Source organism: Hyella patelloides LEGE 07179 (genome assembly GCF_900659865.1).
GTDB lineage: Bacteria > Cyanobacteriota > Cyanobacteriia > Cyanobacteriales > Xenococcaceae > Hyella > Hyella patelloides.
On record NZ_LR213769.1, the window covers coordinates 1 to 57,671 of the forward strand.

A 57,671-nucleotide genomic window follows, 5' to 3' on the forward strand; every position below is an offset into this window, starting at 1 on the left:
GTAGATGTCATGGCAACTTCGGCAGCACCTATTCAAATTGCCGTATACGGTGAAGATTTAGATGTTCTCTATCCCTTGGCAGATAAGGTACGGTCGATTGCTAAAGACACTCCTGGGCTAGTCATGGTGCATACCAGTTCGTCTTTGTCACAACCAGAATACCAACTACAGATAGATCGCCGTCGCGCTCAAGAATTGGGCTTAAATATCGAACAAGTAGCCGAACAAGCCCGTTATGCCCTCAATGGTGGTTTTACCCGTAAATACTATAACCGCCCCAATCTAAGACAGAATGACATTTTAGTCCGCTATCAAGCAAGCGATCGCGCCTATGGTCAGAATCTCGCAGCCACCTACATCACTACTCCCAACGGACAGCAAGTACCCCTCAGTACCGTTGCTACTTTAAAACGGGAATATGGGGCGACTTTAATCGAACACGTTAACGGTAAACGAGTAGTTTATGTTAATGGTTACTATCGTAAATCCAGTCCCGCTTCAATGGATTTATCAATGGCGATCGCTATGCGGGCGGGAGAAGAGTTGGATTTTCCTCCAGGCTACGGCTTAGATTCGATGGGGGATATGACGGATATGATGATTGAATTTGATCGCCTGCTCAAAGGTTTAATCGTTTCCATTATTCTGATTTATCTAATTCTGGTAATTCAGTTTGGCTCATTTATCCAGCCCTTAGTTATGATGCTATCGATTCCCCTACAGTTAATTGGGGTATTTGGCGCATTGTTATTAGCCCAACAAACCCTCTCTTCTGTCTCTATTCTGGGAATTATTATTCTCTCTGGTATTTTCGTCTCTGCTGCCATTCTGCTACTAGAGTTAATCCTTACCAAAAGACAAGAAGGAGTCCCCAGAGCCGAAGCCATCCGCCAAGCTGCACCAGTACGACTAAAAGCAATCTTTATGACTACCTTAACTACCATGATTGTGATTGTACGACTAGCTTTTTATCCTGAAACTGGGATGGATGCTTACTCTCCCATTGCCACAGTGGTTTTAGGGGGACTGACTGTTTCTACCCTGCTGACTCTAATCGTGATTCCTATCGTTTATACCTTCGTTGACGACATTACTCAGGGATTGAAAGGGTTGAGAAAGAAAAAATATTCTTCTCGCAGACAACTTCCACAAGTAGAGTCTTGATACAATTTTATGTCAGTTGTTTAATAGGTTGAAAATTGAAAAATAGACGTTACTTGACGTAATGAATACAATTATGGATGTATTTGTGTGAATTGTGTGAATTGTTTAATTTTTGATTAAATCTTCAAAATCATGAAATCTAGTTTTATTTCTATATATCAGGAGAAAGTTGCTCCAGAGAAAAATTCTACTAACTTCAATCGCATTGTATGTGGGACACAAACCAATACTGATACTTCTAGAGAATCTTCGGATCAAGCTCCTCGTACTCTTGGTACTCAAACTCAAACAAGGATACGAGAAACACCAGATTCTCATATTTATGGTCAACAGTTTGTGATTATTCCTACATGACATTACGACCGAAAACGTAAGCTAGAGCATCAAATGGCACGCCAAACTGACGAGCGAACTTGGCGAGGTTTCCTCGCCTCAAGCACGCGCGAGTTAAATACATGGGCTTGTCTATTTCGTCAGTTTTTGCGACCATATAGGGCATAATGAAGTCAGGACGCAATTGATAAACTTGAGAATTTTCTTTGAGTTTAATGCGTCGAATGGGAAGTTGTTGCTTAGTCGAGAAGACAAAATGTTGATGCTTTCGATCTCCTAAAATTTCAGTCTCTCGGATTCTGATTCTGAATGACATCATTGTCTACCCTGTTTGATTGGCAATCGCGCTTATAGCTTATAGCTTATAGCTCGGAAGCTTAGCTCCTTTATTGAGAAGATTACTGTTAAATTTTTGGATATTGGGCTTGATTTTCAACTGGCTTTAAGTATTGATGAGAATTTTGAGCCAAAATACCATACTTGGGTGCAAATACCATCGCTACGAGAAATAACACCGTTAACAGTACTACAATCGAGCCTCCCGTGGATACATCAAAATGGTAGCTGAGATAAGTTCCCATGACACAAGAGAAGACGCTGGTAGCGATAGAAATACCTAGCATACGGTCAAAGCGGTCGGTTAATAAATAGGCTGTCGAGCCTGGTGTTACTAGCATGGCAATGACCAGAATAATACCTGCGGTTTGGAGGGCAGTGACGATGGTCAGAGCCAGTACCGAAAGTAGGGTATAAAACATAAGCTGGGTGTTCAGACCAATGGCTTGAGCGTGGTTGGGGTCAAAACAGAATAGCAACAGGTCTTTGCGCCGTATCAAAATTACTACAAGGGTAATCATTCCTGCAATTACAGTTTGAATGATATCTTGCTGTGAAATACCCAGCACATTACCAAATAGAATATGAAACAGGTCGATGTTACTGGGAATTTTCGTTACCAGCACCAAACCGAAGGCAAAAAAGCCTGTAAACACTACTCCAATAACCGCATCTTCTTTGAGACGAGTTTTTGACTTGATATAGCCAATAGCAACGGTTGCCCCAAACCCGAACAGAAACGCCCCAATAGCAAAGGGAATATTTAAGGCATAAGCAACCACCACCCCAGGCACGACCGCATGGGAAACCGCATCTCCCATGAGCGACCAACCCTTGAGGGTAATGTAACAAGAAAGCACCGCACACACTAAACCCACAAAGGCACTAACCCAGATTGCCTGAACTAAAAAACCATACTGTAAGGGTTCGACCAGCCAGTTCCACAGGGGAAATACTGCAATTGTATCGCTCATCGATCCACCTCAGACGTATGGTACATCTGGGGCAGGCTACTAATTGGCAAACCGTCAAAAGTCATGGATAAATTCTCTTCGGTAAAGGTTTCTTCCGTCGTTCCCGAAGCCAGAATTGTTTGATTGAGGAGAATAGTGCGATCGCAAAAAGTCAAAACCGAAGCTAAATCGTGGGTGGATACTAAAATAGTGTGTCCTTCTTCTCGTAGCTGGATTAGCAAATCGATAATCCGTTTTTCGGTTTTCACATCTACTCCCGTAAAAGGCTCATCAAGTAAAATTACCTTACCTTCTTGAGCCAAGGCTCGCGCCAAGAATGCCCGTTTCTTCTGACCTCCAGACAATTCGCCAATTTGGTGGTGACGAAAATCAATCATGCCCACCCGTTCCAAACTTTCCATCACTAGCCGACGGTCTTTTGAACCAGGGATACGCAACAGGTTCATGTAGCCGTAGCGACCCATCATTACCACATCATATACGCTTACGGGAAAATTCCAGTCTACTTCATCCGACTGAGGTACATAAGCCATTAACTGTTTTTTCTGAGCTTTTTGCACGGTCAGACCACCAACGTGAATTTGTCCCTGGGTAGGCTTTAAAAATCCCATGATGGATTTAAATAAGGTAGATTTACCACTGCCGTTTGGTCCTACTAAAGCAGTGATAGTGCCTGGTTCTACAGTACAGCTAGCATTATAAAGAGCTAGTTTAGCATTGCTGTAGGTAACGCTGAGGTTATTGACGCTGATATTGAGGGTTTGAGTTGCTGTTGGCATAATCTTTAAATTCTGAGAATTTTGAGTAAGAAGTTAGAAAGTTTTAAGCTTGGCTGTTGTCGTTAGCAGTAAGTTAACTTTTACTAATTACTAATTACTAATTACTAATTACTGGCATTGCTACCCGCCAACAAACCATTAGCAATGGTGCGAGCATCGTATTCAAGTAAATCTATGAAAGTTGGAACTGGCCCTTCTTCTGTAGAAAGTGAATCTACATAAAGGTTGCCCCCAAACCTTGCCCCTGTTGTTTTAGCCACTTGTTTCTGCCCTTCGTCGCTCACGGTAGTTTCACAAAAAATAGTGGGTACATTATTGGCTTTTACTTCTTCAATTACACTCTGTACCTGCTTGGGAGTGAATTGCTGTTCGGCATTAATGGGCCACATATAAATCTCTTCCATATCATAGTCGCGAGCGAGATAAGAAAATGCTCCTTCGCAACTTACTAAATACCTTTGATTTTCAGGTACTTGTGTTAGATCGGCCTTTAATTCTTCATCAATGGCCTTGAGCTTTTCGCTGTATGCCTCTGCATTAGCATTGTAGGTATCGGCATTCTGGGGATCGAGTTCTACAAAGGCTTTACGAATATTCTCAACATAGGTCAGCGCATTTCTAGGAGACATCCAAGCGTGGGGATTGGGTTTGTCTGTGTAGGGACCTTCTGCAATGGGAATCGGCTCAATTCCCTCTGTCAACAATACGGTCGGAATATCTTCAACATTGCCTAAAAATTGCTCGTACCAACGCTCCAAACCCATGCCGTTGTAAAGAATTAAGTCGGCATTTTGGGCTTTAACGATGTCGCTAGGTGTGGGTTCGTAGCCGTGAATTTCTGCACCGATACGAGTAATAGATTCTACATTTAGCTTATCCCCTGCAACATTTTGGGCAATGTCTGCTAAGACAGTAAAGGTAGTCAGGACTGTCTTTTTTCCCTCAGTATTGGCTGCTTGCTCGGAATCAATTTCTGTTGTTTGGGTATTGTCTGACATAGCAGAGGTGGAATTTTCTCCTGTCTCGCTGCAACCAGTCAGCCACATCCCCAACGTAATACTGAAGACGAGAATAATATTTCGTGTTAAGAAAATTTGTGCCATTGAGAAATAAATAAATTTGATTTCATTATCATATCATTTTCTTTTCATATTTATCTCATAGTTAAGAATTATCAAAAGTTTATTTAATCGTCTCCATCATTCTGATCGATCTGATTCTGGTAATTCAGTTTGGTTCATTTATCCAACCCCTAGTCATAATGTTTTTAACAAATTCACCTCTCTTTTAGCAACGCCACCAATCTGTGAAGCTAGATAAATTTGTGTTTTGCTGTGACTACTTCTTCATAACTACCTGATTGGATAATGCGACCCTTTTCCATCAAGTAAATGCAATTGCAATGTTTGACGGTAGTCAATCGATGAGCAATAATAATCATAGTTTTTTGGCCACTTAAAGATCTGATAGCTTCGGTAATTAGACTTTCGGTTTCATTATCTAAAGCAGCAGTAGCCTCATCCAGAACTAATATTTCTCTTTCATGGTAAAGTGCTCTCGCTATTCCTACCCGTTGACGCTGACCCCCAGATAAAAGTATTCCTCTCTCCCCAACTATTGTTTTAAGACCTAATGGTAAATTTTCCACGACTTCTTCAAGTTGAGCAGCCTTGATTGCTTGATGTAATTTTTGTCGATTAATTAAATCTTCTGGAACACCAAAAGCAACATTTTTTTCTAGAGTTTCGTTAATTAAAAAAATAGATTGAGGTATATAACCCACTAAATTTTGCCAATTACGAAGGTTGGAGTAGATGGAGTTATTATCTACTTGAATATCTCCCTTATAAGGCTGAAGCAATCCTAAAATTACATCAACTAAAGTTGTCTTACCAGTGCCAGATTTGCCGATAAAGGCGATCGATTCTCCTTTGCTAATTGCGATCGATATGTCTTTTAGTGCATCTTGTACAGCATTAGGATATCGATAATTTAAAGAGTCCAACACTATTTGGTCAGTAAATAGCATCATTTTATTTACTGAATTACTGTCATTCTTAGATAATTTTTCGATATTTTCCTGAGATAAGTATTTGTAGTTATCAGCAATTTCTATATTTTCAATTTCTTTTAAATCCAAATAGAGCTTGTCTAAGATATAAGTACCATTGCGGAGTGAGGTCATTGATTTAACAGCAATAACAATAGCTGGTTTCAAACGAACTGAAGCTAAAGCAAAAATACTGATTACCGATGTGATATCTTGTACATTCTGGTTTTGAATATTCTGGTTGAAGGCTAAATATAAAGAGATAAAACCAATTAATACCACGATTAAAAACATTTCAATAACAATACGTGGTGTAATCGAAAAAGTTTGCAATGAACTAGAAACATTGGCAAAGATTGTAGACTGCTTGACCAATTGTTGTTCAAAGTATGGTTCACAACCAATAATTTTAGTTTCCTTGATTCCTCCCAAACTATGATTAATAATTTCAACCATAGCTTGGTTAGCTTTTGTTGCTTTTTCTCCCCAATTCTTAATTCTATGCTTAAAAAAGTAAAGCAAAATTAATACAGGGCATACAGACACGACAACAGCAATAATTGTTACCAAATTAGTTATACATAATAATATAGTCAGGATAATTATGATTATGCAATTAGATGCTAAATTTAGCATAGCCAGCATAATACCATTAGAAAATATATGGGTTTCGGAAACAATATGATTAATTATTTGAGCAGAGTTTTTAGTCAGATGAAAAGTATAAGGAGCCCTCAGATATGCTTTTAATAATCTATTAGCTAATTTACCCTTTTGTCTATAACTCAAGCGAAAAATATAAAATTGAGTGAAAAAGCTAATAACTGACTTTAAACAAAAAATTATTATAATCAACAAACCCAAGTAAGCTAAAAATTGATTGAGGCTCAAATTAAAATACTGATAAGCCCAATTCAAACCAGTATTTTGTGTAATTTTATTAGGATTAATAGCCAAACTAACAAATGGGCCAATAATCCCAATGCTAATAGCATCCATTGAAGAAGTCAAAATAAAGGCTAAAGCAAGAAAAAACAAATATTTCCGATCGTCTGACAATATATATAAAAATTTAATAATATATTTTTTCATATTCTTGCAGCATTAACTTTTTACAAAATATTTATATTTAAACACGATCTTTAAATTTAAGACAAGCTAGAGTTTGGAATAATCAAAGAAAACTTTTTTTACCAGTTTGTCACTTTTATTTGCTATACAAATTATAGGTTGAGTACTAGTCAAAAACGACGATATTATAGTGGTTTGATATGGATGAGGCAAAAAAGAAAGATTTGCTTAAGAAAGCTGAATTAGTACAAGAGCAAGAGAAACTATTATTACTTTTGTTATCAGAAGAAGGAATTAATCTTACTGTAAAGAAAGAAAAAATTGCTCCAAGACAGCATCAAATCAATACAATTTCACTTTCTTATACTCAAGAAGGATTATGGTTTCTCTCTCAATTAGAACCAGATAATCCTTTTTACAATCTTTCTGCTGCCGTTAGTTTGATGGGAAATTTGGATGTAATAGCACTCCAGCAAAGTCTAACTGAAATTGTTGGTCGCCACGAAATTTTACGCACCAACATCGTCACGATAGACGATCGACCAGTCCAAGTCATCAACGCCAATTCTACTATCAGCTTATCAACTATTGACTTAAAAGCTTGTCCTCCATCTTCCCAGTCAGCAGAAGTAGAAAAAGTAGCAGCACAAGTATCTCAACAACCTTTTGATTTTAAAAATGATACTCTAGTTCGCTTCACGTTACTAGAACTAGCAGAAAATAACCATGTGTTGCTGATAACAATACACCACATCATTTCAGATGGTTATTCCTGGGGAATATTAATCCAAGAAATAGGAGAACTATATCAAGCTTTCAGTCAAAAAAAATTTCCTGCCCTATCGAATCCCCCCATACAATATGGAGATTACGCCCTTTGGCAAAGAGAGCAGTTAGAGAGAGGAAAATTAGAGAAGTTAGTAAACTACTGGAAACAACAGTTATCAGGCATTCCACCTTTATTAGAATTACCAAGCGATCGCCCTCGTCCTCCCATACAAAGTTTTCAAGGCAGCATAAAATCCAGTTATTTATCTGCTCAACTAACTCAGCAATTAAAACAACTCAGTCAAGCATCAGGAACAAGCCTTTTTATGACTTTGGAGGCAGCGTTTGCCGTCTTGATGCACCGCTACAGTAGGCAGTCAGATATAGTAATCGGTTCTCCCATCGCCAACCGCAATCTACCAGAAATAGAAGGATTAATCGGTTTTTTTGCCAATAACTTAGTATTGCGGACTCAGTTTAAAGAAGGGATGACTTTTCTAGAGTTATTAAGCCAAGTACGACAAACAACTCTAGAGGGATATGAACATCAAGAATTACCCTTCGGCAAAATGGTAGATGAATTACAGCCAGAGAGGGATTTGAACCGTAATCCTTTGTTTCAAGTCATGTTCTCCCTGCAAAATGCCCCTTTGCCATCTTTAGAACTGCCTAATCTCAATTTAAGTCCTGTAGTAAATTTCAAAAGTGGTACAGCGAGATTCGATTTAGAGGTTAATTTTTGGGAAGAGAAAGAAGGTTTAAAAGGAGATTGGCTCTACAGCACAGACTTATTTGATGGATCGACCATTGACAGAATGATGGGTCATTTCCAGACATTGCTAGAAGGAATTGTCGCTAATCCTAATCAGAAAGTATCTCAATTACCGTTAATTACACCATCGGAATATCAGTTATTAGCAGAATGGAACAACACCAAAGTTGAATATCCCCAGGATCGATCTATTCATCAGTTATTTGAAGCGCAAGTAGAGAAAAATCCCAATGCAGTAGCAATTAAGTTTGAAGAGCAAGAACTTACCTATGCAGAATTAAACCAACGTGCCAATCAACTAGCCCATTATTTGCAAAGCTTGGGGGTAAAACCAGAAGTATTAGTAGGTATCTGCATTGAGCGATCGCTATTAATGATAATAGGTATCTTGGGGATTCTCAAAGCAGGTGGTGCATATGTTCCTTTAAACCCAGCTTATCCCCCAGAACGTCTAGCTTATATGCTCGATGATTCTCAGGTTCAGGTTTTAGTAACTCATTCCAATTTAGTAGCTCTACTTTCAGAACATCAAGGGCAGCTAGTTTGCTTAGATCGAGATGAGGAAGTAATTACTCAAGAGAGTCAAGACAACTGTTTGAGTGAAGTTAATCCCAAAAACTTGGCTTATGTAATTTATACTTCAGGCTCTACAGGTTTACCTAAAGGAGTTTTAGTAAATCATAATAATGTAGGTCGTCTTCTAGCAGCCACTGAGTCTTGGTTTAAGTTTAGCCCGTCAGATGTCTGGACACTTTTCCATTCCTACGCTTTTGACTTCTCGGTTTGGGAAATTTGGGGCGCGCTGATTTATGGTGGACAACTTGTGATAGTGCCTTATTGGGTCAGCAGAGAACCAGAAGCCTTTTATCAGCTACTATGCCAAGAGCGAGTAACCATTCTCAATCAAACCCCTTCCGCATTTAAGCAATTAATGCGTGCTGAAGAAACAGTAAAAACTACTCAAAAACTGAGCTTACGTCAGGTAATTTTTGGCGGAGAAGCCCTCGATATACAAAGCTTAAAACCTTGGTTCGATAGACATGGAGATCGATCGCCTCAGTTAGTCAATATGTACGGCATTACTGAAACCACCGTCCATGTAACCTATCATCCCCTAACTAAAGCCGATCTCAAGAGTACAGGCAGTGTAATTGGTTCTGCTATTCCCGATTTACAGATTTATATCCTCGATAAACATCTTCAACCAGTTCCCATAGGAATACCAGGGGAAATACATATTAGCGGTGCAGGTGTAACTCGTGGTTATCTCAATCGACCAGAATTAACAGCAAGTAGATTTATTACCAATCCTTTTGTAGGGGCGATTCGCGCGATGCGCAGCGAGTCCTTTAGGGAATCGCCCCTACTGTACAAAACAGGAGATTTAGCCCGCTATCTATCTAATGGAGATATTGAATATCTGGGAAGAATTGATAATCAAGTCAAAATAAGAGGGTTTCGCATTGAATTAGGGGAAATTGAGGCTAATCTAGGAAAACATCCTGGCATACAAGAGAATGTCGTCATAATCCGCGAAGATCGACCAGGGATAAAACAGATTGTTGCCTATGTTGTCCTTAACCAAAAATTAGAGTCTGCATCTAGAGAGTTACGTCAATTCCTCAAACAAAAGCTACCAGATTATTTAGTCCCTTCAGCCTTTGTGGTACTCGATGCCTTACCTCTTAGTCCTAATAGTAAATGCGATCGCCGTGCTTTACCAAAACCAGAGAGAATAAACTCAGAAATAGACTCCATCGCACCCAGTACCCCTAAAGAAAAAACCCTAGCAAGTATCTGGGCAAAAGTTCTTAGATTAGAACAAGTAGGTATTAACCAAAACTTCTTTGAATTGGGTGGGGATTCAATTTTAGGTATTCAAATTGTCGCCCAAGCTAATCAAGCAGGACTTAAACTGACAATTAAGGAGTTGTTTCAATATCAGACTATTAGCGAACTAGCAACAGTGGTAACTTCGGCTAATGTTAGTCAAGCAGAACAAGGTTTGGTAACAGGGAAAGTACCTCTGACACCGATCCAACATTGGTTTTTTGAGCAGCAACTAGCAGAATCTCATCACTGGAATATGGCTTGGTTGCTAGAAGTTGAACCAAACCTGAAACCAGAATTTCTAGAACAAGCAGTAGGGCAATTATTAGTACATCACGATAGCTTACGGTTAAAATTCACTCCTACCCCTTCAGGTTGGCAACAAGAATACACTCAACCCAAGTCAGATATTCCCTTTACAGTAATTGATTTATCGGCACTAGAGTCAGAGCAACAGACACATCAACTAGAAACAACTGCGACTCAATTACAAAGTAGTCTGGACTTAGCATCGGGAGATTTAGCCAAAGTAGTATTATTTAGACTGGGTAGTAAAAGCGATCGCTCCACGACATTTTGCGATCGCTTACTCCTCATTGCTCATCACCTAGTAATAGATGGCGTATCTTGGCGCATTATCTTAGAAGATTTATTTACGGCATATCAACAACTAGAAGCAAGTAAAACTATTAAATTGCCAGCTAAAACTACATCTTGGCAAGCATGGAGTGAAAAAATAACTGAATATGCTGAATCAAAAGCCTTAGAGAAGGAATTAGATTACTGGTTACAAATAAAAAGCGATCTCGCCGTTGGCGAGGCGCGTTGCGATCGCATTAGCAAGATTCCTCTAGACTATCCTGAAGGAAAAGCAGAAAATACAGTAGGTTCAGTAGGACAGATATCAGTATCCCTAACTGAAGCACAAACTCGCACCTTATTACAAGAAGTACCAGCAGTTTATAACACCCAAATCAACGACATCCTGTTAACGGCATTAGTCCAAAGCTTAACCCAATGGACAAAAACAGACTCTTTACTAATCAATTTGGAAGGACATGGGAGAGAGGAATTATTTGCAGAGATAGATTTATCCAGAACAGTAGGCTGGTTTACCAGTATCTCTCCAGTGTTACTAGAATACAAACCAAGTTCGAGTTTAGGAGAAGGGATTAAATCAGTTAAAGAACAACTGCGTCAAGTCCCCAATAAGGGCATTGGCTACGGAATTCTGCGTTATCTAAGTCCACAGACAGAGACAACTAAGCAACTTCCTCCAGTCCAAATCAGTTTTAACTACTTGGGTCAATTAGATGGCGCATTTAATCAAGGTGCAATTTTAGGTTTAGCCACAGAATCGGTTGGAGCTACCCGCAGTCAGTCAGGAAAGCGTCGTTACTTATTAGACATAGATTCGCTGATAGTTGACGGAAAACTCCGAATAGACTGGAATTACAGCCAAAATCTGCATCAAAGCAGCACCATAGAAGCTTTAGCCAAGAATTTCCTAGAGAAATTACAAAATTTAATTGCCCATTGCCAAGAGCCAAAAGCAGGAGGTTATAGCCCTTCCGATTTCTCCCTTGCCAGATTAAGTCAAACACAGCTCGATCTCCTAATGGCAAAAATCAATCAAAATAACTAGAGGTAGTAGCTTAATGAAGAATGTAGAAGATATCTATGAACTATCCCCTATGCAGCAGGGGATGCTATTTCATACTCTCTCCGCATCAGAATCAGGGGTATATTTTGAGCAGCCTAACTTTACAATACATGGTTCTTTAGATACTTCAGCCTTTAAACAAGCTTGGCAGAAAATAGTAGATCGACATCCAGTGTTGCGAACCTGTTTTTATTGGGAGGAGTTAGACAAAGCTGTTCAAGTCGTACACAAGCAAGTAGATTTGCCTTGGGTAGAAAAGGACTGGCGTGATTTAAACCCAACTAAACAACAACAACAACTACAATCATTTTTACAACAAGATAGACAGCAGGGATTTGAATTAGCTCGACCGCCATTGATACGTTTTACCCTAATTCGGCTAACAGAGGATACCTATCAATTTGTCTGGAGTTTTCACCATATCTTGCTCGATGGTTGGTCTATGCACTCCCTATTTAAAGAAATGCTGATTCTCTACGAACCATTAAAACAAGGAGAGCAATTATCTCTACCCCGTCCCCGTCCCCGTCCCTATCGAGACTATATCGCTTGGTTACAGCAGCAAGACCTAGCAGCAGCCAAGCAATTTTGGCAGGAAAGACTCCAAGGTTTTTACGCTCCTACCCCATTAGTAGTAGATGAAGAGATTGAACAACCTGATTGTGTTCAAAAAAATGCCTGTCAAGAATATCATTTCCAATTATCGACGGAAATAACCACTGCCCTTAAGTCTCTGGTAAAACAGTATCGCCTGACACTAAACACTTTAGTACAAGGTACATGGGCATTATTATTAAGTCGCTACAGTGGAGAAGCCGACGTAGTATTTGGTACTACTATCTCTGGTCGTTCTACTGCTGAGTTACCAGGGGTGGAATCGATGATTGGAATTTTGATTAATACTTTACCCTTGCGAGTTGAAGTTAATCCTGAAATGAAATTGCTGCCTTGGCTCGAGAATATCCAGATGCAGCAGATAGAACAAAGGGATTACGCCTATACTCCACTGTTTGAGCTTCAACAGTGGAGCGATGTACCTGGGGGAATAAGTTTATTTAATAGCATTCTAGTTTTTGAAAACTATCCTGTCGATGAGCTGGCACGTCTCAAGCAAAATAGCACCATTGAAATTGGCAAGGTTCGTAACTTTGAACAATCCAATTATCCTTTGATGCTCTTAGTTATGCCAGAGCAGGAATTATCATTGGTAATGACCTATGATTCTAGTCGTTTTCGGGCTGAAACCATCAGCCGTATGATGGGACATTTGCAAACATTGTTAGAAGCTATGGTTGCTAACCCCCAACAAAGTCTAGGCAAACTACCTTTAATAACATCAGCAGAACAAGAGCAATTATTACAAGAATGGAATAACACTCAGAGAGATTATCCTCACAATCAATCTATTCATCAAATATTTGAAGCACAAGTAGCCAAGACACCAAATGCTGTAGCAGTTAAGTTTGAAAACCAAGAATTAACTTACAAAGAATTAAACGAAAGAGCTAATCAATTAGCCCATTATCTGCAAAATCTGGGAGTCAAACCTGATACCTTAGTCGGAATATGTGTAGATCGCTCATTAAAGATGCTCATCGGACTATTAGGTATTCTCAAAGCGGGTGGTGCTTATGTTCCTTTAGATCCGACTTATCCTACAGAACGTTTAGCATATATGCTGGATGATTCCAATGTATCCATACTGCTAACTCAAGAAAAACTTAAAGCTAGTTTACCTGAGAATCAAGCTCAACTAATTTGTATAGACACAAATTGGGACTTAATTGCTCAAGAAAGTACGACTAATCCCATAACTGAGATACATACTAATGATTTAGCTTATGTAATCTATACATCAGGTTCAACAGGTAAACCCAAAGGAGTATTAATCGAACATCGAGGACTGATTAACTTCTTAACCTCGATGAAAAATCAGCCTGAATTAACCCAAACTGACAGATTAGTAGCAGTTACTACTATTTCCTTTGATATTGCTGCTTTAGAACTCTATTTACCCTTAATTGTAGGAGCAGAAGTAATTATTGCTAGTCGCGAGGTAGCCAATAATGCTCAACAACTGTGGTCAACCATAATTGATAACCAAGCCACAGTAATGCAAGCAACTCCAGCGACTTGGCGGTTACTACTTTCGGCTGGTTGGCAATATGAGCAACCATTTAAAATTCTCTGTGGTGGAGAAGCCTTATCTACTGAATTAGCAAAGGAATTATTAGCTACAGGCTCATCAATTTGGAATCTCTACGGTCCCACAGAAACCACCATTTGGTCAGCAGTCAAACAAATAGAATCCTCTGATTCGATTGTGATTGGTCATCCCCTAGCCAATACCCAGATGTATATTTTAGATCGGCAACTCCAACCAGTACCCATAGGAGTTCCAGGGGAATTATACATCGGTGGAGATGGTTTAGCCCGTGGTTATTTGAATCGCGATGATTTAACAAATGAGAGGTTTATCACCAATCCTTTTTCAATTAATAATGAACAATTAACAGTTAACAGTATTACTTCTTCTATCTCCTACTCCCTACTCTACAAAACAGGAGATTTAGCCAAATATCTTCTACCAGATGGCAATATCGAAGTACTCGGACGTATCGATAATCAGGTTAAAATTAGAGGCTTTCGTCTCGAACTAGGAGAAATAGAATCAACTTTAGCACAGCATCCCGATCTAAAACAGAGTGTAGTCATAGCTAGAGAAGATGTGCCAGGAGATAAGCGTTTAGTTGCTTATGTTATTGCCCAACAGAATAAGACTGTTACCAACGAAGAGATGCGTAGCTTTCTACAAGGAACATTACCTAGATATATGATTCCTTCGGTGTTTGTTACCCTCGAACAGATGCCTCTAACTCCTAATGGCAAGATAGATCGCCGTGCATTACCTAAACCAGAAGGAAATTTTTACACCTCTTCAGATACCCATGTTGTACCTCAGAATCAGGTAGAAGCTAAAATTGCTAAAATCTGGCAAAACATCCTACAGCTAGACAAAGTAGGTATCTACGACAACTTTTTTGACTTAGGAGGACATTCATTACTTGTCCCGCAAGTTTGGAACAAACTAACAGAAATCTTTGATACTGAGATATCAATGGTGGATATGTTTGCTTATCCGACTATTCACACCTTAGCTCAATATCTTACCAACAGTTCCCAACCAGAATTATCAACTCAGCCGAACCAAAAACTCGATCGAGGAATCAATCAACGGGAATTGACAGAATCTAAGTCACTGCGTAATTTAGATATTGCTATTATCGGAATGTCCTGTAGATTTCCTGGGGCAGATACTCCCGAACAATTTTGGCAAAATCTCAGAGATGGAGTAGAATCAATATCCTTTTTTGAAGATGAAGAATTATTAGCTGAAGAAATAGAGTCAAACTTACTAGAAAATCCCAACTACATCAAAGCAGGTGGATTCCTCAAAGATATCGATAAATTCGATGCTTTCTTCTTCGATATCAATAGTCGAGAAGCGGAAATAACCGACCCCCAACATCGCATTTTCTTAGAATGTGCCTCAGAAGCTCTAGAAAAAGCAGGTTACAACACCTTCCAAGAAGACCATAACAAGATCGCACTATACGCTGGTGTAGGAATGAACACCTACTATGTTAATAATGTCGTACCACAGTTAAACAAAGCAGAATTAGCCTCAGAATATCAAGCCTTTATTGGTAACGATAAAGATTTCTTACCTACCAGAGTTTCTTATAAATTAAATCTGAAAGGAGCAAGTCTTAATGTGAATACAGCTTGCTCTAGTTCCTTAGTATCCGTTCATCTAGCTTGTCAGAGTCTTTTAAGTGGTGAATGTGATATGGCAATGGCGGGGGGAGTATCGATACATTTACCCCAAAAAACAGGTTATATGTACCAAGAAGGGATGATTATGTCGAATGATGGTCATTGTCGCTCTTTTGATGCCAATGCCCATGGCACTGTGGTTGGTAGCGGTGCAGGAATAGTAGTGCTAAAAAGATTAGCTGATGCCGTTGCCAATGGAGACAATATCGAAGCAGTAATTAAAGGTTCGGCAATTAATAACGATGGGGCAATGAAGATTGGCTACACTGCCCCCAGTATAGATGGTCAAGCAGCAGTAATTGCTCAGGCTATGGTGTCAGCCAAGATCGAACCAGAAACCATTAGTTATCTTGAAGCTCATGGTACAGCCACAAAATTAGGCGACCCTATTGAGATTGCAGCCTTAACCAAGGCATTCCGTAGGGGCGAACGGCCGTTCGCCCCTACAAAAGAACAATATTGCGCCATTGGTTCGGTTAAATCTAATTTTGGTCATTTAGATGCAGCAGCAGGAGTAGCGGGATTAATTAAAACTGTCCTAGCTCTCAAACACAAGCAGATTCCCTCTAGTTTGCATTTTGAGCAACCTAATCCGAAAATCGATTTTGCCAGTAGTCCTTTCTTTGTTAATACAAAATTAACAGACTGGGAAACAGAAAATATACCTCGTCGTGCAGGGGTAAGTTCTTTTGGTATTGGTGGTACTAATGCTCATGTGGTGGTAGAAGAAGCGATTCCCCCCTTAATAAGGTGGGAAAAACAGCAGAGGAGGAAATACAAGTTATTATTGCTTTCGGCTAAGACTGCTACAGCATTGGATACAGCTACGCAGAATTTTGCTAATCATCTGGAAAACAATCCCGAAATCAATTTAGCTGATGTGACTTATACTTTGCAAGTTGGTCGTCGCACCTTTGACTACCGCAGAATGGTAGTCTGTGATTCGGTAGCATCGGGAATAGAAGCTCTAAAAAACCTAACACCACAACAAGTATTTACTAAAAGACAAGAATTACAAGAGCGTTCTGTGGTCTTTATGTTCTCTGGGCAAGGTTCGCAGTATGTCAATATGGGCAGAGAATTATATGAAAATGAGCCTGTATTTAGAGAGAATTGCGATCGCTGTTTTGACAACCTACAACCATATCTAGATATTCCATTATCAGAAATAATATTCCAGTCCCAAAGAATAAACAATCAACCATCAACAATTAACAAAACCCAATATGCCCAACCAGCAATATTTATCATTGAATATGCTCTAGCTCAACTTTGGATGTCTTGGGGAATTAAACCCACAAGTATGCTTGGTCATAGTATTGGGGAATATGTAGCAGCTTGTTTATCAGGAGTCTTTTCTCTAGAAGATGCTTTAGCTATTGTTGCCGAGCGAGCTAAATTGATGCAGCAAATGCCCAAAGGGGCGATGGTAGCTGTTTCTTTATCTGAATCAGCTATTCAACCTTTGCTTAATTCTAATTTAGTGGTATCAGTAATCAATACTCCGACCGCTTGTGTGGTTTCAGGAACAATAGCAGCAGTAGAAGAACTAGAAAGTAAATTAACGGCTGAAAATACAGACTACCGCAGACTACATACTTCTCATGCTTTTCACTCCTTCATGATGCAGCCAATGGCAGAAGCATTAACCAAGCTGATCGGTAAATTTGAGCTTCATCCACCCCAAATTCCTTATCTCTCCAACGTAACAGGAACATGGATTACAGCAGAACAAGCCACTAATCCAAATTACTGGACGAATCATCTTACTCAGAAAGTGTGCTTTAGTGAAAATCTAGAGAAAGTTTTAGCTAATCCCCAAGAAATATTGTTAGAAATTGGTGCGGGAAAAACCTTAAAAACTTTAGCGACAAGACATCCAAACAGAAATTCAGAGCAAGTAATACTTTCTACATTACGCCATCCCCAAGATGAACAATCTGATAATAGTTTCTTGATGAAATCATTAGGAAAGTTATGGTTAGCAGGGGCAAAAATAGATTGGAATGGTTTTTACAAAGAAGAAAATCGTTATCGTTTACCTCTACCAACTTATCCTTTTGAAAGACAACGCTATTGGCTTAAACCCAAAACACAAAAGAATCTCCAGTCTGTTTCGGGAACATCTTTAGAGAAAAAGTCCGATCTTGCAGATTGGTTTTATCTTCCTTCTTGGAAACGCTCTATTGCTTCGGATCGACCTGTAGTAACAATAACCGTATCAGATTGCTGGTTAGTGTTTATGAATGAGAGTAATCTGGGTACTGAATTATTCACTAAATTAAAACAGAATAATCAAAAAGTAATTTCAGTTAGAGTCAGTTCAAATTTTCAGCAATTAGATAACAGTAATTACAGTCTCAATCCTAGTCAACCTCAAGACTATGACGCTTTAGTCGAACAACTCCGTAATCAGAATCAGATGCTAAGTAAGATTCTGTATTTTTGGAGTGTAACACCAACAGATAATAATCAAACTTCACAGCAAACATTAGAAGAGGCTCAAGAACAAGGATTCTATAGCTTACTCTACCTAGCTCAAGCTTTAAGCCAACAAAATTGGACAGAAAAGCTAGATATCTTTACTATATCCAACAAAATGCAAGCAGTTACAGGAATAGAAGCTATCAATCCAGCTAAAGCAACTATACTTGCTGCTTGTAACGTTATTCCTCAAGAATATTCTAATATCAGTTGTCGCAGTATTGATTTAGAAATTAACAGAGATCGCACAACACCCAAGCTAATCCAACAAATTTGGCAAGAAATAATTTCCCAGAGCGAAGATAAGATCGTTGCTTACCGAGGTGCTAATCGTTGGGTACAAACTTACGAGCAAGTGCAATTAAAATCATCACCAACAAACTCATCTGGCTTAAAACAAGAGGGTGTATATCTGATTACGGGGGGTTTGGGAGGAGTAGGGTTAGTCATAGCGGAATATTTAGCTCAATCTGTTCGAGCCAACTTAGTTTTAACAAGTCGCTCAATCTTTCCTCCTAAACAGGAATGGACTCAATGGCTGGAGAAATACTCAGAAAGTCACCCTACTAGCCGTAAAATCAGGAAACTTCAACAATTAGAAAGCTTAGGCAGTAAGGTTTTAATTATCAGTGCAGATGTGGCTAACTTAGAACAGATGGAACAGGCGTTCGCACTAGCAGAACGAAAATTTGGGACTATTAATGGAGTATTTCATGGGGCAGGAATACTTAACTCAGATACATTTCAAAGCATTGCAGATACCAGTAAAGTTCATTGCCAACAACAATTCCAACCCAAAATAAATGGATTGCTAGTTTTAGAGCAAGTTTTGAAAGAGAAAAACCTTGATTTCTGCTTATTGTTATCTTCTATATCTTCTGTGTTAGGAGGTTTAGGATATCTAGCTTATTCGGCAGGGAATCTCTTTATGGATAGTTTTACTCAGTACCATAACCAAACAGATTCTATTCCTTGGATTACTGTTAATTGGGATAGCTGGCAAGTTAATCAAACTAAAGAAAGTGATTCTACAGAATTAGCAATTTCTCCAACCGAAGGAATGCAGGTATTATCAAGAATTCTTGCTCGTCAGGATTTAACTCAGATAGTTGTTTCCACAGCAGATTTATCCGCCAGATTGAACCAATGGGTAAATCGTGAAGCATCTATAGAGAAATCAGCAACAGACTTATCTCTCTATTCCCGACCCAATTTACCTAATGTTTATGTTGCTCCTCGTAATAAAATCGAACAAACTTTAGCTAATATTTGGCAAGAATTTCTGGGTATAGAGTCAGTGGGAATTTATGATGACTTTTTTGAACTGGGGGGAGATTCCCTGATTATAACCCGCTTGATTTCTCGGCTAAGACAGGAGTTTCAAGTTGAGTTAAGCTTCCATAGCTTATTTACCGAAACAACTATAGCTGGTATAGCTGAAAATATTGTTACATTGCGATCGCTGGCTCAAACAAAGGAAAACCAAGCAGTCTCAGACGAAGACTTAGTGGAGGGAGAGATATGAACAGTATCAATGATTTTTTAATTAAGTTAAGTAATCTTGGTGTCAATCTCTGGCTCGAAACTATTACTCAGTCTGGGGTAGAAACTTTTAAGCTAAAATATAGCGCACCTAAAGAAGCTATGACTCCTGTTTTACTTTCAGAATTGAAAGAACGTAAAGCAGAAGTTATCCAATTTTTACAAGCCAATCAGAATCTTGATTCTACCGAGCAACCAATTCAGCCTGTACCCAGAGACGGCAACTTACCATTATCATTTGCTCAACAAAGACTCTGGTTTATCGACCAATTAGAAGGGAAGAGTGCTACTTACAATTGGCCCTATACTTTGCGTTTTAAGGGGGATTTGAACCTTTCGGCACTGGAAAAAAGCTTGAGCGAAATTGTCCGCAGACATGAAGCCTTACGCACCACTTTTGCCATAGTAAACAGCACCCCAACACAAAAGATTCACCCTCCTCAACCTATCAAATTACCAGTATTAGATTTACAGTCTTTACCAGAATCGGGGAGGGAAGCAGAAGCCCAACAGTTAATTACTAAAGAACAAAAACAACCTTTCGATCTAGTCCAAGACCGTTTATTGCGGGTGATGTTGGTGCGTTTAAGCCCAGATAATCACTTGTTTTCTCTCACCATGCACCATATTGTTGCTGATGGCTGGTTTTATAGTATCTTCATGAGAGAATTAACGGCTTTGTATGAAGCGTTTTGTGAAGGTAAACCCTCTCCTCTCGATGAATTACCCCTTCAGTATGCAGATTTTGCTGCTTGGCAACGAGAGTATTTTCAAGGAGAAGTACTGCAACGCCAGGTTAACTATTGGAAGCAGAAATTAGCAGGAATTCCGACCTTATTAGAGTTACCAAGCGATCGCCCATACCCAACTCTACAAACTTTTACAGGGGATAAACATCTTTTTCACCTTAACCAGCACCTAACCCGTGAGCTTAGAGACTTAAGCAAAAAGTCAGGAACAACTTTGTTTATTACTCTCCTAGCTGCTTTTGCTACTTTACTTTATCGCTATAGTGGTCAACCAGATGTTGTAGTGGGTTCGCCCATAGCTAATCGCAATCGCAGTGAAATTGAAGGAATAATCGGTTTCTTTGTCAATACTTTAGCTTTCCGCACTAAATTTGACGATAATCCTACTTTTTCCGAGTTGCTAACTCAGGTAAGACAAACTGCTTTAGATGCTTATGAATATCAAGATTTACCCTTCGAGAAACTAGTAGAAGAACTAAAACCAGAGAGAACCCTGAGTCATTCTCCTGTGTTCCAAACCATGTTTATCTTACAAAATTTCCCTCTACCAAAATTGTCCATGTCTGGTCTAGATATCTCGATATTAGAGCCAGATAATTCCACGGCTAAATTTGATTTAACTTTAGAAATTCGTGAAGTCAATCCAGAATTGACTACAGCCTTAGAATACAATCGTCAGCAGGGAATTGAAGATGGATTAATTGGCACGCTGGAATATAACATCGACTTATTTGATGCTGCCACGATTTCTAGAATGGCAGAACATTTCCAAATCTTACTAGAAGCAATTGTTACTAATCCCCATCAGCCAGTTAACCAATTACCCATACTCACAGCAGCAGAACAAAACAAATTATTAATAGAGTGGAATGATACTAAAACAGATTACTCCGAGATCTGCATTCATCATTTATTTGAAACACAGGTAGCTAAAACCCCCAATGCAGTAGCAGTTAAGTTTGCAGAGCGAGAATTAACCTACAAAGAATTAAATCAACAAGCCAATCAACTCGCTCATTATCTGCAAAATTCAGGAGTAAAACCAGAAGAATTAGTCGGTATTTGTGTTGAGCGTTCAGTAGAAACAGTCTTAGGTATTTTAGCCACACTCAAAGCAGGAGGAGCGTATTTACCCCTAGACCCAGACTATCCCCCTGAACGTTTAGCTTATATGCTGGATGATGCACAAGTAAAAGTGTTGTTGACGCAGCAAAATTTATTGACTAAACTGCCCAACAGTCAAACTCAAATAATTTGCTTAGACCAAGATAAACACAAAATTAGACAAGAAAGTCCAGAGAATTTAACTTCTGAGGTACAAGGAGATAGTTTAGCTTATGTAATCTATACTTCAGGGTCGACAGGTAAACCCAAAGGAGTCCAGGTAGTCCATCGGGCGGTGAATCGCTTGGTGCTTAATACCAACTATATTGATTTAAAACCTGGTCACAAAATTGCTCAAGTCTCCAATCCCTCTTTTGATGCTGCTACCTTTGAGATCTGGGGAGCATTACTCAATGGATGTACTTTAGTCGGAATTTCTAGAGAAGTAACCCTTTGTCCACAAAACTTTGCTGTGGCACTTCAAGAAAAACAGATCGACACAATGTTTATCACGACTGCTTTGTTTAATCTGATGTCTAGCGAAGTGCCAGGAGCGTTCAAATCAATAAAAAATCTTCTATTTGGCGGGGAAATAGCTAATCCTAGCTTGATTAAAAAGGTATTAGAAAATAGTCCACCAAAGCGATTACTTCATGTTTATGGTCCGACAGAAAATACTACCTTTAGCTGTTGGTACGAAATAACTAAAAATACTTCCTTTGATAATTCTGTTCCTATCGGTCAGGCAATTTCTAGTACTCAGGTTTATATTTTAGATAATCATCTGCAACCTGTTCCTGTGGGCATTCCTGGTGAACTATATGTTGGTGGAGACGGTCTTGCCAGAGGATATTTAAACCGCGATAACTTAACATCCGAGAAGTTTATCTCTAATCCTTTCAGCAATCAAGCAGATGCTTGTCTGTACAAAACTGGTGACATTGTTCGCTATTTAGCCGATGGCAACATAGAATTTCTGGGACGTATTGACAATCAGGTTAAGATTCGGGGTTTCCGTATTGAGTTGGGAGAAGTTGAAGCTACCTTAGCAAAATATTCTGGAATAGAACAGAGTGTGGTCGTCGTTAGAGAAGATGTACCAGGAGATAAGCGTTTAGTTGCTTATGTTTTACCAGATCGCCCTCAGCAAACCACTACCGCAGAACTGCGTAGTTTCCTTCAAGATAAATTACCAAACTACATGGTGCCTGGAATTTTCGTAATGGTGGAGGAAATGCCTTTAACTCCCAATGGTAAGATAGACCGCAGTGCTTTGCCCGCACCCGCGCTAACTGAGTTTCAGAGAGAAGTAACTTTTATTGCTCCGAGAGATGAAATAGAAATCCGTCTTACCAGGATTTGGTCGAAAATATTTGGTATTAAGCAGATTGGTTTGAGGGATAATTTCTTTGAACTGGGGGGACATTCCTTACTAGCTGTCCGTTTGTTTGCTGCGATTGAAAAATCTTTTAAACAAAGAATTCCTCTGGCTAAGATTTTCACTGCACCAACTATTGAGGAGTTGGCTGATATTCTGCGTCAACAAGAAACACCAAATCATAATTCTGCTATTGTACCTATTCAACCCCAAGGCAATAAAACACCTCTGTTTTGCGTCCATTCAGGCTATGGAGAAATTCTACTGTATCAAAATTTAGCATTTCGTCTCGATCCAGATAGACCAGTTTATGGACTGTTGGCAAAAGGTGCGGATGGACAAATAGCAGGGGTTACCAGTATTGAAGAAATGGCAACCTATTATGTCGAAGAAATACAAGCTCTCCAGCCTGAAGGTCCTTATTTTTTAGCTGGCGTTTGCATCGGCGGTACAATTGCTATAGAAATGGCAAGAAAACTAAAGGCTAAGGGAGAAAATGTTCCACTGGTAGCCGTATTTGGTACTGCTCCCTTAAACTTTTCAGAATTCTCACGTAGTAGTCAATCCCCACTTTCACGTAGTAGTCAATCTACCAAGAGAAAGCTGATTTCCTATGCCAATTTTTTTGCTCAACTCACCTTACAAGAGAAAATAGTTCATTTTGTGGACAAAATCTATGAAAAGATTGAATATCGGCTTTCTATGTCTAAAAAAGTACTAGAACCATACAAATATAAGCTATATCAAAAGACAGAAACTCCTTTATCCCAAGACTTACAACGTTTTCAGGTTTATCAGATTAACAGCAAAGCTCAAAATAATTTTGAACAAAAAGCGTTCGATGGTAAGTTAATTTCTTTTTGGGCAAGTTTAGATAAGCGATTTTCTCTTGCTCAACAACAACACTGGATTAAAATTGCCACAGGAGGGGTAAAACTTTATGATTTACCTGAAGTACATATCGAACGCGCTCTTAATAGTCCTGATATTCAGAATATAGCTGACACCCTTAGACAAGAATTAGATGCTGCTGAAGCACATATTAATAGCACCAAAACCGCAGACATAGAACAACGAGAGCAAAAAAGCGTAATCTCTCAGTTGCAACAACACCAATCTTGGTCATCGTTAATTCCCATTCAACCTCATGGTTCTAAACCACCTTTATTTTGTATTCATGGTAGTGAGGGGGTTAACTGCGGTGAACCTTTATATGGCTACGACTTAGCACGTTACCTCGACTCTGACCAACCAGTTTACGGACTGCGAGCAGTGGGATTAGATGGCAAGACTAATCCCCTCAACACAATTGAAGATATGGCTGCCAAATATCTTGAGGAAATATTTGCTATGTATCCTTCTGAGCCATATTTACTATTAGCTCCAGATATTGGAGGTTTAATCGCTTTTGAGATGGCACAACAACTTTCTGTTCAAGGGAAGCAAGTACCACTACTGGCAATAATCAATACCTTAGCTCCAAACTCTGATTCTTTATTAGCTAATAGTGTTGTTGGTTTCTCAAGTAAGGTTAATCAGTTTAAGCAATCAATAGTAAATCTCCAGCAAGAAACACAATGCAAGTTTATTAAGACTTTTAAACCTCAACCTCTTTCCAAAGATTTGCGCTATTTTTCGATTCAGCGATCGCTAATACAAGCTCAGAAACAATACCAGGCTAACCTATATAAAAATACCTTGACTCTATTTCGCTCTCCAGAAATAGCGGGTAATCTATCAGCAGATTTAGGTTGGAATCAATCGATCGATCGCGAGCTAGAAATATACGATATATCAGGAAACAATACTAATCTATTCAAGCAGCCCAATATTCAATATTTTGCTCGACAATTGGAAGATTGTTTAAAGAAAGCTTCAGGAGAAAAGTCATGATCTTAACGAAGCTAAAAACCAAAGTTCCCGACGTTCAAAAATTAGCAATCAAGTTGTTTTTTAGTAAAACCGCAATTCTCGTCTATCAGATGGGAAAAGTTGGTTCAACAACAGTTTATTTCTCTCTCAAAAAACAATTTTTGTTTACTCCAGTTTTTCATGTTCATTGTTTAGGAGAACGCGCACTAAAAGAGCAGGAAAAAGCTTATCAAGCTGTTGGCAAAATGCCTAGCCAGGTAAGACATTTAAGACATGGGAACTTTCTGCGTAACCAACTTAATGAATCAGCAATTATCAAATGGAAGATTATAACCTTAGTCAGAGACCCAATTATCAGAGAAATCTCAATATTTTTTCAGCAAAAAGAGCATAGATTTCCTAATGGTATTGATACCAATGAAATAATTGATATTTTACAACAAAAATTTGCATCTTTTAAAGAGTCAACTGATTATGTATGTACCTGGTTTGAACGGGAAATAAAAAGCAATTTTAATGTTAATGTTTATGATTTTTGGTTTGATAAACAAAAAGGATATTGTATGATAAATAAAGAAAATATAGGAATTTTAATTATTAGACTGGAAGACTTAAATAATTGTTTTAATACAGCAACAAAAAAATTTTTCAGTATCAATAAAAATCTCGATTTAAGAGCCGAAAATGTTGCTAGCTACAAGGAATATAAAGCTCAATATATCGAAGCGATCGCCAAAATTAAAATTCCTAGAGATGTTTGCGAATTAATTTATTCATCTAGATACGCCAAACATTTTTACAGCGATGAAATGCTTAATAAGCTGATCGAAAAATGGACTAAAGAATCAAAATAAAAAACTAGGCTATTTATCTTCGCCTTCGGCTCGAAGTCAGAAATAGGAAGTCGTGACGTCAGTCGTTTTTTTAGTAACGATGCTTTATTGGTTGACTTTCTATTTCTAGACGAAGAAATTGGGTTCGGTGACCCCCGCTAAAAACTTTAGCGGTCTTCAGTTACTGGCGGGTTCAATCCCCCAAGTTTACTGGCAATTCTGACTTCTGACTTCTGACTTCTGACTTCTGACTTCTTGAAGTCGGTTTACAACCTAATTTTTTTGATTAAACCTGTGGCAAACTATAACACTTAACATCATGATTCACACAAATTCTCTTTTTCAAAGTAAACATTTTATGTCATTGCCCTGTAATGACGGAATGCTCAGTGATTTATCCCAAGACCAACATCCAACACAAGTTTATGCTTGGGGTTATCAGCACAAAGACCTCACTATTAATGTCAAGGGTACTAGCTTGGGATTTGTATATAGTGGTCAAGCTGCGATTACTTTTACCCTTTCTGGTCGCGAACAGACATTTAATTTAGATGCGGGGATGTACTTTAGTGTTCCTAATAATTTTTATATAAGTGACGGCTGTGGTTTTATTACCACTAGACTTGGTTATCAAGGCACATTTACGATCGGCGGGCCAATCGAGAAACAAGGACGCTTACTCTACATTGATGGTTGTTCTGATTCTCTGCTGATTCCCCCTGTTATTAAAGGCGACCCCTGTTTAAATTACTTACATTTTCCTCCCCATATTGGTCAAACTCGTCATACACATCCATCTATGCGAGTGGGTATTGTTGCCAAAGGCAGAGGAAGATGTGTTGTACCCAGCAATGATGATGGTACAGGGTCAGATATTACTATTCCCTTGATACCAGGTAATGTTTTTATTATCCCTACTGATGGTCATCATAGTTTCTTTACTGATGATAGCGAGATGGATGTAATTGCTTATCATCCTGATAGTGATACTGGTCCGACTCACAACGATCATCCGATGATTAATCGCACTATTGTTGATGGTGTATCTGCTGCCCATATTCAGGAAATTCGCACAGCTAAGATAGGCTTGTAGAGAATATTCTACTAACTTAAAGTCATAATCCCACACTTACTTGGTAACAGTCGTTGAGGAGAGAATTCGTCAAATCTTTCTAGGGTAAAAATTATCTCAAACAGTATTCATTAAAGGATTTGTGGTAAGTTAGCCTGATGTGACTTTTTAGCATGACCTTTTCGTTAGTCTAAAATAAATAATGCAATATTTAACCAACTTAAATTTCTCAAGTATGCCTAACTATTTAAAACGATTTGAGGCGAAATGGAGAAGATATTATGGATGGGCTATTGCAGATTATAAATGGTTTTTCATGTTTTTCTTGAGCCGATTTAAGTTCATTCGCAATTTGTCGGCATATTTTTTCTGTCAACCTCATGAAAGCCAAAAAAGCTGTCAAGAAATTTCTTGTTTAGACAACATTGAGGAAGATGAAATTGTTGACTTTTTAAACAAAGATGGTCTTTATGTAGGAATTAATTTACCCAGTAAGCTGGTTAAACAAATCCATAATTACGTTAATGTTTCAAGTTGTTATGGAAATGAACAACCTCAATTTTCTTTTCCTTATATGGACAAAGAAATAGCAGAGAAGAAGTATAATGAAACCTTTATTATTGGTGACTATCCTGATGTTAGTGAGGATTGTCTAGCTGTAAGACAACTGGAAAAAGATCCTAAGTTGTTAGAGATTGCTAGCTTATACTTAAATGCTAAGCCCGTACATTTATCTACCAAACTGTGGTGGAGTTATGCCACGGAAGTACCAATTAGCGATCGCTTGAATTTTGCTCAGGTATTTTTTCATTACGATCTTCTCGACTATCACTCCATACAATTTTTCTTTTATTTAACCGATGTGGAGCTATCTAGTGGCCCTCATGTCTGTGTTCTTAGAAGTCATCAAAATAAAAAACTTACTCATCAACTTTCCTGTTTTACTGGACGTTCCGATCGAGATATCATTAACTACTATGGCACTGATAATCTCAAGTTCGTATACGGGGAAGCTGGTTTAGGATTTGTGGAAGATCCTTACTGTTTTCATAAAGGAATTCCCCCAAGTCGGAAGAATCGCTTAATGCTCAAGATAGCATTTGGTGTCAATAATTATCGAATTCGTAGTCGAGCTAGAAAGGCATAATTATACATATTTTTCTGGTCTATTACTAATTTGCTCAAAGATCGTACTTTTAGTTTTTTAATTTAAGTTGATATATGTATAATTTTTTAAGTTCTCAGAGTCGATTGGTTGAACTTAAGGGACATTCAATCAACCTGAATGAAGTAGAAACTGCTTTACTAGGAAATGCTTCAGTTGAAGATTGTAGAGTATTAATCCGTACTAGGGATAATTCAGAGTCAGAGTTAGTACCCTATTTAGTTTCGGCTGAACCTTTATGTCCTTCAAGATTGAAATCATCTTTACAAGAAATTCTCCTCTCAGAGCTTTTGCCCAAGATATATATACCAGTATCTAGGATGCCGTTAACTGCTGAAGGGCAAGTAGATGAAGCTGCTTTGATGAGTGTAGAAGCGATCGCTCCCGAGCTAATCGAGCAATGGTCAACTAAATTACAACGCTTATCGGGCGTTGCCGAAGTAGCAGTACAGGTTCGCGATCGAGCCGAGAGTCCTAATCTATTGCATATATCAGACTTAATCCCCGACTGGAAAGCAGTAGGAAGTGGAATCATTGAAAAATCGATCGCCTGTGGAGAAAAAAATCCATCTCAGGGGCAAGTATCTGGTAAGTTAGCCATCAGTTATGGTGAACCTCTACAAAATAAAGACCAAATTCCTCCAACTCTACCTAATGCCTTACACCAAGCTGCTTTAAATTCCCCTGACAAGGGTGTTATTTATGTTCAGCCTAATGATGATGCAGTATTTCAAACTTATCCAGAGTTACTAGAACAAGCACAAAGAATTTTAGCTGGCTTCAGAAAACTTGGTCTAAAACCTCAAGACAAGGTTATTTTTCAACTGCCAAATAATCAAGATTTTATTGCTACATTTTGGGGCTGTTTATTGGGTGGTTTTGTGCCTGTACCTCTTTCAGTGGCTTCTACCTATCAAGAAGCTAATAGTGCGATCAAAAAACTACATAATGCTTGGCAAATGTTGGATCGACCAGTTATTGTTACCAGCAAAGACTTAGAATTAGATATTGCTGCTGTACCTAATCTTACTAACGGGGGTTCTTTTGAGATTGCTACAGTAGAAACTTTACAAAATAACCAGAGCGATGAAAACTGGCATGAGAGTCAACCTGAAGATCTAGCCTTATTACTCCTAACTTCTGGTAGTACAGGTCTTCCTAAAGCAGTAATGCTCAGTCATAGTCTGATTCTCTATCGAGCAGCTTGCTCTTCTCAGAGACATAAAATGAACAGGGATTCAGTTTCGCTCAACTGGCTACCCCTAGATCATGTTAGCGGAATAGCTCAGTTCCATGTCAGAGATATTTATTTAGGTTGTCAGCAGGTTCATGCACCTACGGATATGTTCGTGCAGAATCCCCTCAAGTGGCTAGATTTGATCGATCGCTATCGGGTTAATATATCTTGGGCTCCCAATTTTGCTTATGGCTTAGTGAACGATCGAGCTAGGGAAATAATTGATGGTGATTGGGATTTATCCTCAATGCAAATTTTCCTTAATGCAGGAGAAGCAATCGCACCTCAAACTGCCCATAGTTTTATGGAGTTACTTACTCCCCATAAACTACCCTCGGAGGCTATGAATCCTGCCTGGGGGATGTCGGAGACAGCAGGGGCAGTAGTTTTTTCTGATCGCTATTCCTTAGATTCTGCCTCTGAAGACTCTCAATTTGTCGAAACAGGCAGTCCGAGTCCTGATTTTTCTATACGTATAGTAGATGAACAAGACCAGGTAGTCAATGAAGAAGTCATTGGTGCTTTACAAATTAAAGGGACTGTAGTTACTTCTGGTTATTACCAAAACCCTCAAGCAAATCAAACAGCTTTTACGGCAGACGGTTGGTTTAATACGGGAGATTTAGGCTTGATTCGCGACGGCAGACTAACTGTTACTGGTCGTAAAAAAGATGTGATTATTATTAATGGTTTCAACTATTATTGTCATGAAATCGAAGCGATCGTCGAAGAAATAGAGGAAATCGAGGTTTCTTATACTGCTGCTTGTGGTTTCCGTACTGCTAATAGCACTACAGATCGATTAGCTATCTTTTTCCACACTGCCAATTCTGAGGCGAAGCAACTATTGGAGGTACTTAATAAAATTAGAGGCAGTATAGTCCAAAAAGTTGGGGTAAATCCTACTTATTTAATTCCTGTAGAGAAAGAAGCTATTCCCAAAACAGGTATCGGCAAAATCCAACGCTCCCAACTGAAACAGCGTTTGGAAGCAGGAGAATTTGACCCGATTTTAAAACAGATCGACATTCTCAGTAGCAACACCAACACCCTTCCAGACTGGTTTTATCGTCAGAGTTGGCAACGCCAAGAAATAGAGAGATTTAAAAATATTCAGTCCTGGCAAAATACAAGTTTAATTTTCTTAGATAAGTTGGGTTTAGGCTCGTCTCTGGGTCAAGAATTAAGTAAGATTAATCAACCTTGGATCGGTATTGAGATAGGGACAAGCTTTGCTAGGATTAGCCCTAATCACTATCAGATCGATCCTCAAAACCCAGATCATTATCGACAACTATGGTCGTCTTTTCAGGCAGACAATATTCAAATCGATCGCATTGTTCACTTATGGGCTTATGAAACTTATCAAGGAGAGGCATACAGTCTAGAAGACCTAGAAAATGCCCAAAATAAGGGAATATACAGCTTATTGTCCTTAGTTCAGACCTTAGAACAAAATCAAAATAGTGAACAACCTCTAAGGCTGCTAACTATTTCTAGTCATACTCAGTCTATTGCTACTGACGAGAAGATTGCTTATGAAAAAAGTCCTCTGTTGGGAATAAGTAAAACTATTCCGCAAGAGTTACCTTGGTTGCATTGTACTCATATAGATTTATCTCTCGATCCAGTTGAAGTTAATGCTAGACATATATTAAGGGAACTCTGTGCTTCTTTAGTAGAGTCCGAAGTAGCCTATCGGGATGGCAAACGCTTAGTTACTTGCTTAGAAAAAGCCGATCTATCTTTAGAAAAAAGCCAAGATTTACCCTTCAAGCATGGGAGAATGTATCTTATTACGGGGGGGTTAGGAAAATTTGGCAGCGCGATCGCCCAATACCTACTACAATATCACCAGGCTAAATTGCTGTTAGTGGGTAGAACTTCCCTACCTGAGCGCAATACTTGGTCATCTCATAAGAAGCGATCGACTAAACTAGCTGAAAAAATCAAAACCTATTCAAAACTAGAACAGTTGGGAGGAGAAGTTACTTATCAGGCTGTAGATATCTGTGATTTCCCTAAACTGCAACAAATAGTTAATCAAACTAAGTCTAACTGGCAATGTGAACTTGAGGGAATAATTAACTTAGCAGGAATTTACCAAGAGCGTTTATTAATCGAAGAAACACCAGATAGTTTAGCCCAAATACTTCGTCCTCAAGTTATAGGAGCTTCGATGCTACCTCAATTGCTGCCCGAAAAGTCCAATGGACTGTTAATTAGCTTTGCTTCGGTTAATGGCTTTTTTGGCGATTATAAAGTTGGTGCATTGGCTGCTGCAAGTTCTTTCCTAAAAAGTTTTTCTGCTTATCAGCACAACCAGAAAGGTTTGCAGAGTTACTGTTTTGCTTGGAGTATGTGGGATGAAGTAGGCATCAGTCGCGGTTATCAGCCAAAAAAACAACTGCGCGATCGCGGATACCATAGCATTCAAACTCAACAGGGATTATATTCTTTGATCGCTGCTTTACATCATAATCCCTCATCACTTTTAATTGGCTTAGATGGTAACAATCCTCGCCTACGAAATTATCTTAAAACTAAATCCCCTCAAGCTCAAAAATTGCGGGCTTATATAGTTCCCCAGGTTGCACCAATCCCAGTCTCTCAGTTACAAGAGATAGAAGTAAAAGATGATTTTGGCGTATCTAGCACCTGTGAGTTTATTCAAGTTAAAGAGATACCTACTATAACCAATGAGCAAACTGTAAAAGAAAGAAAAGAGATTGTACTTCCCAGAAACGATTTAGAACGACAAATTACTAGAATTTGGCAAGAAGTATTAGATAATCCGAGCATAGGCATTTACGATAACTTCTTTGAATTAGGGGGACATTCCCTACTAGCGACCCAAGTAATTTCGCGATCGCGTCAAACCTTTAAAGTAGAACTTCCTCTGCAAAGTTTGTTTGAGACATCTACTATAGCTGGCTTTGCCCAAACCCTAATCAAACACGAACCCCAACCTGGTATGGTGTCCAAAATTGCTCAATTACGAGAAACAATTAGCTCCATGTCTGCTGAAGAGATAAAAACGGCATTGCTCAATAAGAGGGGGGACAACCAACTTAAGACGGGACAATAGGCAAGGTAAAAGTTTCAGGCTTATACGATCGTCTCGATTTTCGAGATTGAGGCAGTTCACCAATATTTTCGATATTAACTTTTAAAGCTTTAATAACCTTAAAGGTATAGTTAGTTATTTAAAATGATGTTGTTTGTAAAACTCATACTTATTTGTACTATAGCGGTTCTCATTTGGATGAGGTTCAATAGCAACAGTGTGTAAACCAATTGCGAATATTGTCCAAAGAGATATGAGCATAGGCGAGAGCGATCGCTTTATTCTTAGCTTGATAAGTTCTAGCTTGGATTGAACGAAGAGTGTTTTTAAGTTATTGTAATGAAGAGAAATACCCAGCCAATCATCAAAAGACCGACCATACTCGCGCTAGATCGCAATCTATGCCTCAAGAGAAGGAGACGGTCAGAATAAGCTTTCCATCACAAACATAAGCAAATATAGGGGTTTGCTGCACTGCAAACATGAAATATTCTCGCTCTAGAAACGCTAAGAGAGAATCAGTAAGGGCGATCTATTTGTAGAGCATTTATTGCATATCTTTAAGAGTTACGTGGGATGGTCATCCAGAGGGGGAAAATAAAAGCATCAAGGAATGCTTTATAAACTATTACCTCTATGCTCCAGAATCGCATTCGACAAGCTATCTATGCTGCCTTAACAGTGATCGGCTTTGTCTGGACAAATTATTATTTAGTGCAGTTCACCATTGCCACCAAGGGAGAGCTAACCCTGGCTAATTTTCTGAACTTCGATATTGCCTTTTTTATTAAACAAGTTTACGCTAATCCCGCTTCCAGTTTTATTGGGATAGATGTAACTGTTGCAGCCTTGTGTGGAATTATACTGATCGTGACCGAAGGGCGACGGCTAAAGATGAGGTTGTGGGGTCTTTACATTGTCGCTATCTTCTTAGTATCCTTTGGTTTTGGATTTCCTCTGTTTCTCTTTATGCGGGAGCGCAAGCAGATTGAATTGCTAGGTCTAGCAGGAGATACCCAGGAGAAGAAGACTTCACCCACGTGAGAATTGTTGGATTAAGAAAAAGAACAGAGAGTACAAACAGGCTTACTATCATTATGAGATTTGGAGTCAAGGTAGACTCGGCTTACTATATAACAATTACAGAATTCACAAATTTCCCAGGCTTTTAGAGTCTGACAGAAGAGGGATAAATCCTTTGTCATACCTGGATTGTAGAGGTCGTCTACCCTTCAGCAAAAATCGATTCATAAATCCGATTTTGGACTCTCAAAGTTCCCTGTTGCTTAACCACTAACCCCGACAACAGCAATTCTCTTTCCTCTGAACTATCCACTGCAACCATCTCTCCTTGATGCCAAATTTGTCGGTAGATTTCTCGTAATCGAACCGATTGTGGGCTCTGGATCAGGCGATCTCGAATGGTTCTTAAATGCTGTGGTTCATCCTGGGATTCCCAATTCTCGATGATCTGAGTGAGCACTAAGTTTTCAATCCATTCGGCTTCTTGGTTGCTCGGAATCGCCGATGAAGTACTACGGATCAGTTGACAGAGCTTTTGGGTCAAAAAAGGTTGACCATTCGTCCAAGCGAAGACTTCTTTGAGTATGGTTTGAGGATTGCTGACTTTTTCGGTTAATCCCTGTAACAAAGGTTGCGCTTCATACTCTTTAAAGCTTTCTAGTTGAATTGCCTGACCAATATTGAAAGGAGTTGTCTGATGATTGGTAATTAAATCCCCTGGGGTAGCCACGCCAAAAAAAGCAAAGGTTAAACGTCGATACTCTGGGTTGAGACTACGTTGATTATAGCAGGAGCGAATCAGACCAAAAAAGTCATTCAGGGGAAAATTCAAGCTTAAGATACTATCAATTTCATCAATAAAAATGACTAAGTTGTGAGGGATAGTCTCATCTTGTTGCTGAACTTCAACCAATAAAATTTCTTCGATAAATTGACTTAATTTCTGAACGGGAGAAATATCTTCTCGTTCATTCCACCAAGTTTTGAGATTCACTTTTCGGAGCAAACCAAAACTACGCCATAGTTCTACGATTAATCCTTTGTACCATCGTTCTGGTGTCGTGTTTTCGCTACCAATACGGGTCAGATCGATCGCCCCGCAGCTCACCCCCTCATGCTGTAAATGATGCATCATGCGTACCATCAGACTTGACTTGCCCATTTGCCGAGGATTGAGCACATAGCAAAATTCTCCTTGCTTCAAGGCTTTGTAGAGATAACGATCCGCCGAACGTACGACATAGGTGGGTGCATCCATGGGCAAACTTCCCCCTACTTGATAGTCAAAGGTAGAAGGTTCTTCGGCACTTTTGAGTAGCTCGTTTTCAAACAGTAGTTCCGCTTGAGTTGCTTTCAGCACTTCTAGGGTTTGTGATAGTTCATGGGTGCGATTTTCTACTTTTTGCTCTAAGGTGCGGTTAGACTCGGCTAATTCGTCTTTTGCCTGTTGCAGGGCAATATTTTTAAGTTCAAGCTCATGGGTAAACTGAATTCGCTCTGCTTCGGCTTGTTTGCGTTCGGTGATATCAGTAAAAGCTGCGATCGCAAACTCGATCTTGCCTGTCTCATCAAAAATCGGTGTGGCAGAAACCTCTAGAGGAATAATTTTATGGGGTAGGTGAAGTTCGAGATCGTCTCTTTTAACAGTTTCGCCAGAGAGAGCTTGCACGATAGGTAATTGCTCTGTTGGGTATAATTGTTCTGTTCCTGCTTGATATACTCGATAAACTTCTGAAAATTGTTCGGGTTTCGTTTCTAGAGAGACATTGCTTTCTTGGGCTAATTCCTTGGAGAGCCGATTGGCATAATAAGTTTGACCTGTAGGATCGAGAACAGATACCCCCACTGGCATAGCTTCTAGAAATTGAGTGAGTCGGTTTTGATTTTCTTGTAGCTCGGTGTAGAGTTTGGCATTGGTAATTGCGATCGCAGCTTGGCTGGATAAAAGTTGCAGAACTTCCAACCTCTCTTGGGTAAAAGCTCCCACAGTGAGATTATTTTCTAGATAGACAATGCCTCTGAGTTGACCTTGATCTAGCAGTGGTGTACACAAAAGGGATTTGGTCTGATGAGATTTAATATAGGAGTCATTAGTAATTTTATACTGATGAGCAGCATCATTTTTGAGGACAGTTTTTCGGGTACGAGCAACATAGTTAATAATCGATCTGGGCAGACAGCCATCAATGGGTATCGACTTTAAAACAGTAACTTTATCTTCATCCACCGAACCAGAAGCTTCAATCAGGAGTTGCCCTTCTGTTTCTAAAATGAGGTAGCCCACCTCGGCTCCAGCATTCTCAATTAAAATTTTCATTAAAGTCGTCAGCAGTTTAGCCAAAACGATCTCGCTAGAAATAGCTTGAGATGCTTTCATAATGGTAGCTAAATCTAAGACTTCTCCAGAATGAGTGTTGGTGTTAGTCGTTGTCCTAACTTTATCCGTCATCGAAGCAGAAGCCGAGGATTTTACTAATAATTGCGGGTATTTAGCTTCTAAATCTTGAACCTTTGCCACGGCTCCCCAGAGAGAATAAAGATAGTGTGCTTCATTCAGGTAGGTTTTGGCAATTTTAACTTTACCCCAATTTAGATAAAATTTTGCTGCTAGTTCGTTGGCGAGAGCTTCTTCATTAAGATATAAATTTTTTTCGGCTAATGCTATGGCTCGATCATAGTAGTCCATTGCTTCAAGATAGCAGCCTTGAATTCGATATTGCTCTGCTTCTACTAAGTAAAACTTGTGTAAATAATTCATCGCTGCATGGTGCGCCCATTTTTTCATTTTTTTTTGATTGGCTGCCACCTTGAGTAGAAGATTTTTTTGTTCTGACAAGGTAGCATAAGCATAGACTGCAATTCTGACAAGGGAATCGTAGAAATAGAAGATCGGCACAAAAGTTGAACCAATCGAACTTTCTAAATATTTTTCTGCTAAAACTGCATTTTGCGCGGCCGCTGCATAGTCTTCAAAAAGATAGGATAGGACTAGTTTGTTGCTATATAGTCCGAAGATACCGCTATAGTCGTTGACCTGCTGTTGTAGGGGCAGCATTGTCCGCTCATCGTAAAAGTCCCCGATTAAACGACAAGGGTTTTCTGATTTTCCCCTTAAGTTCAAGACAACCTGGCAAGATCTTTGCAAATAATTAAGTGCTATTGTTTGCTGGAATTGAGCGATCGCCTCAAGGTAATTCACCATCTCCTTTTCCAATCCTGCCAATTCCTTCCCTAGGACGTATGCATGACAGACATAAGCCACTGCGCTATAGGCAGCATGTCCCAAATCTCCAGTGTCCAGTCCACTTTTATATCCTTCTAATAAGATAGGTAGTGTTTGTTGGAGATGTTTTTTCCAATGGTTAATATAAAAACTGACGAGAAATAAAGTTCTTGATTTATGTTGTCGGACACTAAAAGACTCGGACAAGCTCAAGGCTAATTGACCAAATTTATAGCCAGCATCAATGTCCCCCACGATGCCACAGAGAATTTGTCCATAAACGGCATAAGCTGCAGCAGAAGTAGCAGCATTGCCATATTTAACCGAGAGATTAACTTGCTTAAAACCCATCAAGATTTGCATTCTCGGCGCAGCAAATTGCGCAGCAGTTGCAACAGTGTCTAAAAGATGCATTGCTGAGAGTTTGTAAAGATCCTGCATCGGAGGGAGATCGATTAATGCCTCAATTCTTTTCCCTGCTAAAGTGACCTTTGTCCCCGCTAACTCTAGTGAAATCTTCAACTTGCTTGGTTTTTGCGGAAATCTCACTCCTAACGGCTTCAGTACTGATAGCCCAGTTTCTATTGCTGTGAGTAGTTTATTCTGTGCTTTGAAGGCTTCGATCTGAACTTGATAAACTTTTACTCTATCTAACAAGGTTTCAGCTTTTGCGAGGACGGCTGAGGCAAATTTGTCCATCTGCTCAAAATCTCCTCTCAAATAAGCCACTTCTACTGCTTCTGAATACAAGGTTAGGGTCAGATTGTAATTCGTTTTCCAACTCTCTTTTTCTAAGAATTTTTGACCTATCTTTAAATACTTGACTGCTGCTTCATAAGCGTTTGCGGATTTTGCTTTTTGAGCTGCCAGTAAGTTTAATTTGGCAATTTCATTGCGTTCTAATTGATGAGCGATCTGTTGATAGCCTAAATTGAGATGATCGACAATCTTGAAGATATTTTCTGACAATTGATTTGGTTGGGTATTTTGCCAAAGTAAGCGACCAATGGTTAGATGAGTAAATATTTTTTGTTCCTGAGCAATTAAGGCATAAGCACCTTGTTGAATGCGATCGTGTTCAAATTTATAATCTTGAATTAATAGTTGCTCATCTAATTCTGATAAAGGAATAACTAAACCTGCATCAATCGCTGGGATTAAATTTTTAAAAAGCTCCGAAGCTGATTTTTCACAGATAATCGAGATTGTATTTAAGTTAAACTCTGCTCCAATACAAGCTGCTAAACTTAAAACTTCTTGGGTAAATTTAGGCAATTTTTCCATCTTGCCCATCATAAATTTGACCATATTATCGGTGCTGCAAATCCTTTCAATCTCTTTCAGATTCCATTGCCAAGCTCGTTCGGGATGGGTGGGTTGAGTAACAGACTGCCCAGAAGTATTGAATCGCAGCAAATTTTCCGAGTAGATAGTTTTCAGAAATTCATTGATAAAAAAAGGATTACCATTGGTTTTTTGCCAAACTAATTCAGCCAGAGGTTGCACATATTCTTCTTGAGCGTTGAGTGTCTCTACAATTAACTGATTAACGCGATCGAGAGCTAGAGGTTTTAAAATAATTTGATTGACTATTGTTCCTTGTTGGCGTATTTCGTCGAGAGTAATAGTTAAGGGATGAGTAGAGTTAATCTCATTATCTCGATAAGAACCAATCAAGAAAAGATACTCAAGATCTGCATTCATCATGATTAGTTCGATTAACTTTATACTGGCGGAGTCTGCCCATTGCAAATCATCTAAAAAAATAACTAAAGGATGCTTAGAAGAACAAAAGACGCGAATAAAATTTTTAAAGACTAAATTGAAGCGATTTTGGGCTGCTGTTGCTCCTAACTCTGGAACTACTGGTTGCCGACCAATAATTAATTCTACTTCGGGAATAACATCAATAATTACTTGACCATTCACTCCCAACGCAGTGAAAAGCTGCTTACGCCATCGATTAAGTTGCGTCTTGCTTTCTCCTAAAATTTGCTTGACTAAATTAGTAAAGGCATTGACAACGGCAGAATAGGGAATATTGCGCTGAAATTGGTCAAACTTACCAGAGATAAAATAGCCCCGTTTTTCAGTGATTGGTTTATAGATTTCCTGTACTAGGGTTGTTTTACCTACACCAGAATATCCCGTAACTAGCATCAGTTCGGGTTGGGATAAGTTTGATGTTGCAACTCTCTCAAATGCTGCCATTAAGGTTTTAATTTCTGACTCTCTTCCATAGAGTTTTTGAGGAATTTGAAACTGATTGGCTAAATCTTGAGTTGTGAGCGCAAAATCTTCAATTTTTCCTGTAGTTTCTAATTGTCTTAAACATTCTTCTAGATCGGCTTTAATACCATAAGCACTCTTGTATCGCTCCTCAGCCGTTTTCGCCATCAATTTCATCACTAAGTTAGAAATAACAACAGGGATATCGGGATTAACTTGATGGGGAGGTAGGGGTTGTTTTGCTAGATGACAGTGAACCAATTCTAAAGGATCGCTTACTTCAAAGGGCAATAGTCCAGTGAGTAGTTCATAGAAAGTGACTCCAAGAGAATAAAAATCAGTGCGGTAATCTAAACTACGATTCATCCGTCCTGTTTGTTCTGGAGAAATATAAGCTAAAGTACCTTCAAGAATATTGGGACTTTTCAGACTGGGATTTTCTTGCTTGAGTGCAGTAGCAATACCAAAATCAATGATTTTGATTTGTCTGGTTGTAGTGTTGAAGACAATATTGGCAGGGTTAATATCTTTGTGAATTATATTAGCTGCATGAATCTTAGCCAAATTCTCAACTATCTGAATCGCAATGGGAAAGAATTCCTGTAATCGTAAAGGTTTGCCATCGATCCATTTTTTTAAAGAGATCGCCCCAAAATCCTCTAGGATAATAACTAAAGTTCTTTGATAGGTTTCTAAACCATAAGCTGCGATAGTGCCGTCGAAGTTAAGGCTACAGATAGTTTTGTATTCTTGCTTGTAGCGGGTGAGTTCTTGAGCAGTGGGATAGTCTTGTTTGAGTACTTTGAGAATAACAGGTTGATTATCCGAAGAACGAATGCCTCGATAGACTTCTGAGTTAAAGCTTTCGTAGATTTTGCTAATAATTTGGTAGCCATTCAGAGTAATCATCATTAGTTCGATATTAGTTCGATAGCCAAAATAGACCTGTTATGAAAACAGAATTCAGGAGTCCTCAGATCAGAATGAACTGATTTTCATCCTCGGTTGTGAGCGTAACATTCATGGTCGTCTCTTGTTTCAATTAAATTATAAGTTCTGGTGTAGTGTAGTAGGAGCGAACAGCAGTTCGCCTCTACAAGGGTCAGGGATTCACTTTTCTCTTAAACTTTTCTCTTAAAAATATCATTGCGTCGATTGAAGAAAAATTCGTAAGGAACCTTAGTCAAACTACGCAAAGCAGAGCTTAATCTATTCACATTGTAGGTTGATTTCCGTGGAGAAATTTCCTGAAAATACTCAGAATGCAAGGTGAAGCCAAAATTAATATCTTCAGATAGACTAAGTTTAGCAATCGGTCCTTGGCTAAGATTATCAGCAGCAAATAGCCAAGCTTCCGAACCTTTTGGAGTAAAAACAGTAGTAAAAATATATCCTCTGTCTTGAGGAATGAATTGAATGCTAACTAGAACAGATCCTTCATCACAGACATAAAAATCAAGCAGTTCTTTGCCTAGATCGGATACGGGAATGTCAGGATTTTGTTCTTGTTCTGTCTCGATCTGCTTAGTGAGTTCTTGCCAATTCTTGTCTAAAGGAACTTTAGCTAACACCGAAGGAAGATCCTCTTGAGGAAGTGGCTTGTCCGTTAAAACTCTATTTTCATGGTCGCGGAAACTAAGGTATTGACGGCGAGAGATCAAATCTTGATGATACCCTGCATAAACCTGGTAGATAGCAGAATACCCCTTTGGATCATCTAATTCCCGCGGATCGGCAGTATAAAGCATGGTGGTGAACCAACCAGGATGGATCAAAGCTTCTTCCTCAATCACTTGAGCATCTTTAATCACTACTTTTCGTAATACTCCAGGATCGAAAGCAAACATCCAAGGTATACCATAGTATTCAGCATAATAGCGATCGCCACTAAAATGTTTGACATCATCTGGCTGTATTGCTTCAGTTAAACTAATGGTTGCTTGTTGTATGGCAACCATACGAATTTCTCCATCGATATGATGATAGTTACACAAAAAATGGTAGCTATCACCATCAAAAGTTACTAGGCGCGATGGAACAGTTGCCTTGTCTGGATTGAGATCTTGACGATTGACAACATAAATTTGTGTTTTTGAATAAGCTTTGCGAAGCGGAATTTTTAAACCTAACAGCGTTGCTAAACCCATCTGAAAAGGCATATCGGGAATCATCACCAATTCCTCTGTCACGATAGTAGTATGAGGACTGCCATCGAGAACTGTTCCATCTAACTCCCAATGTCTGATACCTGTATTATTTTTATCTTGGTAATTTTTCTGTTTACCGTCCCAAAAAGTGATGTAGGCTGCACTAACCATATCAGTGAATAAATTTTCTCGACGGGGTTTAGACTTTAATTCACAAGTAATAAGTTCTCCAGTCTTAGGATCGTAAAAAGGGTGAGCTGTGTTTGCCACCATCGGGAAGAATGATACAGGCACGGAAATGATATGTTCGTCAAAATACCCTATCGGCGTTATGGTTTTTAGGGTATCGGGGTCTACTTCCCAGTAACGTCCTGCATCTGCGGTGAGAATTAGCCTTCCCTTCATATTGACAATAGCGGTGTTGGCTATTTCTGCAACTCCCAAAAAACCAAGTCTGGCTGGAAAAAATGCTTTTGGGAGTAGTTTGCCGAGTGGCAATTGTACCCAATGCCAGAAACTATCCCAAGTTTTTAATTTGTTGCTGTGGACTTGAATTTTTCCTGGTTGAGGTTGGAGAGCCCACTTAATAATTACACCTTCACCCATAAATAAATGGCTATCATTTTTGCGGTGGTAAGGGGCAACAATGAAAACATGACCAGATAAATTCTCTGGCAAAGTTCCCTCGTAAATTTTGGCATCTTCACACAAATTACCTGATGGAATCGAACCTCGAAACTTACTAACATCAATTGACATAACAGATACTCCTAATTGCGATCGCAATTGATTAAAGCAGCTAATACCAATTCTCAACAGCGTGATTCTAGATGCTTGGCGGGGCTTATAAAGTCCTCTCCTCAGCATAGCTCACGCTCAAAAGTAATTGGAGACGCACATAGTAGCGGGTCTATACTACAATGCTGGGCTGTAATTTTAGGGTCAATTCATAAATTGACGAGCCACCCTGGCGAGGAAAACTCGCCGAAGGAATGCGCGAGTTGACCCTACACAGTGTAAAATTTTCCTCTTAAATTTAAACTACCCAATCAATTACACTAGACACGCTAGTAGATTGGATAGAACTAAGCGTGAAACCCAACAAAGTTCTACCAATGTTGGGTTTTGCCCACTAAACCCATTCTACAATTTATGATTCATCGATCCAGAAAATGCATGATAAATGGTATAAACTACAAGAAAGGCGATCTCTTAACCAAACGGTTTCTCTCTCGGACAAGAAAAACACCTTATCTGGCTTGATAGTTTCAACAGAATAACAGGGATTAAACTGCGGTTTAGGTCGCATTGTTTTAGTTGATTATGGGCTGAAAAGTAAATTGACATTCGGCTTCCTGACAAAAACACCCCGAAATGTGAGTCCTGAGCAATCGATCTGCTAAGCAATTAAATCTCGATCTCATTTCCGCTAATGCCCTGAAACTTAAAGCGTCCGACTTCTTCCCTATAAGTACGTTTGATGTCCCGCAGCATACTAATTGCCATCTTCTCACCCAGCAGATTGCCTCCTGTTTCCAGACCCTTACGAGAACGAGCATTGGAATTCGTACCTAATGCAGTCCCGTCCGTACGCCAGTGCATTCCCGCCCCATCACGGAACAGAGTGACATTGGCAATCAATTTATTGAGTTCGCCATGTATCGTCAGCTTCGGGCCTTGAAAATCCCGTAGTTTCTGACCATTGTCAGTGGGCACTTGGGGATGAGGAAACTCACCATCGGCAAAAAAGGCTTTCGCCATCGTCGCAGCAGCAGCAATAAAGGCTGAATGACCACCAGGGTAGGCAGGATGAGTGGGAGAGCCTTCTGGGTAAGCTATCGGTAGTAACCAAGTACCATCTCCCTCGCCACGTCCCTGCGCCACGTTTTGCTTTTGGTTATGATCGAGAATGCGCTCGAGGACTGTGGTTTTGCGCCAGACTTCTGCACCTTCTCCAAAAAACTGCTTAAATGTCTCATCGTGAAATGGGTTATTCGGTGAGTTACCCAACTTTCCCCGTCGGAAAAGCTCGAGACGTTGTGCATATACTTCTGGTCGCAGACGACGATGAACACACCATTTTTGAAACCAGGCGTGCTTGAGGGCAGAGACTCCCGCAAATCCACTCTGAATCGTGATGTCTGGCCTACCAAGGCTACCAAATGCATCAGAAGTGGTGATGCTTCCATTGGCGTAGGGACTCGCATTGGAGATGTCTGCACCCAGTCCTAGGAGAATAATCGTCGCCCAAAGACCTGACTGGTGGGGCAAATCAATGTGTACCCACTGACCCGCATCCCGCAGGGTAATGATATGGCGCGTACCGTCAATAATATCCGAACCAGTGGGATCGATATCTCCATTGTTAACTTTGTTCCAAGTTTCGAGATCGGTCAAGTAATCAAGATTTTTTCTAGGGTAACGCTGCAACTGTTGAATCGGCTGATTACCAAACTGGAAATTCTGCAAGAGAAACTGAGAAACGTGAGGTCCGACATCACAACCCTCGTAAGGACCTCGGAATATCGTATCTGGGGAGCATTTAAATCCGAATTCCTGCTCAAAGCCCAGATTATTTAAGTCTTCGCAAGCATCAGCAATTAGGGGGCTATTAGCATATCGATCGAATCTGAGATCTCGGCACAGTGCCATCCAATAGCGTTCCACCAGATCCACTGCCGTATTACGACTGGCAAATTGCGGAGCAGGTGCCATCCGTGCGCCATGGGAATCGTCACCAATTAACTGAAAGGAGTAAGCATTGAGTGGATTAGCCAGTAGGCGATATTTTCCGCCGAGTTTAACTCTCTCGAAATCGATCTGATTCCCTTTTTCAATCGCTTTGAGTAGGGACTCAAAGGAAAACTTTTCCACTAAGCCGATTGAATTGTGTTTTAAAGCTTTTGTGAAGGAAGCGAAACCTGGAAAACCAAGCTGTTCAAACCGTTTTTCGTCTCCATTTGCTGGCGGTGGCGCAGTTTCAAAAGCATTAAAAGCATCATCCCGCGTCAATTTACGGATTTTCTGTGCTTCTTTCCGCCGAGCTTGCAATTTTTGTCCGTGGGCATTTGGGGGTTTGTTAATCGTGTCAACCATGGAAAATCTCCTCGATGAATGTGATTGTGAGTTAACAAAATAAATAAAAAGCTTGGTCTTTCTCAGATAGTTCAGAGAAAATTTTTCCATATTTTCTGACAAACTACTGAAGGGTTCTCAACCAGATTTGTCTACGTTTTATCTTAGTTTTGCTTTTAGTGTCTTAAGCTCATAAAACTCATAGAACAACTCATGGAAAAACTAATAATTAGAATGACTAGATAAAAGTTAACTGGTAATAGATTGTTAGTAGGAGAGTGGTTAGTCCCGTCCTATCTTCGTCCCAAACTAAGCGGGATCAATAGGATAATATTGCTGTAACTCTTTGATAAAAGATTGCCAACATCGCTTATACAATTCACATCTGGCGATCGCTTTATTTTCCAATTGCTTAATTACTCCCATACTACTTAACTTATAAGCCATAATAGGATTTAAAGTAATAGGTTCACTTGCGTTTAAAATGGTATCAAGAGCTTGTGCTAATTCAGGTTGTTGTGCCAGTGTTATATAGTGACGCTGCAAATGATGAGAATAAATTCCACTGGCAGTGTGAGCAGTTTTTAGTAGTTGCGACAGAGTTATCTCCTGCCGACTGAGATGATAGAATGCTAGGCTAACTAGTGCAGGATGTCCTCCTACCAGAGACATCAGTTGTCTGGCTTCTGCTCCATCTGTCCAGTCAAGCCCGTAGCGTTGTGCTAGCTGCTGTACTTCTTCCTGGCTAAAGCTGTCTAACTGAATTGGCAGCCCTACATTGAATGGGGATTGGTTGAGTTGAAGAGGGACATAAATTTCCGTAGAATGAACTACCACCAGGCGAAGCTTTCCCCAAATAGGGAATCTTTTCGCTTCTTCGTACCAAGAACGCAATAGAGGGAGAAAATCCTTTGCCACTTGGGGATGCTCGAAAATTTGGTTGACCTCATCCAATGCCAAGACCAGAGAAGTATCAATTTGCTCTAAAATATAATCTTGAAAGTAGAGGGTGCAACTAATTTTGCTCCCCATATCTTCATCCCAATAATCATCTAGTCTTGGTTCAAGCTGAAGTTGGTGGGCGACGTTAGCACACAGCCAACGCAGAAATTGATTCAAATCGCTCAAAATTGCTTGGTCAACTTGCTCCAAATTCAAACTGATTGTGCGGTAGTTCAGATGCTCAGCATAGTCAATAATCCTCAGTAACAGTGAAGTTTTGCCCATTTCTCTGGGGGCTTTAATCCTGATTAATGAGCCTGATTTTCTAAGTTCTGGATAAATTTGCTCCTTAAGGGAAGAGGGTTCAAGGTAAAAGAGAGAGTCAAGGGAAACTGAACCACTAGGATAGCAAAGTGAAGTATTCTGCTGGGTATCGGGAGAAAAGTTAGCCAAATGTTGCTTCGGGGAAGTTGCTTCTGGTGCTGTTTGTGCTGCAACATAGGACTCAAGCAGTGCCTGACAGTTTTTCTTCGTTACGCGCTGACCGATGATTTTGGAGAGTCGCTGATACAACTCTGGAGCAACAATGGTAGTAAAGTAGCCAGGACTATAACCTGCCTCGATCGCAATTTGATTATAAGTTCTATATTGCCAAACACCTTTCAAAATAATAATTTCTGTGAAATTAAGGGGGCGATTTTTGCTGCCAATTAGCTGGCGGTCAATAATTTTAAGGAGATGATCGAGATTCATGGGTTACGTATTTGGGAAACCCCATCTATAATATTCAACTCTTTAACTTTACTGTTTCTTATTAATTTTATATAGATTAGAAATAACTTCTTAATAGAAAATTCATAGCAAATATAGATTTTATGAAGCTTAAATAAACTATTCAGTATAAGCTATTTATTATATAAGTAAAAGTCAATGCTTTTTGCTTAGCAATTTTTCTTAAGTAAAATTACGTAGCACTTAATATTTGAAGTAATGAGTAACTTTATAGTTGCAACCAGCAACTTGGGTTATCAGTTTTTCTATGAGTTCTGAAATGAGTTTTATGAGATTGAAAGAATCAGAAAAAAGTAATATCAAACTTAGACAGTAGACAGAAGTCGGAATTGAATCAGGAGAATATTAGAAATAAAGAACGACACAAAACAATATGAAAGGAATTTAATCATGACATCAACTACAACTCAGATAGGACAAACTAAACCTACCTATCAACCCGTTATAAAGGTTTCAGTAGGAGCATTTACTGGGGCTTTGGTTACTCTGACGAGTGACCCCGCGTTATGCGGAGCGGTATCCGTGATAGGCGGCGTAAGACCCTAAAAGACTTCCTTCGGTCGCGCAAGGGAACGCACGAGTCGTGACGGTACTAATTTTAAATGATTTTCATCCTCGTTTTCAAAGTCAAAAAATATCTGGTGAAATTTCTGGCGCGGTGACTACTGTTCTTACATTGGTTGTTTCTTACTTAGTACCTCCTAGCAGAAAAGAGACGACCGTCATAGAAGCTGGTGCTATCAAATCAGCCAAAACGTAAATAGTAATGCCTCAAATTGATTTTTTCGATTTTTTTTCCTTAAAACTGAGAAAAATTTCACTTCAGTTTCGCTCAAGCTGTATCTTACTGTCTAATTTCAGCAGGAGTATCTTCTATGATTAGTCAAGTTTCCGAAAAAAAAATGCACTTTATTAGATGGGTGCTGGTAGTCGGTTGGCTACTCTTAATTTTCTCCTTATTTTATGACCCCATCTCTCACCATCTAAGCGATCCTAATAATTTAGTCAGCCCTTTTCGCGATCGAGTCATTAGTCTGGCAGAAGTACCCACTCGATGCGTTAAAGTTCAGGGAGAGTGCCTAAAGGAAACGCCGTATCCGATGGGAACTAGGATTTTCTGGGGCATGGTAGTTCCCAGTGCAATTATGATTGTCCTGCTCTTCGGTCATGAAACTTGGCGACGTATTTGTCCTCTTTATTTTCTTTCCCAGATTCCCAGGGCTTTGGGGCTACAGCCACGACTAAATATTCATCAAAATCGTTGGCTGGTGAACAATCATCTCTATCTGCAATTTGCCCTGCTGTTTATTGGCTTAAATTGCCGTATTCTCTTCATTAACTCAGCCCGTGTGTTCTTTGGTTGTTTTCTGCTTTTTACTATCCTTTCTGCTATAACCATAGTTTTTCTATATGGTGGTCGTAGCTGGTGTCATTATGTTTGTCCTTTTGGCGTAGTGCAAATGATTTTTACTGGCCCAAGAGGATTGTTAGATAGTCAGGCACACAAAACCCAACCCAGAAGCATCACTCAGTCTATGTGCCGAACGGTAGATAGCAAAACTAGTCAGGAAAAAAGTGCTTGTATCAACTGTAAATCTGCTTGTCTTGATATTGATGCCGAAAAAGCTTACTGGCAAGATTTGACTAAGCCTGGTCGTAGATTTGTTCAATATGGCTATTTGGGATTGGTAAGCGGGTATCTTATTTATTACTATTTATATGCAGGTAATTTTAATTATTATTTTTCTGGTGCTTGGACTCATGAAGAAGATCAGTTAGCAACCCTCCTCAAGCCAGGTTTTTATATCTTGGATAAGTCAATTCCGATTCCTAAACTGGTAGCAGTTCCCTTAACCTTGGCTTTTTTTGTGGGAATGTTTTACCTGATTGGGAATAAAAGTGAAAAGGCTTTTTTCTCTTATTTGCGACGACGTAACCCCAAGATCGATCGTCAACAGGTCTTACACCGAGTCTTTTCTCTTTTTACCTTTGTTGCCTTTAACACTTTTTTTATTTATGGTGGACGACCAGAAATTTTGCGTTTGCCTTTCCTGTTACAACTCATCTTTAATGCTTTAATTATTTTGATTAGTACTCTTTGGCTCGATCGAACTTGGGATCGTAGCGAAGAAGAGTATAACAAAGAAAGTCTGGCATATAAATTGCGCCGTCAACTAAAAAAACTATCTTTCAACTTCTCTCAGTTGTTACAAGGACGTTCTTTAGACGAGTTAAATTCTCATGAATTATATCTCCTAGCTTCAGTCTTACCCAATGCTACGCGACAAGAATACTATCGGATTTACAAGGGCATATTGGAAGAAGCTTTATCAGAAAAACGTTTTAAGCCAGACATTAGTAAAGAAGCTCTCCAGCAGCTTCGTCAAAAACTACAGCTTCAAGATGAAGAACATGACTGCGCTTTGGCAGAAATTATCCAAGAGAAACCAAATCTTTTAAATTCATTCACGTCCACAAATTCAGGTCTTAGCTTGGCTAGGACAAAGCTCAGGGCTGTCAGAAATAATCATGGCAGTCTGAGGGACTCTGCCATGGAAGAGCAGAGTTTGTTGGGACTTCGTCAATCAGGAATCAAACCAATTCAGAAAAATTACTTACCTCAAGCATCCACCCAGATCAAACGGGTCAGAGATAAAAAACAAAGGAACAAGAACGACTCTCAAGTTCTGCCCACCAAAATCAAAGATATCAGCGACAGAAACGATCGAAAATAGAATTTCTAAATTATCTTTCTTCTCCTCACAAGGGTAGGTTTTAAAAGAGCGACATAAACTCCCGAAATAAATTCTCAGGGCGTAAGTCTGAGCGAGAGGGATGGCGAGGTTGCCTTATGCCAATCACGGACTCACCGATGGTCGCGCGACGGCGAAGCCGAGTCCTAAGGCGGAAGCGATATCCGTGATAGACGCCATATCCAATTCTTTGCTTTGGGGTTGACCCAGATTGTTGACCGCCCGCATCGGGAGACCCGCCCTCACTTTCGCTGTGAGTAGGCACTTTACATTCAGTATGAAACTTCACTAAAAAGGTGTTTATTGATAGTTGAAATTCCGAAACAATTACGCCTTATTTGCCCATTTATCGCTCTTCCTTAATAAATTTAACCATTAAAAGTCAGAAACTTACCCTTATATAGATATAGTCATTCCAATTAATTTCTTTATGTTGTTAAACATCGGTAAAAGGATGAGAGCTAAAAAATAGTACTAAATAACTCATGATTTCTATTGGGAATTACGATAAACTCCCTCAGCCACCACAGTTAACCCTATCTATTACTCAAAACTATACGATTAATTTTGCATCAGTACTTAATTTATGTCAGTCACAAATATCCAAATCAAAGCACTTAATGCAGAAACTGGTGAGTTTAAAGAAAAACTCCTGAAACTAACAACTGGAATAAAAAGAGATTGTCTTTTAGGCAGACACTCCAGTTGTGACTTAGTTCTCGATAGTGCAGAAGTAAGTCGTATCCACGGGCGCATTTGGTGTCAAGATGGACAGTGTTTTTATACAGATCTCGGTAGTACGGATGGCTCTCAAATTAACGACCAAAAAGTTGGAGTCAATCAGGTTTATCCCTTAAAACAAAATCATCTACTTCGTATCGGTGGCTTTATAGTGACGATCGACCATCAATCGATTGCAGAACAATCTGCTGTGACCGTTGGTCAACCTCATCGGTGGAGTGGGGGCGAGTTAACCGTTCGTTGTCTACAAGCGATCGCTGAAACTCCTGATGTGAAAACTTTTCGCTTTGTTGCCGAACCAACCGTACTATTCTCTTATAAGCCTGGACAGTTTGTAACCCTGGATTTAGACATCGAAGGAAAAAGGGCGCTGCGTTCTTATTCTATTTCTTCAACTCCTTCCCGTCCCCATACTTTAGAAATTACTGTCAAGCGAGTTCCACCGCCCACTGAGATAGCTGATGCTCCACCAGGACTAGTTTCTAATTGGTTGCACGATCGCCTTACTGTCGGCTCTCAAGTCAAATTAAAGGGTCCGATGGGAAAATTTACCTGTGTCGATAACCCCGCTCAAAAACTGCTATTCATTTCGGCTGGTAGCGGTATTACACCAATGATGTCAATGTCACGGTGGCTTTGTGACACGGGAGCTAATGTTGATATCATCTTTATTCATAGTACCCGTAGTCCCCGCGATTTCATTTTTCGACACGAATTAGAATCAATGGCAGCGCGGTATTCTAATTTTCAGTTAGCAGTTACAGCGACTTGCTTAGAACCAGGTCAAGCATGGGTTGGATACACTGGGAGATTGAATGAATTGATGCTACAAGCGATCGCCCCAGATTTGCAGGAGCGCACAGTGTATGTCTGTGGAGCAAATCCCTTTATGGAGGAGGTTAAAACCAGGCTAGAAGAACTCTTGTTCCCGATGGAAAACTATCATGAAGAAAGCTTTGGCAGCCCACCAAGAAAGCAATCCGTCAAGAAAAAACAGGAAGATAGAGCAACAATAAATACGTACATTGGGGGAGACTCTAGCCCACAATCTTCGTCTAATCAAGAGCTTCACCCAGATATTACCAAAGAGAAGCCAGAAAACATTATTTCTGTTAATACCACTCAAGAGCGATCGTCTATTGTCTTTGACAAGTTGGGCAAAGAAATTGCGGGCGATCGAGAAGACACCATTCTAGAAATTGCCGAACAGGAAGGGATTGAACTGCCCTCTGGCTGTCGCATGGGAGCTTGTGGTGCTTGTAAACTGCCTCTGTTAGCAGGAGAGGTTAATTATGATGACGATCCTGACTGTGAACCTGGGCATCTTTTGACCTGTATAGCCAAACCTGTGGGACGAGTTGTTATTGAAGCTTAAACAGGTTTTTATTGTTCTAACTTTTTTTGCAGATGCCAATTAATATTATGGATACCATACTCAATTCAGGAGATATTCTGAACTCTCGCTATCGAATCTTACACCAAATAGGACATGGTGGTTTTGGTCGTACCTACTTGGCAGAAGATATCAATCGTTTTAACGAACCCTGCGTTCTCAAAGAATTTGCGCCTCAACTTCAAGGCTCATTTGCTCTGGAAAAAGCACAAGAATTATTCGAGCGAGAAGCAGGGATTCTCTATCGGTTAGAACATCCCCAAATTCCTAGATTTCGTGAATTGTTCCGTTATAAGTATCAAGGCAGGGGACGCTTGTTGTTAGTACAAGACTATATTGAAGGTCAAACCTATCATACCCTGGTCAATAATCGCTCTCAACAGGGAATGAAATTTAGTGAAGCGGAAATAAGTCAGTTACTCTGCCAAATACTGCCCGTTTTAGAATATATTCACTCGATTGGGGTAATTCATCGCGATATTTCTCCCGATAACCTGATTTTACGTAGTTATGATGGGCTAGCAGTGCTAATTGACTTTGGTAGTATCAAGGAAGTAGCAACTAAAGCAAAATCTCAATTAGTCGAGGAAGTTCCCGACACAGAAACTATACCCCTTATAGGAACAGTATTAGGTAAGAATGGATATGCTCCACCAGAGCAGATGGAAAGAGGAATTGTCCGCGCCCATAGCGATTTATATGCTTTAGCTGCAACTGCGGTGGTGCTGCTGACAGGTAAAGAACCACGACAATTAATCGTCCCCTATAGTTATCAGTGGCATTGGCAAAAAGAAATAACTCTTAGTCCTAAGTTGGAATGGGTACTGAGTAAAATGCTAGCTCCCAATCCCAGCGATCGCTTTGACCGTGCGACAGAAGTCAGACAAGCTTTTCAGGTTCTCTCAACTTTACCCCCTAACATTCAGCCTGTGACTCGGCAACTTCCCCCCAGTAAAACGCGTTTTACCTTTAAACTATCGTTTTTGGCAACTTTAGCCACAGTGGTATTTCTCGGAAGTAGCTGGTGGTGGCAAAAGCAAGATTTCACGATTGTTTTACCCAGGATTTCTCGTTCCCACGATTTGGCCCGGACAGAGTCCCCACTACGAGAGCGATTTAGTCAGGGAGAAAAGGTTTTAATTCCCCAAAAAACCACACTTGAAAAAGAGTTGGCTGTAGCTGCATTCGCCCAAGGTAATTACGATGATTCTGTATCTTTACTTTCAGCATCTCTCAAGACTCTTGCTAACGATCCAGAAGCCTTGATTTATCTAAATAACGCTCAGATTGGTCAAGAAAAATCTTATAGCATTGCTGTTTCTATTCCCATTGGTAGTGATGTTAATGCAGCCCAAGAAATTCTCAGGGGTGTTGCTCAAGCTCAAACTCTGGTTAACCAAAGCGGTGGAATTAACGGTATTGCTCTGAAAGTCCAAATTATCAACGATGATAATAACCCAGAGATTGCCCAACAAGTAGCGATAACCTTGAGTCAAAACCCAGAGATTTTAGGTGTAATCGGTCATTATGCTAGCGATGTGACTTTAGCCACAGCAAACATTTATCAATCAGGTCAATTGGTAGCAATCTCGCCCATTAGCACCTCGGTTAAATTATCCAATCTAAGTCCTTATTTATTTCGCACTGTTCCCAGTGATTATATTGCTGCTAGAGCCTTAGCAGAATATATGCTTCATCAGCTAAAACAGAAAAACGTCGCAGTTTTCTATAATTCCCAAAGTAACTATAGCGAATCCCTCAAATCGGAGTTTATTGCTGCTGTTTCCCTCGGCGGAGGACATTTAGTCAGTACTTTTGACTTATCTGATGCTAATTTCAGTGCTGCTGATAGCCTCGAACAAGCTATAGACAAAGGTGCAGAAGTACTAATGTTAGCAGCTAATACTGGCACGCTCGACAAAGCTTTACAAGTGATTCAGGTTAATCGTCAAAGGCTCAGTCTGTTGGGCGGAGATGATGTTTATACCCCTAAGACTTTGCAAGTGGCGGGAGAATTGGCTGAAGATATGGTGTTGGCAATTCCCTGGCACATTAAAAGCGATCGCAATTTAGAAACTGAGTTTGCCAACGTTGCTGGAAAACTCTGGGGAGGAGAGGTCAACTGGCGTACTGCAATGGCTTACGATGCTGCTAAAGTTTTAATTGCTGCCATTAAGCGCAGTCCTACTCGTATTGGTATCCAAAAAGTACTTTCCAATCCTAACTTTTCTGCTATTGGTGCTTGCAACCAGATTCGTTTTTTCTCTTCAGGCGATCGCTTTAAATCAATGGAGTTAGTCAAAATTCAACCAAGCGATCGCCCATCTTGGAGTCATGAATTTACGCCTCTTGTTTCTAGATAAGTTCAATGCTATTTAAAACTCGATCTTCTGTAAAGTTTCCTTGTAAGGTAGCTATTTGCTCTGTACCAAAAGAAAGAGTATCGTTATTAAAACTGAAATTATTGGTATTAGTTATGCCACCAAATCCGCTCTGACTGATTTCAATTTTATCCCCTTGAGCAGTACTAAAATCGGTTATAGTATTAATTCCTTCAGCAGCAGAATTGAAGACAAAGCGATCGGCTCCATTTCCTCCAGTGAGAGTATCATTACCCCCTCCTCCAGTGAGAAGATTAGCTTGTCCATTCCCTTTGATGATGTCATCGTGATCGCTACCGATTACATTTTCAATACCTCTGAGTAAATCATTAAAGAAGTAGCCTTGCTCGCCAGTAGGATCGAAAGGGCGATTAGTAGCGTGATAAGAAATGTTATTGGAGTTAGTTCGTGGGGACTGTAAATCCAAATCAATTCCGTTAAGAGCTTGTGTATAAAAAACCGTATCATTGCCCTCTCCACCATCAATGATGTTTCTACCTGCTCCTCCTGCTAAGAAGTCGTCGCCAACAAAACCATAAATTTTACGATTAATGGTGTTTTCTTTGAGTTCTCTTATATAGTCTTGTTCAGTTTTTCCTTCTTCGATAAATGTGGCTAAAGATTTATACCCGACAAGATTATCGTTGTAGTTTGAGCCAGTGAGATAAACTCCCGAACCATCAGCTGCATTTTGACCAGAAGTGATATCTAAAGCACGAGGACCATAAGCCCCCAGAATCATAAATTTATTGGTTCCTAAATCGGATAAAACTCCAGGATCGGGAAGTTCATTTATATGATTCGTCTCCTCGGTAAAACCATTTCTACCATTTAAACCAACTTTAACTTTTCCATTATCAAAAAATAAAGCTGTTTCTGAGAGCGTAGTTTTCATCGAATCATAGATAGCTCTATCTAAGCTTCCAGCATTAGGATTGTTTAAGATATTGCTTGGAGAATCGAAGTTGATGGCAGCAAAAGTATTATTTCCATCCTCACTATCATATTTTAAGGTGAGTGCAGAAGTGCCATTGGTATCGTTAGATAAGAAAACATTTGGTCGATCAACATCACTGACTGGAATAATCATAAAGTCTTCCAAAGGGTTAAAATCTTCTACTGTGGCATATTTCCCCCCTGAAGCAGGTATTATCGTCTCACTAGTCTGAAAGTTTCCAGAAAATAGATCGGCAAATCCCTTGATAAAAATTGGCGCAATTTCTTTAGCAATTTTGAATGAGGGGAACAAGGTTTGAAAAGCTAGATCGCTAAAATCGGTGAGGATGTCTAGAAAAAAGGATGATTGCGACTCATTTGTTATTGTTTCGCCTTGGGGTGCTTCTCCAAGAAAGAAACTATCAAATCCTGCTCCTCCGATGAGTGTATCTTGCTGATTTTCTAGTAAATTGCCACTAAAAATCAGATCGTTACCTGCGCCACCGTCTATTTCCTCATTTCCTTCCTTACCATAAATGAGATCGTTCCCCTCCTCTCCAACTAACCAATCAAGTTCACTTCTTCCATAAAGAGTATCGTCACCTGAGCCACCATTTAAATAATCAGATTCACTATTTTTAAACAAATGGCCTTTTAGAAGATCGTTACCTTCGCCACCAAGTAAAGCATCACCCCCTTCACCACCTATTAAAGTATCATTACCCGCACCACCTTCTAAACGGTTGTTACCGTGATAAACACTTAAGTCATCATTCCCCGTCCACCATTTAAAGTGTCATTACCAGCAGTCCCGTGCATCAAATTGTCCCCTATAGCTTGCTCGATCGCCACTTTTTGACCATCAATAATCACCACAGCGAGATCGTTTTCTGCTTTTAATTGCTCTAAGAGATCGGAGTCGATCGCCTGTCCTTTAACCAAACGAGAAAAGATATCCCCTTCATCCCCCGCAGCATCTATGGTATTGATTTCAGCATCGACATGATGTCCGTATTCTTCTAAGATCGTGGAAGTTATCGAACTAATATTGGGAGCAAGCAGTAAATATTCCTTTGAGATGTAAATTTTCTTGGTATCTACAGAGTAAGCACCTTTGGCATTGTTAATTGTTGCTGCCGAAACAATTTCGATCTCTGGAAAAGAATCAAATTCGCCATTTTGCCATTCATTAACTAAAGCTCTTGTTGTTTGGAGATCGAACCGAGATCCATATGCTGTACGAAAATCTGCTAGAACTCCATCTTTAAATGCAAAATTGGTCAGTAAATTTTGGGATAGGGCGATCGCTTCATGGAACAGACCTAAGTAAGTAGTTTCGTTGTCGATTTGCATAGTAGTCATTAGCTTAATCCTGGTTGAAATAGGGGAAAAAAAAGCTGAAAATTCCGAACAATAATCATTGGCTCGTTCTTGGGAAACTCGGTAATAATTTGCTTGAGCCGTGATAGCTGGTGTTAGTAATGCTTTCAGTTGATGAGCGAACAGCCTACGGCTGCACTGCGCGATCGCGTCAACTTCCACCATTGAACGCCATCGTTTTTTTGATAATCACGGTTGAGTTTTTTGCTCTTACTTGTAGAAAAACTGAATCGCTCAATATGATTGCTAATTCCGAGTTTTGCACAATTTTACAGTTCGATTGACTTTTTCCTGATTTTCTTAACTTGTGACCAATGGTCAATCAATTAAAGAATTGCCGATTAAATAATTTTTGATTGACTCCTTCTTGAAGAGTAAGTTTATTGATATGCCTATATTTAGCTTTCTCTTAATAAAAAACACCTAATGAATGTTAGGAATTCTGTTGTCTTTTTGTAATAGCAGAATATTCTTCTTGAAGAAAATAGCTATTAATAATACGATTAACACAGCCCCGTAAGGTTCTTTGGAATTTATCGAAAAGATTGATATTTATCAATGTTACTGCTAAATATCATTGTCATAAACTACTGGTTTCTATTTTCGGCGACACAACCAAAATAGCCATAGTTTTTGCTTTTGATTAATTTTATTTATTTGATTAAACTTACAAAAATATCAAAGTATTCTAAATCAAACAAAAACACTTAATTAGCATTAGGAATTTCTGGAGAAAATATTGTAATATTTAAGCTAAAATTGCCCATAAGCTATCCCAAATCTCTAAAAAACGAAGTCAATAAATGGGACAAAAAAAGCTTGGATTTTATACTTATTTGTGATATTGTAAATGTTATGATGGGAGTGGTGACTGTAATTGATAAGTGCTAATATTCCCATTATGAAGAATTAAAAATACAATATCATTTTAAGCGATCGCTGTCAACCCCTATTTACTAAAGAAAAATTAAGCAAAAAACGCTTATCGATCGCTTACCAGCCATTTACTAGCAATTGGCATTCGCCAACCCGTACCAAAAGCTCTGTCAGTTATCTTCAATCCTGGTGGTGCTTGTCTGCGTTTAAATTCAGCACGGGCTAATAGTTTGAAGACTTTTTGAACTGTTGCAGCATCGTGACCAGATTGTATGACTTCAATTTCTGATTGATGCTGACAAACAATCCGTTCCAAAATATCGTCCAGTATTTCATAAGACGGTAAAGAATCAGCATCTTTTTGTCCTGGTTTTAATTCTGCACTGGGAGGCTTATTAATCACATTAACAGGGATGATTTCTTGCTCCTGGTTTAGCCAACGACAGATCTCAAATACTTTAGTTTTCGGTACATCCGCAATAACCGCTAACCCTCCATTCATATCACCATAGAGAGTGCAATAGCCTACTGCCATTTCTGACTTATTGCCTGTGGATAATAAAAGGTGATTAAATTTATTGGCTACTGCCATCAAGATACCACCCCGTAGTCTTGACTGGATATTCTCCTCTGCAACACCAAATTCTGTACCAGCAAATAAAGGTTCTAACATAGTGTCATAAGCCGTCATTCCTTGTTTGATGGGGATAGTTTCGCTCTTAATTCCTAAATTCTTCACTAGAGCTACAGCATCTGTAATCGAATGCTCTGAGCTATAAGGAGATGGCATCATGATACCTAACACATTATCATACCCTAAAGCTTCAGATGCGATCGCAGCTACTAAAGAGGAATCAATACCTCCACTTAACCCCAATAAAGCTTTGGTAAAACCACATTTTCTGGCATAGTCTCTTACTCCTAGCACCAACGCCGAGAAAATTTCTGCTTCATCAGTCTTTTTTAGAGAAGACAGGGGAGATTGCCAATTCTCGATTTTAGAAACATCTGGGTATTGTAATTTATCAATCTCAACAACTACCAAATCACTCTCAAAACTTTTGCCACAGGCTAGTATTTCTCCATTTTTATCTAGAGCAATACTATTACCGTCAAAGATGATATCGTCATTTGCTCCTACTTGATTGGTATACATAATAGGTATCTGGTATTTCTCAACAGCATGACGTAACATATTTTCCCTTAGCTGTTGTTTTCCCACACTGTAAGGAGAAGCTGATAGGTTAACTATAATATCTACTTTTGATTCTGCTAAGTCTGCAATGGGGTTAATTTCATAACTGCGTTTTCCCCAGAATGTATCTTCATTCCATAAGTCTTCGCAGATAGTTACTCCTATATGTACATTAGATGTTTCTCCTTCTCCTTGTCGGATAGAGTTTTTGGAGTAGTCAGAGAGGTTAAAACTATTACTTTGATTTCCTGGTTGAAAGTATCTATCATCATCAAAAACATCGTAAGTAGGTAAAAGACGTTTATGAAAGATCTGTTGAATTTCCCCTGCTTCTAATAAAGCAATGGAGTTATGTAAAGGTTTTTGTCCTTGGGAATGGGCATGAGGATTTTCTGTTACAGTACCTACTAAGATAGCGATCTCTTGGGGAATCGATTCTGCGATCGCTTTTAATTTTTCCTCCATTGAGTAGATAAAACGGGGATACAGTAACAAGTCTCTGGGA

The 57,671-nt window shown here is 39.4% G+C and carries 27 protein-coding genes and 1 pseudogene (1 of these 28 running past the window's edge); 15 read left to right on the forward strand and 13 right to left on the reverse strand.

Features of this window, described 5'->3' with window-relative positions; all coding sequences use genetic code 11:
• Window positions 1-1,164 (forward strand): efflux RND transporter permease subunit (locus tag H1P_RS00975; RefSeq protein WP_144863244.1); only part of this gene is annotated, 1,164 nt, incomplete at its 5' end.
• Window positions 1,165-1,296: 132 nt separating this feature from the next.
• Window positions 1,297-1,518 (forward strand): hypothetical protein, encoded by a 222-nt coding sequence (locus H1P_RS00980; RefSeq protein WP_144863246.1) that lies wholly within the window; start codon window positions 1,297-1,299, stop codon window positions 1,516-1,518.
• Here H1P_RS00980 and H1P_RS00985 read toward each other — a convergent pair.
• The 5 genes from H1P_RS00985 to H1P_RS01005 form a co-directional block, all read right to left on the reverse strand.
• Window positions 1,511-1,816, reverse strand: a complete 306-nt coding sequence (locus tag H1P_RS00985; protein ID WP_246141419.1) for a hypothetical protein — start codon at window positions 1,814-1,816, stop codon at window positions 1,511-1,513. The two genes, H1P_RS00980 and H1P_RS00985, sit on opposite strands and share 8 nt — an antisense overlap.
• 85 nt (window positions 1,817-1,901) lie before the next feature.
• Window positions 1,902-2,807 (reverse strand): metal ABC transporter permease, encoded by a 906-nt coding sequence (locus H1P_RS00990; RefSeq protein ID WP_144863248.1) that lies wholly within the window; start codon window positions 2,805-2,807, stop codon window positions 1,902-1,904.
• The gene (locus H1P_RS00995) at window positions 2,804-3,586 is read right to left on the reverse strand and encodes a metal ABC transporter ATP-binding protein (protein ID WP_144863250.1); all 783 of its coding nucleotides are present in this window, start codon (window positions 3,584-3,586) and stop codon (window positions 2,804-2,806) included. The genes H1P_RS00990 and H1P_RS00995 overlap by 4 nt, the downstream gene beginning before the upstream one ends.
• Window positions 3,587-3,690: 104 nt before the next feature.
• On the reverse strand, window positions 3,691-4,689 hold the full coding sequence (locus H1P_RS01000) for a metal ABC transporter substrate-binding protein (RefSeq protein WP_144863252.1): 999 nt from the start codon (window positions 4,687-4,689) through the stop codon (window positions 3,691-3,693).
• Between the two features lie 209 nt (window positions 4,690-4,898).
• Window positions 4,899-6,728 carry an ABC transporter ATP-binding protein gene (locus tag H1P_RS01005; protein WP_144863254.1) on the reverse strand — a complete coding sequence of 610 codons (1,830 nt, stop codon included), beginning with the start codon at window positions 6,726-6,728 and terminating at the stop codon, window positions 4,899-4,901.
• A 179-nt stretch (window positions 6,729-6,907) separates the two neighbouring features.
• On the opposite strand from H1P_RS01005, the gene H1P_RS01010 reads away from it, so the two are divergent.
• From H1P_RS01010 to H1P_RS01045, 8 genes are all read left to right on the forward strand, one after another.
• Window positions 6,908-11,722, forward strand: a complete 4,815-nt coding sequence (locus tag H1P_RS01010) for a non-ribosomal peptide synthetase (RefSeq protein ID WP_144863256.1) — start codon at window positions 6,908-6,910, stop codon at window positions 11,720-11,722.
• Window positions 11,723-11,735: 13 nt separating this feature from the next.
• The gene (locus H1P_RS01015; protein WP_144863258.1) at window positions 11,736-19,586 is read left to right on the forward strand and encodes a non-ribosomal peptide synthetase/type I polyketide synthase; all 7,851 of its coding nucleotides are present in this window, start codon (window positions 11,736-11,738) and stop codon (window positions 19,584-19,586) included.
• Window positions 19,583-24,727, forward strand: a complete 5,145-nt coding sequence (locus H1P_RS01020) for a non-ribosomal peptide synthetase (RefSeq protein ID WP_186375783.1) — start codon at window positions 19,583-19,585, stop codon at window positions 24,725-24,727. The genes H1P_RS01015 and H1P_RS01020 overlap by 4 nt, the downstream gene beginning before the upstream one ends.
• Window positions 24,724-25,560, forward strand: a complete 837-nt coding sequence (locus H1P_RS01025; RefSeq protein ID WP_144863260.1) for a putative capsular polysaccharide synthesis family protein — start codon at window positions 24,724-24,726, stop codon at window positions 25,558-25,560. Before H1P_RS01020 ends, H1P_RS01025 begins: the two co-directional genes overlap by 4 nt.
• A gap of 298 nt (window positions 25,561-25,858) precedes the next feature.
• A complete protein-coding gene (locus H1P_RS01030; RefSeq protein WP_222426887.1) occupies window positions 25,859-26,632 on the forward strand; it encodes an AraC family transcriptional regulator in 774 nt (257 codons plus the stop codon).
• Between the two features lie 214 nt (window positions 26,633-26,846).
• Window positions 26,847-27,758: a hypothetical protein gene (locus tag H1P_RS01035; RefSeq protein WP_144863262.1), complete on the forward strand. Its 912-nt coding sequence runs from the start codon at window positions 26,847-26,849 to the stop codon at window positions 27,756-27,758.
• Window positions 27,759-27,832: 74 nt separating this feature from the next.
• Window positions 27,833-32,101, forward strand: a complete 4,269-nt coding sequence (locus H1P_RS01040; RefSeq protein WP_144863264.1) for an SDR family NAD(P)-dependent oxidoreductase — start codon at window positions 27,833-27,835, stop codon at window positions 32,099-32,101.
• 615 nt (window positions 32,102-32,716) lie between these two features.
• A complete protein-coding gene (locus H1P_RS01045; RefSeq protein ID WP_144863266.1) occupies window positions 32,717-33,124 on the forward strand; it encodes a DUF2834 domain-containing protein in 408 nt (135 codons plus the stop codon).
• A gap of 181 nt (window positions 33,125-33,305) precedes the next feature.
• Here H1P_RS01045 and H1P_RS01050 read toward each other — a convergent pair whose 3' ends face one another.
• From H1P_RS01050 to H1P_RS01065, 4 genes are all read right to left on the reverse strand, one after another.
• Complete coding sequence (locus H1P_RS01050; protein ID WP_144863316.1) at window positions 33,306-39,464, reverse strand: AAA family ATPase; 6,159 nt, start codon at window positions 39,462-39,464, stop codon at window positions 33,306-33,308.
• A 212-nt stretch (window positions 39,465-39,676) separates the two neighbouring features.
• Complete coding sequence (locus H1P_RS01055) at window positions 39,677-41,461, reverse strand: carotenoid oxygenase family protein (RefSeq protein ID WP_144863268.1); 1,785 nt, start codon at window positions 41,459-41,461, stop codon at window positions 39,677-39,679.
• A 648-nt stretch (window positions 41,462-42,109) separates the two neighbouring features.
• Window positions 42,110-43,369 (reverse strand): phosphatase PAP2 family protein, encoded by a 1,260-nt coding sequence (locus H1P_RS01060; protein WP_222426889.1) that lies wholly within the window; start codon window positions 43,367-43,369, stop codon window positions 42,110-42,112.
• A gap of 717 nt (window positions 43,370-44,086) precedes the next feature.
• Entirely contained in the window at window positions 44,087-45,472 is a 1,386-nt protein-coding gene (locus H1P_RS01065; RefSeq protein WP_144863270.1) for an AAA-like domain-containing protein, read from the reverse strand.
• A 429-nt stretch (window positions 45,473-45,901) separates the two neighbouring features.
• Between H1P_RS01065 and H1P_RS35615 the strand changes: the two genes are divergently transcribed.
• The 5 genes from H1P_RS35615 (at window position 45,902) to H1P_RS01080 (ending at window position 52,761) form a co-directional block, all read left to right on the forward strand.
• Window positions 45,902-46,057 (forward strand): hypothetical protein, encoded by a 156-nt coding sequence (locus H1P_RS35615; RefSeq protein WP_186375784.1) that lies wholly within the window; start codon window positions 45,902-45,904, stop codon window positions 46,055-46,057.
• 37 nt (window positions 46,058-46,094) lie between these two features.
• Entirely contained in the window at window positions 46,095-46,271 is a 177-nt protein-coding gene (locus H1P_RS35620) for a hypothetical protein (RefSeq protein WP_186375785.1), read from the forward strand.
• 115 nt (window positions 46,272-46,386) lie between these two features.
• Window positions 46,387-48,246: a 4Fe-4S binding protein gene (locus tag H1P_RS01070; RefSeq protein WP_144863272.1), complete on the forward strand. Its 1,860-nt coding sequence runs from the start codon at window positions 46,387-46,389 to the stop codon at window positions 48,244-48,246.
• Window positions 48,247-48,850: 604 nt separating this feature from the next.
• Window positions 48,851-50,380: an FHA domain-containing protein gene (locus tag H1P_RS01075; RefSeq protein ID WP_144863274.1), complete on the forward strand. Its 1,530-nt coding sequence runs from the start codon at window positions 48,851-48,853 to the stop codon at window positions 50,378-50,380.
• A gap of 32 nt (window positions 50,381-50,412) precedes the next feature.
• Window positions 50,413-52,761, forward strand: a complete 2,349-nt coding sequence (locus H1P_RS01080; protein ID WP_222426890.1) for a bifunctional serine/threonine-protein kinase/ABC transporter substrate-binding protein — start codon at window positions 50,413-50,415, stop codon at window positions 52,759-52,761.
• On the opposite strand, the gene H1P_RS01085 is transcribed toward H1P_RS01080, so the two are convergent.
• From H1P_RS01085 to H1P_RS01100, 4 genes and pseudogenes are all read right to left on the reverse strand, one after another.
• Window positions 52,754-54,361, reverse strand: coding sequence for a calcium-binding protein (locus tag H1P_RS01085; RefSeq protein WP_144863276.1), 1,608 nt, complete (start codon window positions 54,359-54,361; stop codon window positions 52,754-52,756). The two genes, H1P_RS01080 and H1P_RS01085, sit on opposite strands and share 8 nt — an antisense overlap.
• 21 nt (window positions 54,362-54,382) lie before the next feature.
• Window positions 54,383-54,454, reverse strand: a pseudogene (locus H1P_RS39760) (hypothetical protein); the annotation flags it as partial.
• Between the two features lie 23 nt (window positions 54,455-54,477).
• Complete coding sequence (locus tag H1P_RS01095; protein ID WP_144863278.1) at window positions 54,478-55,260, reverse strand: hypothetical protein; 783 nt, start codon at window positions 55,258-55,260, stop codon at window positions 54,478-54,480.
• 817 nt (window positions 55,261-56,077) lie between these two features.
• Window positions 56,078-57,671 carry the 3' portion of an NAD+ synthase gene (locus H1P_RS01100; protein ID WP_144863280.1) on the reverse strand. It continues 143 nt past the right edge of the window, so only the last 1,594 of its 1,737 coding nucleotides appear in the window; its start codon lies beyond the right edge, outside the window; its stop codon occupies window positions 56,078-56,080.

Bases quoted from the DNA above. Each gene is read 5' to 3' on its own strand.
- H1P_RS01065 (WP_144863270.1), bottom strand. From the start codon at position 45,472: ATGAATCTCGATCATCTCCTTAAAATTATTGACCGCCAGCTAATTGGC.
- H1P_RS01005 (WP_144863254.1), bottom strand. From the start codon at position 6,728: ATGAAAAAATATATTATTAAATTTTTATATATATTGTCAGACGATCGG.
- H1P_RS01015 (WP_144863258.1), top strand. From the start codon at position 11,736: ATGAAGAATGTAGAAGATATCTATGAACTATCCCCTATGCAGCAGGGG.
- H1P_RS01020 (WP_186375783.1), top strand. From the start codon at position 19,583: ATGAACAGTATCAATGATTTTTTAATTAAGTTAAGTAATCTTGGTGTC.
- H1P_RS01080 (WP_222426890.1), top strand. From the start codon at position 50,413: ATGCCAATTAATATTATGGATACCATACTCAATTCAGGAGATATTCTG.
- H1P_RS01045 (WP_144863266.1), top strand. From the start codon at position 32,717: ATGCTCCAGAATCGCATTCGACAAGCTATCTATGCTGCCTTAACAGTG.
- H1P_RS01070 (WP_144863272.1), top strand. From the start codon at position 46,387: ATGATTAGTCAAGTTTCCGAAAAAAAAATGCACTTTATTAGATGGGTG.
- H1P_RS01035 (WP_144863262.1), top strand. From the start codon at position 26,847: ATGCCTAACTATTTAAAACGATTTGAGGCGAAATGGAGAAGATATTAT.
- H1P_RS01095 (WP_144863278.1), bottom strand. From the start codon at position 55,260: ATGGTGGAAGTTGACGCGATCGCGCAGTGCAGCCGTAGGCTGTTCGCT.
- H1P_RS01010 (WP_144863256.1), top strand. From the start codon at position 6,908: ATGGATGAGGCAAAAAAGAAAGATTTGCTTAAGAAAGCTGAATTAGTA.
- H1P_RS01025 (WP_144863260.1), top strand. From the start codon at position 24,724: ATGATCTTAACGAAGCTAAAAACCAAAGTTCCCGACGTTCAAAAATTA.
- H1P_RS01040 (WP_144863264.1), top strand. From the start codon at position 27,833: ATGTATAATTTTTTAAGTTCTCAGAGTCGATTGGTTGAACTTAAGGGA.
- H1P_RS00980 (WP_144863246.1), top strand. From the start codon at position 1,297: ATGAAATCTAGTTTTATTTCTATATATCAGGAGAAAGTTGCTCCAGAG.
- H1P_RS00995 (WP_144863250.1), bottom strand. From the start codon at position 3,586: ATGCCAACAGCAACTCAAACCCTCAATATCAGCGTCAATAACCTCAGC.
- H1P_RS01055 (WP_144863268.1), bottom strand. From the start codon at position 41,461: ATGTCAATTGATGTTAGTAAGTTTCGAGGTTCGATTCCATCAGGTAAT.
- H1P_RS35615 (WP_186375784.1), top strand. From the start codon at position 45,902: ATGACATCAACTACAACTCAGATAGGACAAACTAAACCTACCTATCAA.
- H1P_RS01050 (WP_144863316.1), bottom strand. From the start codon at position 39,464: ATGATTACTCTGAATGGCTACCAAATTATTAGCAAAATCTACGAAAGC.
- H1P_RS00985 (WP_246141419.1), bottom strand. From the start codon at position 1,816: ATGATGTCATTCAGAATCAGAATCCGAGAGACTGAAATTTTAGGAGAT.
- H1P_RS01000 (WP_144863252.1), bottom strand. From the start codon at position 4,689: ATGGCACAAATTTTCTTAACACGAAATATTATTCTCGTCTTCAGTATT.
- H1P_RS01030 (WP_222426887.1), top strand. From the start codon at position 25,859: ATGATTCACACAAATTCTCTTTTTCAAAGTAAACATTTTATGTCATTG.
- H1P_RS00990 (WP_144863248.1), bottom strand. From the start codon at position 2,807: ATGAGCGATACAATTGCAGTATTTCCCCTGTGGAACTGGCTGGTCGAA.
- H1P_RS01075 (WP_144863274.1), top strand. From the start codon at position 48,851: ATGTCAGTCACAAATATCCAAATCAAAGCACTTAATGCAGAAACTGGT.